The 57671-nt window shown below is 47.5% G+C and carries 48 protein-coding genes, 2 tRNA genes, 1 other RNA gene and 2 pseudogenes (1 of these 53 running past the window's edge); 27 read left to right on the top strand and 26 right to left on the bottom strand.

The annotated features are described in order from the left end of the window. On the top strand, window positions 1-924 hold the 3' portion of the coding sequence (locus M3P05_RS16480) for a DEAD/DEAH box helicase (RefSeq protein ID WP_249701132.1). The gene continues 894 nt to the left of window position 1, outside the view; 924 of the gene's 1818 nt are visible here — the last part of the coding sequence; its start codon lies beyond the left edge, outside the window; its stop codon occupies window positions 922-924. 87 nt (window positions 925-1011) lie between these two features. Here the strand turns inward: M3P05_RS16480 and M3P05_RS16475 are convergent, their stop codons facing one another. The 5 genes from M3P05_RS16475 to ppnN form a co-directional block, all read right to left on the bottom strand. Next, window positions 1012-2109, bottom strand: a complete 1098-nt coding sequence (locus M3P05_RS16475; RefSeq protein WP_249701131.1) for a ubiquitin family protein — start codon at window positions 2107-2109, stop codon at window positions 1012-1014. Next, window positions 2082-3629 (bottom strand): hypothetical protein, encoded by a 1548-nt coding sequence (locus M3P05_RS16470; protein WP_249701130.1) that lies wholly within the window; start codon window positions 3627-3629, stop codon window positions 2082-2084. The genes M3P05_RS16475 and M3P05_RS16470 overlap by 28 nt, the downstream gene beginning before the upstream one ends. Before the next feature lie 248 nt (window positions 3630-3877). Beyond that, complete coding sequence (locus tag M3P05_RS16465) at window positions 3878-4807, bottom strand: pseudouridine-5'-phosphate glycosidase (RefSeq protein ID WP_249701129.1); 930 nt, start codon at window positions 4805-4807, stop codon at window positions 3878-3880. Continuing rightward, complete coding sequence (locus tag M3P05_RS16460) at window positions 4804-5892, bottom strand: PfkB family carbohydrate kinase (protein WP_249701128.1); 1089 nt, start codon at window positions 5890-5892, stop codon at window positions 4804-4806. The genes M3P05_RS16465 and M3P05_RS16460 overlap by 4 nt, the downstream gene beginning before the upstream one ends. Window positions 5893-6109: 217 nt before the next feature. Beyond that, on the bottom strand, window positions 6110-7483 hold the full coding sequence (gene ppnN / locus M3P05_RS16455; protein WP_249701141.1) for a nucleotide 5'-monophosphate nucleosidase PpnN: 1374 nt from the start codon (window positions 7481-7483) through the stop codon (window positions 6110-6112). 370 nt (window positions 7484-7853) lie between these two features. On the opposite strand from ppnN, the gene M3P05_RS16450 reads away from it, so the two are divergent. After that, the gene (locus M3P05_RS16450) at window positions 7854-8351 is read left to right on the top strand and encodes an NUDIX hydrolase (RefSeq protein ID WP_249701127.1); all 498 of its coding nucleotides are present in this window, start codon (window positions 7854-7856) and stop codon (window positions 8349-8351) included. 2 nt (window positions 8352-8353) lie between these two features. Here the strand turns inward: M3P05_RS16450 and M3P05_RS16445 are convergent, their stop codons facing one another. From M3P05_RS16445 to rarD, 3 genes are all read right to left on the bottom strand, one after another. Continuing rightward, on the bottom strand, window positions 8354-13060 hold the full coding sequence (locus tag M3P05_RS16445; RefSeq protein WP_249701126.1) for a hypothetical protein: 4707 nt from the start codon (window positions 13058-13060) through the stop codon (window positions 8354-8356). A gap of 287 nt (window positions 13061-13347) precedes the next feature. Continuing rightward, window positions 13348-15744: an endopeptidase La gene (gene lon, locus M3P05_RS16440; protein ID WP_249701125.1), complete on the bottom strand. Its 2397-nt coding sequence runs from the start codon at window positions 15742-15744 to the stop codon at window positions 13348-13350. A 402-nt stretch (window positions 15745-16146) separates the two neighbouring features. Further along, window positions 16147-17046, bottom strand: a complete 900-nt coding sequence (rarD, locus tag M3P05_RS16435; RefSeq protein WP_249701124.1) for an EamA family transporter RarD — start codon at window positions 17044-17046, stop codon at window positions 16147-16149. A gap of 154 nt (window positions 17047-17200) precedes the next feature. On the opposite strand from rarD, the gene M3P05_RS16430 reads away from it, so the two are divergent. Further along, on the top strand, window positions 17201-17860 hold the full coding sequence (locus M3P05_RS16430; RefSeq protein WP_249701123.1) for a MarC family protein: 660 nt from the start codon (window positions 17201-17203) through the stop codon (window positions 17858-17860). 10 nt (window positions 17861-17870) lie between these two features. On the opposite strand, the gene M3P05_RS16425 is transcribed toward M3P05_RS16430, so the two are convergent. Further along, complete coding sequence (locus M3P05_RS16425; RefSeq protein ID WP_249701122.1) at window positions 17871-18323, bottom strand: hypothetical protein; 453 nt, start codon at window positions 18321-18323, stop codon at window positions 17871-17873. A 178-nt stretch (window positions 18324-18501) separates the two neighbouring features. Between M3P05_RS16425 and M3P05_RS16420 the strand changes: the two genes are divergently transcribed. The 3 genes from M3P05_RS16420 to M3P05_RS16410 all read left to right on the top strand — a co-directional run bounded on the left by M3P05_RS16420 (window position 18502) and on the right by M3P05_RS16410 (window position 19680). Further along, window positions 18502-18589, top strand: a tRNA-Ser gene (locus M3P05_RS16420). Between the two features lie 209 nt (window positions 18590-18798). After that, a tRNA-Ser gene (locus M3P05_RS16415) sits at window positions 18799-18886 on the top strand. Window positions 18887-19170: 284 nt separating this feature from the next. Then, complete coding sequence (locus M3P05_RS16410; RefSeq protein WP_249701121.1) at window positions 19171-19680, top strand: hypothetical protein; 510 nt, start codon at window positions 19171-19173, stop codon at window positions 19678-19680. Window positions 19681-19948: 268 nt separating this feature from the next. Here M3P05_RS16410 and M3P05_RS16405 read toward each other — a convergent pair whose 3' ends face one another. Both M3P05_RS16405 and M3P05_RS16400 read right to left on the bottom strand, forming a co-directional pair. Beyond that, on the bottom strand, window positions 19949-20401 hold the full coding sequence (locus tag M3P05_RS16405; protein WP_249701120.1) for a PaaI family thioesterase: 453 nt from the start codon (window positions 20399-20401) through the stop codon (window positions 19949-19951). Window positions 20402-20488: 87 nt separating this feature from the next. Then, entirely contained in the window at window positions 20489-22555 is a 2067-nt protein-coding gene (locus M3P05_RS16400) for an alpha/beta hydrolase (protein WP_249701119.1), read from the bottom strand. A 147-nt stretch (window positions 22556-22702) separates the two neighbouring features. On the opposite strand from M3P05_RS16400, the gene M3P05_RS16395 reads away from it, so the two are divergent. Next, window positions 22703-23023: a DapH/DapD/GlmU-related protein gene (locus M3P05_RS16395; RefSeq protein ID WP_249701118.1), complete on the top strand. Its 321-nt coding sequence runs from the start codon at window positions 22703-22705 to the stop codon at window positions 23021-23023. A gap of 4 nt (window positions 23024-23027) precedes the next feature. Here M3P05_RS16395 and M3P05_RS16390 read toward each other — a convergent pair whose 3' ends face one another. Next, complete coding sequence (locus tag M3P05_RS16390) at window positions 23028-23348, bottom strand: c-type cytochrome (RefSeq protein WP_249701116.1); 321 nt, start codon at window positions 23346-23348, stop codon at window positions 23028-23030. A gap of 196 nt (window positions 23349-23544) precedes the next feature. Between M3P05_RS16390 and M3P05_RS16385 the strand changes: the two genes are divergently transcribed. Further along, entirely contained in the window at window positions 23545-23868 is a 324-nt protein-coding gene (locus M3P05_RS16385) for an outer membrane protein OmpK (RefSeq protein ID WP_249701115.1), read from the top strand. Window positions 23869-24224: 356 nt separating this feature from the next. Here the strand turns inward: M3P05_RS16385 and phrB are convergent, their stop codons facing one another. Next, window positions 24225-25658, bottom strand: coding sequence for a deoxyribodipyrimidine photo-lyase (gene phrB, locus M3P05_RS16380; protein ID WP_249701113.1), 1434 nt, complete (start codon window positions 25656-25658; stop codon window positions 24225-24227). Between the two features lie 568 nt (window positions 25659-26226). Between phrB and M3P05_RS16375 the strand changes: the two genes are divergently transcribed. The 3 genes and pseudogenes from M3P05_RS16375 (at window position 26227) to M3P05_RS16365 (ending at window position 28867) form a co-directional block, all read left to right on the top strand. Then, window positions 26227-27528 (top strand): IBR domain-containing protein, encoded by a 1302-nt coding sequence (locus M3P05_RS16375; protein ID WP_249701112.1) that lies wholly within the window; start codon window positions 26227-26229, stop codon window positions 27526-27528. A gap of 99 nt (window positions 27529-27627) precedes the next feature. Next, window positions 27628-27825: pseudogene (gene tnpA / locus M3P05_RS16370) on the top strand (IS200/IS605 family transposase); the annotation flags it as partial. 112 nt (window positions 27826-27937) lie between these two features. Continuing rightward, entirely contained in the window at window positions 27938-28867 is a 930-nt protein-coding gene (locus M3P05_RS16365; RefSeq protein ID WP_249701111.1) for a TIGR01777 family oxidoreductase, read from the top strand. Between the two features lie 3 nt (window positions 28868-28870). On the opposite strand, the gene M3P05_RS16360 is transcribed toward M3P05_RS16365, so the two are convergent. Further along, window positions 28871-29590: an NUDIX hydrolase gene (locus M3P05_RS16360; protein WP_249701110.1), complete on the bottom strand. Its 720-nt coding sequence runs from the start codon at window positions 29588-29590 to the stop codon at window positions 28871-28873. 166 nt (window positions 29591-29756) lie between these two features. On the opposite strand from M3P05_RS16360, the gene M3P05_RS16355 reads away from it, so the two are divergent. Next, window positions 29757-30404, top strand: a complete 648-nt coding sequence (locus tag M3P05_RS16355) for an isochorismatase family protein (protein ID WP_249701109.1) — start codon at window positions 29757-29759, stop codon at window positions 30402-30404. A gap of 61 nt (window positions 30405-30465) precedes the next feature. After that, window positions 30466-31641 carry a nicotinate phosphoribosyltransferase gene (pncB, locus tag M3P05_RS16350; protein WP_249701108.1) on the top strand — a complete coding sequence of 392 codons (1176 nt, stop codon included), beginning with the start codon at window positions 30466-30468 and terminating at the stop codon, window positions 31639-31641. Window positions 31642-31697: 56 nt separating this feature from the next. Here the strand turns inward: pncB and M3P05_RS16345 are convergent, their stop codons facing one another. Beyond that, a complete protein-coding gene (locus M3P05_RS16345) occupies window positions 31698-31985 on the bottom strand; it encodes a hypothetical protein (protein WP_249701107.1) in 288 nt (95 codons plus the stop codon). Window positions 31986-32289: 304 nt separating this feature from the next. Here M3P05_RS16345 and M3P05_RS16340 point away from each other — a divergent pair, with 304 nt between their 5' ends. From M3P05_RS16340 to recR, 6 genes are all read left to right on the top strand, one after another. Then, window positions 32290-32739 carry a hypothetical protein gene (locus tag M3P05_RS16340; RefSeq protein WP_249701106.1) on the top strand — a complete coding sequence of 150 codons (450 nt, stop codon included), beginning with the start codon at window positions 32290-32292 and terminating at the stop codon, window positions 32737-32739. A 275-nt stretch (window positions 32740-33014) separates the two neighbouring features. Next, the gene (locus tag M3P05_RS16335; protein ID WP_249701105.1) at window positions 33015-33458 is read left to right on the top strand and encodes a hypothetical protein; all 444 of its coding nucleotides are present in this window, start codon (window positions 33015-33017) and stop codon (window positions 33456-33458) included. Between the two features lie 571 nt (window positions 33459-34029). Further along, window positions 34030-34127, top strand: an RNA gene (gene ffs, locus M3P05_RS16330) — signal recognition particle sRNA small type. Between the two features lie 175 nt (window positions 34128-34302). Beyond that, window positions 34303-36375 carry a DNA polymerase III subunit gamma/tau gene (gene dnaX / locus M3P05_RS16325; RefSeq protein ID WP_249701104.1) on the top strand — a complete coding sequence of 691 codons (2073 nt, stop codon included), beginning with the start codon at window positions 34303-34305 and terminating at the stop codon, window positions 36373-36375. 88 nt (window positions 36376-36463) lie between these two features. After that, window positions 36464-36787 carry a YbaB/EbfC family nucleoid-associated protein gene (locus M3P05_RS16320; protein ID WP_249701103.1) on the top strand — a complete coding sequence of 108 codons (324 nt, stop codon included), beginning with the start codon at window positions 36464-36466 and terminating at the stop codon, window positions 36785-36787. 47 nt (window positions 36788-36834) lie between these two features. Next, the gene (gene recR / locus M3P05_RS16315; RefSeq protein WP_249701102.1) at window positions 36835-37437 is read left to right on the top strand and encodes a recombination mediator RecR; all 603 of its coding nucleotides are present in this window, start codon (window positions 36835-36837) and stop codon (window positions 37435-37437) included. Window positions 37438-37490: 53 nt separating this feature from the next. Here recR and M3P05_RS16310 read toward each other — a convergent pair whose 3' ends face one another. The 3 genes from M3P05_RS16310 to M3P05_RS16300 all read right to left on the bottom strand — a co-directional run bounded on the left by M3P05_RS16310 (window position 37491) and on the right by M3P05_RS16300 (window position 39627). Next, window positions 37491-38342: a hypothetical protein gene (locus M3P05_RS16310; protein WP_249701101.1), complete on the bottom strand. Its 852-nt coding sequence runs from the start codon at window positions 38340-38342 to the stop codon at window positions 37491-37493. Between the two features lie 95 nt (window positions 38343-38437). After that, a complete protein-coding gene (locus M3P05_RS16305) occupies window positions 38438-38956 on the bottom strand; it encodes a hypothetical protein (protein WP_249701100.1) in 519 nt (172 codons plus the stop codon). A gap of 119 nt (window positions 38957-39075) precedes the next feature. Then, entirely contained in the window at window positions 39076-39627 is a 552-nt protein-coding gene (locus tag M3P05_RS16300; protein WP_249701099.1) for a YecA/YgfB family protein, read from the bottom strand. A gap of 140 nt (window positions 39628-39767) precedes the next feature. Between M3P05_RS16300 and recQ the strand changes: the two genes are divergently transcribed. Next, the gene (recQ, locus tag M3P05_RS16295) at window positions 39768-41576 is read left to right on the top strand and encodes a DNA helicase RecQ (protein ID WP_249701098.1); all 1809 of its coding nucleotides are present in this window, start codon (window positions 39768-39770) and stop codon (window positions 41574-41576) included. Window positions 41577-41706: 130 nt separating this feature from the next. After that, on the top strand, window positions 41707-42060 hold the full coding sequence (locus M3P05_RS16290; RefSeq protein WP_249701097.1) for an Hpt domain-containing protein: 354 nt from the start codon (window positions 41707-41709) through the stop codon (window positions 42058-42060). On the opposite strand, the gene M3P05_RS16285 is transcribed toward M3P05_RS16290, so the two are convergent. Beyond that, complete coding sequence (locus tag M3P05_RS16285) at window positions 42027-42536, bottom strand: SprT-like domain-containing protein (protein WP_249701096.1); 510 nt, start codon at window positions 42534-42536, stop codon at window positions 42027-42029. The genes M3P05_RS16290 and M3P05_RS16285 overlap by 34 nt on opposite strands. 137 nt (window positions 42537-42673) lie before the next feature. Continuing rightward, entirely contained in the window at window positions 42674-43276 is a 603-nt protein-coding gene (locus M3P05_RS16280; RefSeq protein WP_249701095.1) for a Yip1 family protein, read from the bottom strand. 164 nt (window positions 43277-43440) lie between these two features. On the opposite strand from M3P05_RS16280, the gene M3P05_RS16275 reads away from it, so the two are divergent. Beyond that, window positions 43441-44271, top strand: a complete 831-nt coding sequence (locus M3P05_RS16275; protein ID WP_249701093.1) for a glucosaminidase domain-containing protein — start codon at window positions 43441-43443, stop codon at window positions 44269-44271. A 61-nt stretch (window positions 44272-44332) separates the two neighbouring features. On the opposite strand, the gene M3P05_RS16270 is transcribed toward M3P05_RS16275, so the two are convergent. The 6 genes and pseudogenes from M3P05_RS16270 to M3P05_RS16245 all read right to left on the bottom strand — a co-directional run bounded on the left by M3P05_RS16270 (window position 44333) and on the right by M3P05_RS16245 (window position 50804). Continuing rightward, window positions 44333-45115 carry a hypothetical protein gene (locus M3P05_RS16270; RefSeq protein WP_249701092.1) on the bottom strand — a complete coding sequence of 261 codons (783 nt, stop codon included), beginning with the start codon at window positions 45113-45115 and terminating at the stop codon, window positions 44333-44335. Window positions 45116-45219: 104 nt separating this feature from the next. Beyond that, window positions 45220-46011 (bottom strand): annotated as a pseudogene (gene ttcA, locus M3P05_RS16265) (tRNA 2-thiocytidine(32) synthetase TtcA); the annotation flags it as partial. 141 nt (window positions 46012-46152) lie between these two features. Beyond that, window positions 46153-47076, bottom strand: coding sequence for a tRNA 2-thiocytidine(32) synthetase TtcA (gene ttcA, locus M3P05_RS16260; RefSeq protein WP_249701091.1), 924 nt, complete (start codon window positions 47074-47076; stop codon window positions 46153-46155). 483 nt (window positions 47077-47559) lie between these two features. Beyond that, the gene (locus M3P05_RS16255; RefSeq protein ID WP_249701090.1) at window positions 47560-48081 is read right to left on the bottom strand and encodes a hypothetical protein; all 522 of its coding nucleotides are present in this window, start codon (window positions 48079-48081) and stop codon (window positions 47560-47562) included. Between the two features lie 558 nt (window positions 48082-48639). Then, entirely contained in the window at window positions 48640-49815 is a 1176-nt protein-coding gene (locus M3P05_RS16250) for an HIRAN domain-containing protein (protein WP_249701089.1), read from the bottom strand. Window positions 49816-50456: 641 nt separating this feature from the next. Continuing rightward, entirely contained in the window at window positions 50457-50804 is a 348-nt protein-coding gene (locus M3P05_RS16245; RefSeq protein WP_249701088.1) for a helix-turn-helix domain-containing protein, read from the bottom strand. Window positions 50805-50933: 129 nt separating this feature from the next. Between M3P05_RS16245 and M3P05_RS16240 the strand changes: the two genes are divergently transcribed. From M3P05_RS16240 to M3P05_RS16220, 5 genes are all read left to right on the top strand, one after another. Continuing rightward, window positions 50934-51149 carry a helix-turn-helix domain-containing protein gene (locus M3P05_RS16240; RefSeq protein WP_332842024.1) on the top strand — a complete coding sequence of 72 codons (216 nt, stop codon included), beginning with the start codon at window positions 50934-50936 and terminating at the stop codon, window positions 51147-51149. Window positions 51150-51700: 551 nt separating this feature from the next. After that, window positions 51701-54148: an EcoAI/FtnUII family type I restriction enzme subunit R gene (gene hsdR, locus M3P05_RS16235; protein ID WP_249701087.1), complete on the top strand. Its 2448-nt coding sequence runs from the start codon at window positions 51701-51703 to the stop codon at window positions 54146-54148. A gap of 88 nt (window positions 54149-54236) precedes the next feature. Beyond that, entirely contained in the window at window positions 54237-55718 is a 1482-nt protein-coding gene (locus M3P05_RS16230) for a type I restriction-modification system subunit M (protein ID WP_249701086.1), read from the top strand. After that, on the top strand, window positions 55718-57451 hold the full coding sequence (locus M3P05_RS16225; RefSeq protein WP_249701085.1) for a restriction endonuclease subunit S: 1734 nt from the start codon (window positions 55718-55720) through the stop codon (window positions 57449-57451). Before M3P05_RS16230 ends, M3P05_RS16225 begins: the two co-directional genes overlap by 1 nt. A gap of 8 nt (window positions 57452-57459) precedes the next feature. Continuing rightward, the coding region (locus M3P05_RS16220; protein WP_249701084.1) for a hypothetical protein at window positions 57460-57671 on the top strand (212 nt) is incomplete at its 3' end.

The raw sequence follows: 57671 nt of genomic DNA, 5'->3' as shown, positions 1-57671 counted from the left end.
TCACTGGACATTCTGATTGCTACCGACGTAGCAGCCCGTGGTCTGGACGTGGAGCGTATGAGCCACGTTGTTAACTACGATATTCCTAACGACACTGAAGCTTACGTTCACCGTATTGGCCGTACTGGCCGTGCCGGTCGTCAGGGTACTGCGATCCTGTTCGCTTCCCCTCGTGAGCGTCGTATGCTGCGCGCTATCGAACATGCCACCCGTCAGAAGATCGAGCCTATGCGCCTGCCTTCTCTGCGTGATGTTCGTGATACCCGCATCAAGAACTTCAAGGAACAGATCTCTCTGATCATCGGTAAGGAAGAACTTGAGCCTTACCGCGAAGTGGTTGAAGAGATGATCCAGGAGCAGGCCATCTCCATGGAAGATGCGGCTGCTGCACTGTGCTACCTGGCCCAGCGTGAGCGTCCGTTCCCGGATGCCAACGACAACACGCCTGAGCCTCCCATGTGGCAGGAGCGTGAGCGTCGTCCTCGTGGTGATGATCGTGATGATCCCCGTAACCAGGGCAAGAAGCGCTACCGTATCAGCGTTGGTCGTGAGCACGGTGTCAGCCCTGGCGAAATTGTTGGTGCTATCGCCAATGAAGGGGGTATCTCCGGTAAGGACATCGGTCATATCCGTCTGTTCGATCAGTTCTCCACTGTTTACTTGCCGGAAGATCTGGCTCCAGAGGTGATCAGTACTCTGAGCGAATCCCGCATCCGCAACCAGACTCTGGAAATGCGTGAGTGGAAGGACAATCGCCCACGTGGTGACCGTGGTGGCTATCGCAATGACCGCCCACGCCGCCGTTTTGATAACAGCCGTGGTGATCGCGGAGAACGTGGTGATCGTGGAGAGCGTCGTCGTTCCTATAGTGATCGTGGCGACCGTCGTGGCAACCGTGACCGTGATAACAATGGCAATCGCTAATTATTGATTTGCTGTTATCGAGACTAAAAAAGCCGGAATGATTTCCGGCTTTTTTTAGTTTGTATACCTTCAATTCCATCTGGATTGCTACTTCTGCCTGTAGTTATATCCTGGCTGCGGGAGTGACATGGGAGGAGCAACGTCCGTTGATTCCAGGCGGGAACGGTGTATCGCGGTATGAGTTCTGAGACTATGTATGCCCGTTGTCTGTGACGCATGCAGTGCAGCAAGAGGACGTAGTGCTTCTTTAGCATCCCTTGGCAGATGAGGGTTCACCATAACTTGTGCCAACTGTTCAACTGTGAGCAGATTGAATTTAATGCCCTGAATTAGTACATCGAGGCAGCTGTAAGCCTCTGCAGGATCCTTGTGTACAGTCGCTTGATCCAGTCTGTCTAACAGTTCATCGGTTGTCATCTGCTGATGCCCTTCTGAACGATAGCTTTGAAACTTTTTGATGTGATCATCAAGGAAAGCTTTTTGATGGCCAACGAATGGCAGTTTGTAGATACTTAGGCAACGAAGCAGGGTATCAATGTAATCCTTCAATCTGGATTTATCTTCATCCGGCATTTGTGCCATATCTGCATATATACGAGCTTCTTCCAGATGGCTCTGCAGTTCAATAAACTCATGCGCATAAACGCTCGCTTCACCTCCTCTCATTTGATCGAAGATACGCACTAACAAGTCTTCAATCTTTTCAGGGGTATTAATGCTCTCGGGCATCATTGGCTCTACTTCACCTGTGTCCGGATCTTTAACCTTAGAAATAAGAAATTCGCAAAATTTACGGTGGAGATTGTCTGCATCGTCAGTATGCACGAGATGAATTGGGCCTTCTTTTGCGAAGTTAGTATCCCCTGTGCCGTGGCGTTTACTGAGGATATCTCCAAAGCTGATTCTTTTTCCCATGTAAATTACGCGAGCTGAATACAGATGACATGCCTTCTTCTGGAGCAAGCCCATGATAATCTCGGCAACAGGGCCGCGATTTGTAAAGTTGATGGTGTGGGTATCCCCTGTAAGTGTTTTGGCGAAAATCTGTCCAGCGGGCTTTTCTACTGAATGGTTGAACTGCTCCATGCGTTCTTTTTGTTTATTATTGATTCTTTGTTGAAGTGGTAGATCGGCTTTCTTTTGATTTTCACTCAGGATCATTGTACTGACTTGAAGAGAGGCCATGACTGGCTGCTCGAAATCTTCAAGAACAGGGGCTCGATTCTTGGCGCGGTATAGGTTGTCCTCTGAACCGGCTGGTAATTCTCCGGGCTGGTTGTTTGTCGTGGAGCTGGCTGATGACTTCTGGGGACAGATGTACTTGGTTTATCTTTGCCGATAGGAGACTTTCCTGGATATCGGTGTAAATCCATGCATGTTAGAAGTGTTTGAAAATACGTTTCAGCTTTCTCTCTATGATTAACAAGTCTTGTGCTTTCACCAATATGTTCTTTTACAGTTACAAGCATCTGTCTCAGTCGGAGAAACTCTGCATCATTGATAGGAGTATCAACAGGAAGCCCACGGGATTGGCGGAAAAGGGTAACAAGCGCAGCTTCAATCTTATCAGGTTCGTTATACTTTTTGTCCATAAGCGAGTGACGCTGATTGTGACTGTCTTTCCAAGTGAAACACTCAATATAAATTTTTAAAGGGTCTAATAAATCTTCGTTTGTAAGAAGATGGATGCCGTTTACACTTTGTGGATTGTGGCCACCTGAGCTCATGTTCAGTAACAGATCATCGCCTTCACTAATCATTTTTCCGGCGAACATTATGCCGTGAGAATGTAATGGATGGCCTTTTTCAATAAGCTGTGTCACAAGCGTTGCTACTGGAGCTTTCTGATCAAAATCTCTGATAGTAGGATTACCACATCCCCGGAATGATATTTGTGAGTATCGAGATTCGGTACTTGCGGAGGCTTCCGGGCTTACATGTGTCTTTGGGCTGCTTGTTTCTCTTCTGGTGTGTTGTTCTAATTGTCGTGTGACGTAATCACGTTTTACTGGTTCGGGTTTTGAGGCAGGAGGTTGACTTGCAGTATGGTGTGACATGTTCTGCAGAATTCTCGCTTCGTAAGTTTTATCATTGGGCTCAAGTTCAGTTCTGAAGCGGTAAAGTTCTCGAGCATTTTGAAGAAGAAAAAGCGTATCAGAATCATGGATTTCACTTAACCACTCAATAGCTGCCTTTACTTCTTCAAGACTAAAATTTCGTCCGCCGCTTTTTAGAAAATGTGCTCGTTCTGTTGTCTTTGCACGGACAGCACCTTCCAAACTTCCGGGAAAGTTGGAATCGAATATTTCCAGGCGCTCAGGGGAGAACGGTATTAACCTGGTTTGGTGCATATGTTGCGTAAGCTTACGGACATTTGGGTTTCTTTCTTTATTTAAATGGTTGATTGCATAGAGAATGGTTTTCAATTCATGGTTTCTTTTCGCCCCCTTGGGAAATTGTGCAACATGATTCATGTAATCAAAAAGTTGTTGTGAAGATGAGTCAAAGTACTCTGGAGCTTCAGATATTTGTCTTGTATGTATTGGAGGATGTTCTGTGGTTCTGCTTCTCACTGGTATAGGTGTGTAATTACGACCTGGCATTGGTTTCAGTGAGGTGGGATTTGGATTAAATTGTGGTTGATCCGGGTTGTGATATTCGGTTTGGCACTGTCGACCATAATCCCCTGTCATACGATAAGCCATAATCTACTCCCTGCTGGCTTCTCCAGAAATGCATTAAAATCATGTTAGATAAACATGGGGAGGTTATGGCGCTAGTGCACTGACGAAAAAGGAAAAAAGAGTGGGTAGTAGAAAGGTTTTGTTGACGCAGAATATTGATGTGTCAAAAGAATGACGACGCTTCTTGGTTCTTGTCTTAATCGAAGTGAGAAAAGCAGCTATCAGAAAAAAGGAGGTTGGCAATTACCAACCTCTTTTTTCAGTTTCGCTTAAGCTTTTTTGCTGAACTCAGCAGCTACTTTGGAAGCCAGGCGAGCGTTATTCAGCACCAGTTCAATATTGGATTTCAGGCTTTCACCACCGGTCAGTTCCTTAACCCGGGATAGCAGGAATGGAGTGGATTCCTTACCTTTTACGCCCTGCTCATCAAGTTCCTTCAGTGCCTGCTCAATTGCGTTATCAATATCTTCCTTGGGCATGGAAAATTCGTGTGGAATCGGGTTAGCAATCACCATTCCGCCCTTCAGACCGGAGGTCCACTTGGCATACATGGCATCAGCGATTTCCTGAGGGTGATCCAGCTGGTGGTCGGTGTCAAAACCGCTCTCACGGGTGTAGAAAGCAGGCATGGTTTTCACACCGTAACCAAGTACAGGCACGCCCTGAGTTTCCAGGTATTCCAGAGTCAGACCAATATCTAGAATGGATTTGCACCCTGCGCAAACAACGGCAACATCTGTCTTGGCCAGTTCCTGCAGGTCTGCAGAAATGTCGAAGGTTGTCTCAGCACCACGGTGAACACCACCGATACCACCAGTAGCGAAGACCTTGATACCGGCCATAGCGGCAATGATCATGGTGGTGGCAACGGTTGTGGCACCGTCCATGCGCTTGGCCATAATAACGGGCAGATCGCGACGGCTGGTTTTGATAATACCAAGACCGGTTTTACCAAGGTGCTCAATCTCGGCTTCAGTGAGACCAACTTTCAGACGACCATCGATAATGGCGATAGTGGCTGGGGTTGCGCCGCTGTCTCTGACGGTCTGTTCAACTTTCAGAGCGGTTGCCACGTTATCCGGATAAGGCATGCCGTGGGAGATAATGGTGGATTCCAGGGCCACAACCGGAAGGCCGCCATCAATCGCTGCTTTAACATCGGGATGAATATCGAGAAAAGGATTCACTGTATTTTTCATTGAACTGTCCTGAGTTTGTTTTGAACCATGCCAGCGCTGATGGCCGGATTAATAGTGGAATGATGTTCCAGTGCCAGGGAGGCACAAGCTTGGGCAAAGTTGGCGGTTTGCAGCAGATCAAACTGATTCAGGTGGCTGTGAACCAGGCCAGCCATAAGGGCATCGCCTGCTCCTGAGCAGCTGACAACCTCAACAGGTGTCGGGATGACGTTCAGTTGCCGTTCGCCATTGCTTGCGAAAAGGCCTTCTTCACCAAGGCTGATAAAGATCTGTTTGACGCCCTGCTGGTGAAACCAGTCAGCACAGCTTTCCAGGTCTTCCTGGGTTTCAATGGCTTTGCCCCAGAGCAGGCTGGCTTCCATTCTATTGGGCTTCAAACAGTGGATATGGGATAGCCAGGGCTTAAGTTTTTCAGCCTTACTGGCGGAGACGCAGTCGGCAAATATTGCAGGAAGCTGAGGTCTGGAGAACAGGTACTCCAGGGTTTCGCAGGAGACATTGGCATCAACGACAATGGCCTGACTTTGACGCAGCCCTGAACTTTGTTCAGCCAGGACATCAGGTGTAAGGCTGTTCATCTGGTCCATATCGTTGATGGCCTGGACCAGCTCATGCTCAGCATCAAGAACAGAGAGATATACCGGGCTGCGCTGGTTGTTCAGGCGATGAACAGATGAAATATCAACACCAGCCTCTGCGGTACAAGTCAGAAGTCGTTCACCTGCATCGTCATCACCAACCACAGATATCAGGCGAACCTGATGACCCAGGCGGGCCAGGTTTTCGGAAATATTCCGGCCAACTCCGCCTGGAGTCATGGTGACTTCACCAGGAAGGGAATCTCCCTTCAGGCCTGCTTTGTGAGGTATTCCCTGGATATCCAGATTGCAGCCGCCAATAACGACCACTTCCAGAACATCATTTAAGAGATACCCTTTTCCCCTGATATAGCCCTTGCGGGTCAGGTTCATAATATGGTTTGCCACGGCTTCACGGCTGATGCCCAGCTGTTCTCCCAGGGATTTCTGGGATATCAGGGGGTTACCACGAATCAGTGCCAGAATCTGCTGCTCACGCCCAGTCATAGCTTGTCCGATGTGTCCGTTCAGCAACTAGATAAATGTCACAAGTATGTGTCAGCAAAGCCGATGCAAACATGTGTTTGGTTGTAGTTGCATTTGTTTGGTATTGAAGCAGTCGGCGTGCAAATGAACAATAGGTGTTGTGCAAATTTGTGCAAAGAGAATGTAAAAAACCGGGTAAAAACCCGGTTTTTTCAATGTGGAAGTGATTTTTATATTTTTAGTGCTCGATTTCGTAGCAGGGCTCGTAATGACTTCCCGGTAGTTTCATGCGCTGTTGTTCTACAAAAGATGCCAGCAGCTTATCGACTCGCTTCATCAGTTTCGGTTCGCCTTTCAGCTTGAACTTTCCATGCTTGCGGATTGCTTCAACACCATCTTCCTTGATGTTGCCTGCCACAATGCCAGACATAGCCCGGCGCAGATTGGCAGCCAGTTCAGCCTTGGGAAGATCTGGTTCCAGTGCCAGTGCTGCCATATTCTCATGGGTTGGCTCAAACGGTTCCTGGAAGCTGTGTTCAATATGAAGTTTCCAGTTGAAGTAGAAAGCGTCGCTATGATCTTTACGGTACTGCTTCACCTTGTGCAGACCTTGCTGCATACGGTTGGCAACAGTAACAGGGTCATCAACAATAATTTCGTACAGTTTCTGGGCTTCAGCTCCAAGAGTATCGCCAATAAAGGCATTAATCTGCTCGAAGTATTCCTTGGCGCAGGCCGGGCCGGTGAGAATGAAAGGGAAAGGTAGCTCTCTATTGGCAGGATGCAGAAGAATACCAATAAGGTACATGATCTCTTCACAGGTGCCAGGGCCTCCTGGGAACACTACAATGCCATGCCCAAGCCGGACAAACGATTCCAGACGTTTTTCAATGTCTGGCATGATCAGCAGTTCGTTAACGATCGGATTCGGACTTTCAGCGGCAATAATGCCGGGTTCGGTCAGACCGATAAAACGACCATTATGTATACGCTGTTTGGCGTGCCCGATATGCCCACCTTTCATGGGGCCTTTCATAGCACCCGGGCCACAACCTGTGCAGATATCCATACCACGCAGCCCAAGCTGGTAGCCGACATCTTTAGTGTATTTGTACTCTTCACGACCAATAGAATGACCACCCCAGCAAACGACAATGTTGGGTGGTGTTTTGGGAATGAAGGCATTGGCGTGGCGCAGGATTTCAAAGATCAGGTTGGTGATGTCCTGCGGGTCAGTCAGCTGAAGCAGGTCATGTGCTTCAATCTCTGAGAAAACATGAAGAATATCGCGTACGACTGAGAAGAGGTTTTCACGCACACCACGAATAAGTTCGCCATTTACAAAAGCGCAGGCGGGAGCATTGATCAGCTCTAATTGCAGGCCGCGGTGTTCCTGCATGATCTTGATATCAAAATCATGGTAAAGGTTCATCAGCTCCTGGGCATCGTCCAGCTCGGTATCACAGCTGAGAACGGCCAGAGCACACTGCCGGAAAAGGGAGTAAAGACCTGTATGGGTCGTGTCGTGTAGTTTGCTGACTTCATGGGCTGACAGCACATTCATGCTGCCGGCAGGGTTAACGATTGCACTGACTGTGTTGCAGCCTGACATAGATTCTCCCCTGTTCCGGATATTCCTGTTTTCCAATGCGGCGACAGGCGGGAAGCTGCCCTCTGTCGCGTAAGTGCCATGACTGTGAAATTCTGTCAGTGGCTGCATATCCATGCTGAAGAGTCCTAAAGACTCTCTATTTTTTTTAATGGTATCCATCCGTTACTTCAACTGGTTCTTTATAAAAAATTTGCTTTATCCAGAACAATTTCGGATTTGTTCGCCTATTGTTGGGATGATGTTGGGCACTCCTTCGGCTTATAACATCCCATATGTTTGATCGGTATTATTTGAGGCTGATTGTTACAATAACATGAAATGCCATAAAAATATCAATGGTTACAATAAGATATGGTGGGAGTTTTAAGGTATGGCAGAAGAACGGGTTGTCGTTGTTGATGAAAATAATGAAGTTATCGGAGCCCAGACGCGCAGTTTTGTGCGGGCTCAGCACTTATGTCATCGCGAAGTTTTCGTTTTTGTTTTCAACAGCAGGGGTGAGCTTCATATACAGGAACGAACCATGACCAAGGATGTCTATCCCGGCTGTTATGATCTGGCTGTTGGTGGTGTCGTTGATGAAGGAGAGGAATATGATGAAGCAGCTGCAAGGGAGTTGAAAGAGGAGTTTGGTATTGCCGGAATCAAGCTGACGCCAAGGTTCCATTTTTACTATCAGGACAGCGCCTGTCGTTTATGGGGTAAAGCCTATACCTGTTTGTGGGAAGGGAAGATTGTTCCGCAGCCGGAAGAGGTTGCCGATGTGATCATGGACAGGCCTGAGCATGTTCTGGCAAATACTGATTTTCGACCTTACACCCCTGATAGCTTGCTGGCACTGAAGAAACTCATGGAGCTGAACCAATAGCGTTATCCCCGCCTTGTTCTGGCAATTGGGGATGATCTTGAACCTAAAGGAGTACCGTTATATTTGGCTTCCTTGATCTTTGCCATATGATCATGCGCCTGGTTGTAGGCATCTCTAAGTGAAATCTTTTCCTTCTCGAGGCGCAGCTGGGTTTGGAGCAGATCAAGTATTTCAGTTACACGCCTGAATTCTCCGGCCGTGGTAGGAAGAGGGAAATCTTTCGCGATCGCCTTACAAAGCTCCCGAATATCGCGCTCGGAAATTTCTCGGTTTTTGCCAAGAGCTTTGTTATTCCAGCGCATATGCACCAGCTTTTGTTCAAGACCATCAATATAGGCCCGGTCATCCCACCATTCAGGAAGCTTTCTATTAATAAGAAGCCATTTGTGAGCATCCTGCAGTAGACGCGATGTACTGACTCCGGGAGGCATAGGCAGGTCTTCATGGGAAACAAACTGAATATTTTGACCGGTATAGCTTGCCAGTGTTGAAAGGGATATTTCACCGGCGGTTTTATTGGTTAAATTCATGGCTGCCATAATTGGTTTCATAATCCATGGTGCCAGGTAATTCGCCAAGAAGCTGATAATTCCGGAATACACCTTTCCGTGAAAACCCCGTTCACTGAATATCTGAATACTGGTGCATTTGAAGATGTCAGAGACTTTTATACTGCCCTCCAGAACAGGCAGATTCTTCATTTGAACACCAAATTTCATTGTGCCGGATAAAAATTCGGCAATATGAAGCAGTGCCCTGGTTTTTCTACTGGTAGCAACAGTCAACAGTAGTCCGATCAGCGGAGAAAGAACGCCTCTGGCGGAACCTGAGACAGTTCCTGTCAGGGTATTATCAAGGTTTGGTGTGACGCTCAGCTCACAGGCTTTACCAAGAGGGCTCTGGGCAAGGCGTTCCCTGGTAAAAATTTGAACAAGCTCTCTGGCAGGGTCCGCAAAATCAAATTTGGTTTTTTTGCTATCAATTCGGGTGTTTATTTTAATACCATCTTCATCCTGCAAGACCGTTATGCCTGCGCCATGAATATCCATAACCCCATTCAGATCTTTTTCGGTTTTTACATGGACTTTTTCGGCAGAGGCATCAACACGAAGCTGATCTTCTGTGGATGAAATACCAAGCAGACCATCACTCAAATCTGCTTTAAGTTTGATATCGACTCCCAGCTGATCCACAGTGTCATCCAGTTCAAAATGCAGCTTCTGAATCTGGGCGGCAGCAACTGTGCCAACAATATTTTTTCCAACATCAACTTCAAGATGCTGGCCATTAACCTGAATATGAGCTGGAGCAAGGGGGCGCTCTTCAGCGGTACCTGCCTGGGCTAGACCGTTGACTCCTGCATTCATGTCAATATCAACGTTTTCGATTTCTGTATGAAGTTTTGTTTCCTTTAGCCCCTGGTGAAACGCGAAGTGGGCCCCTGTTATGACGGCAGGTCTGCTTAAGCTGATGTTTACATTTCCTTTTGTACTGAGCTTGTCAGTAACAATTTCATCTACATGCAGGCCGGTATTGATAGTGTCCTCATCCTGAACAATATGGGCTTCAATATCGTTAAGTTGAGCATGGGCCTGCACTGTTCCTTCGGTTACTTTAATATCAGCACTGTGAGTGTTCAGATCCAGAGTATTTCGCTCACCTGTAGATAAATCTGCATGCAGTTTATGGGCTGCAACTTCAACGGTTTGGTGCAGTATTGATTTCTCCAGCTCTTCATTTGGTTCTTCAGGGATTGTTTCCAGGTAGTGAAGTGGAGCTTCGAGCTTTTCTGCATATTCTGCCGGAAGCATCGCCCTGAGTTTTTGAACTTTGTCTTTGGTTGAGCCGGGCATGATCTGGCTTCTCGATATGGCAAGCTCTGTTTTGATACTGCCATTTTCCATTTCAAGCTTTGTTTTAGTTTGGGTACTTTCTGTCTCAGAATTTTTTCTGAGTTGCACCCATGCTTCGGGATGATCTGCATTGAAATCTGCAGTGACTTCTACTCCTTCCGGCTTCAGGTTGTTATCAACAGTCAGCCCCTTTCCAGAAGCTTCAACGACTGTGGCATGGACCGTGGCGGTATCAGGATCATCCTGTGAATGTTGCACATACTCTGTCTGGACTTTATGGGCACTGACTTCACCGCGAACAGCGCCATGGTCTAATTCCAAGCGTGCAGTATCTGTCTGGAGGATAGCGGCTTCGACACCATTATTTGCATCGTATTCAACGGTTAGCTTGGGTACTCTTACCTCAAAGGAACCTGCTGTGTAGGCCCGTGGCGTTGGTTTTGGGTCGACTTCTTCATCCTCTTCCTGTTTTTGAGGCAGAGGTATGGCTGCACTGATATCACCAGATGTACTTTGAACAGTCATATCAACATTGGTTGAAACAACAGCTGTTTGCGGGATTTTCCATGTTTCGCTGGGAACCGGGATTTTCTTATGAGCTTCTTCTTTTTCTGTTTCGGTCAATGGTGCGGATAATACTTCACAGGTTGCAGAAACCTTGTTTACCCGGGCGGTGTCCAAATCTACCTCAGCATATCCGGCCAGGGCCTGATCAGGTACGAGAACCTGGGTACTGTCGATTGTATTTGCCGTAACATCTATCTGCTGTTTCATTTCACCGGTGAACTTCTGGGTGACTTCGACTTTAGACAGATTGGCCAGCCGGGCTGATACCTTTCCTTCGAGGTCTCGTGTTTTAGCCCTGGCGACTTCAACCTTGGTAACCATTGAACGTTTTTGGTCTTCTGGTAATGGTCCCTGTTCGGGTTCAACTTTCAGCTTGATGCCATGGAAGTCGCCATGTCCTTTCACCAGCTGGTTTTCAGGAGTAATCTGGCTTCCCCCTGTAGCAACATTGAAGTGTTGGGCTGATGCTTTTTTAACTTCAAGATCCAGTTTGGTTTCGTGGGTGTCATAACCGACAGAGATATTGCTAGCTGTACCGTTAAACTCAATTCCACCATCAACTGCTGCATCAATTTCCTGTGCCTGGGCCGTAATTTTGATTCCCTTATGAGAACCGTCCTCTTTCGAGGTTGGACTGAACTTGATGGCGGCTTTTTCACATCTCACTGGTCCCTTAACTTCATATGGCAGCTGAAAGGTGGACAGGGGAACATGCGCATCAGCCCCAGCTTCATCAAAGCCAACAACCACTTCTGGAATATGGGATTTTGGGGTACTTTGGACAACCGCTGCGAAATTTTTGATATGACCCTGGGTCAGGTCAACATCCCCCTGGGTTTTCACTTTTATATTGGGACAGGCGGCACGGATCGACGCTCCGCTATACAGAACTGAGAGTTGATCAAGTTCGACTTCCGCTACAGTTTCTGAATGTTTTGCGTAAGGCAAATACTTCTCAGCCTGTTCGTGAATATCTTCTGGCAGAAAGTGAAGAATATGCTGACCCTTTCCCTTCAACCTTACGTTTTTTAGAGTCGCCTGATGAGCTTCGGAGCTATCTGGCAGACGTTTGTCCAAGGCAAGTTCAAGTTCATCAAAGCCAACATCGACAGAGCAGTCAGCATTGTCTGCAGATACTCCAGTGAAATGAATGTTGCAGTGGGCCGGCTTGATTTTGATGTCATGGGGCAAGATATTTGTAAACAAATAATCCTGCACAACTTTCCAGAATCCCGGCGTGGGAGTACTACTTCTAAACAGTTTGCCAAGTGCGTAGTTTTTAATATTGGAAAAGAAGTTGGCATCAAATAACTGCCAGATGGCTCTTGGGGTGGTACCGGTCAGGGTTCCGCTTTCCATTAACTTGCCAATCACAGCGCCTTCACGGAAATTCATATCCATGATGACATCTTTAAATGCGACATCTCCGGCAAATTTTGAGTAACCTGTTGACATTTGTGCATCGCCGCTGATATCGACAAGGACTCGTAACTTTCTGAACTTATCGTAACCTTCACCGGGACCATGTGGTCTGATTTTACGAATTTTGATGGTGACATTAGTCAGATAGAGGTCGCGACCTTCTCCAAGAGCATTAGGAATAGTCAGAGCTGAAAGGTGAACTGTTTCTGGAGCGACACCTTCACCGGTTATGTCGCGATTCTTCCAGCGGTGGTAAACGGTCGACATGGTTTGAAGCAGGTTGGGAATCTCCCAGGACTTCAGACCTTGGACGTATTTATCAATAACCTGGGTTTTGATTAATTCCCAGATATCATGATTAATTGTTTCAACTTCAGCATCTGCTTGTGACTTTGATATGGAACGCTCAGTTGTTGATTTCTTTCGTCCTGAGAATGGATTGAGCCAGCTGAACCACCCTTTGCTCTCAGGTATGGTTTCAGTGATCTCTCTGTCATTCAGCGACAATGAACCTTGTGGCTCATAGAGGTTTTCAGGAGCATCCAGATACTCGCTGTCAAGATATTCTTCAGGTTCAAAAAACTCTTCATCATCGCTGTCAGATAAGACAGATGACTGACGACTGACGACACGACCTGACTGGTCTTTATTCAGGAGGGTTTGTGCTGGGCGTAGTGAATGAAATACTTCATCATCCTCATCAGGTAACTCTGAAATCTGGCGTTCAGGTGAGGGTATTTTTCTGTCGAGCAGTTCTTCTGAGTGAACCCCTTTCGAGTTCTGCCTCTGATGAGTTTCAACCGGAGGTCGGGCATAAGAGCCGCCGTTAACTCCTGAGCGGTAATCTGGAGGCAGTGATGATGGCATTTGGCTTCCAGCCTTTTTGACTATCCCTAACTGGTTAAAGTTTAGGTAGCTTTGGTGCGGGAGAGGCTGAAACAGGCGTGATAAAGCGTAAAAATGGCCGCGCTTAAATAAAAAGATTCTTAGAGAAAGTGGACAGTCAAGAAGGTGGCAGACTATAGTTGGGACGCTCACCAAACGTGTCCAAGCGTGGGTTGCCTACGCTGCTTGAGCGAGCTGTAGAAAGAAAGCTGCACCACCCCGCAATGGGATGGGCAGCTTTTTTTATGCCTGCCTGAAGGGTAAACTGGTTAGAACAGCTGCCTTTCTACATCAGCAAATGTCTTGGCGAAGTGAGCTGTCATGCCCTCGCGGATATGCTCTGGCAGTTCGTCATAATCCCGGCGGTTAGCCTCTGGGAGAATAACGGTTTTGATATTGCTTCGACGGGCAGAGATGACCTTTTCCCGAATGCCTCCAACCGGTAATACATGACCTGTCAGCGTGAGCTCACCTGTCATAGCGAGAGATTTAGGTTTGCGGTTTTTGGCAAGACTTAGTAAGGCACTGGCCATGGTTACACCGGCACTTGGGCCATCTTTGGGTGTGGCACCCTCAGGAACATGCAGGTGGATATAGGATTTATCGAAGAAGTTATCAGGAGCACCAAACTTCTTGAGGTTACTCATGATATAGCTGTAAGAAATCTCGGCAGATTCCTTCATTACCTCGCCAAGCCGACCGGTAAGCTTGAACCCTGGACGCAGGTGGTGAACACAGGTTGCTTCAACTGGCAGAGTCGCACCACCCATTGAGGTCCAGGCGAGACCAGTGATCACGCCAACACCCTGAAGAACTTTCTCCTTGGTGAAGTAAGGTTTGCCCAAGTAGTCATCAAGGTCTTTAACACCAACTTTCACCTTAAGGTCTCGATCATCAAGAATCTTCATAACCACTTTTCTGATGATGCGCGCTAGCAGTTTCTCCAGATGTCTAACCCCGGACTCCCGGGCATATCCTTCAACCAGAGTGCGAAGAGTGGCATCACTGATCTTGACCTGAGACTTTTTCAAACCGGCTTTGGCAAGCTGCTTGGGCCACAGGTGGTTCTTGGCAATCGTAATCTTTTCCTGAGTGATATAACCGGACAGGCGAATGGTGTCCATACGGTCCAGTAGAGGCCCAGGAATAGTATCCAGCTGGTTGGCGGTGCACATAAACAGTACCTTGGACAGGTCAATGCGCATATCCAGGTAGTGATCAAGGAACTCGCTGTTCTGGGCCGGATCAAGAACTTCCAGCAGGGCGGAGGCAGGGTCACCACGGAAAGAGGAACCGATCTTATCAATCTCATCCAGCATGATAACCGGGTTGGCCACATCGACTTCTTTCAGGGCCTGCACCAGCTTGCCGGGAAGGGCGCCAATATAGGTTCTGCGGTGGCCTTTGATCTCGGCTTCATCGCGCATGCCACCAAGACTGAATCGGTAGAATTTGCGGCCAAGGGCAGAAGCGACGGACTGACCGATAGAGGTTTTACCCACACCGGGAGGGCCTACCAGCAGAAGAATGGAACCTGCGACTTCACCTTTGTAAGCACCGACTGCCAGGAACTCAATAATCCGGTCTTTAACATCGTCCAGACCGTCATGGTCTTTGTTCAGCACTGTCCGGGCGTTTACCAGATCCAGTTTATCTTCGGAGTACTGGCCCCAGGGAACAGATGTTGCCCAGTCAAGATAATTACGTGTTGTGCTGAATTCTGGGGAGCCAATTTCCAGCAGTGAGAACTTGTGCAGCTCTTCATCAATTTTCTTGCGCGCAGCTTCGGGTATCTCTTTATCCTTCAGACGCTTTTGGAAGTTTTCCAGTTCGGCTGTTTTGTCGTCTTTGGCTATTCCCAGTTCTTTCTGAATAACTTTGAGCTGTTCTTTCAGGAAAAACTCGCGCTGGTGCTTGTTGATCTTGAGGTTTACTTCCTCGCTGATCTGGCTTTGCAGCTTGGCAACTTCCTGCTCCTTGCGGATCAGAATCAGAACCTTTTCCATCCGGCGCTGGATAGAGACAGTTTCCAGAACTTCCTGAAGTTCGGGGCCAGGAGCTGTTGTAATTGCTGCAGCAAAGTCTGCCAAAGGAGAAGGTTCCCTTGGGCTGAATCTGTTGAGATAGTTTTTGAGCTCTTCGCTGTAAAGAGGGTTAAGCGGCAGAAGTTCTTTGATGGCGTTTATCAACGCCATGGCGTAGGCCTTCAGGGTGTCTTCATCTTCACTTTTATCGTCCGGGTATTCCACCTGAACCAGGAAAGGTGGGCGATGACGCAGCCACTTTACAATTCTGAAACGCTGAACACCCAGAGCAATAAATTGAATCTGGTCTTCTACTTCAACAATGTTATGCACCTTAACGGCACAGCCAATTTCCGGAAAGTCTTCAGGCGCAGCATTCTCACCTATGGAGTCTTTAATAAACGACAGGCCAAGAACCTTGCTGTCGGACTGACTGACTCGCTTGAGAGTTTCCTCCCAGGCTTCGGCGCCAAAAACCAAAGGCTGAACCTGGGCGGGAAAAAACGGGCGGTTGGTAGCAGGTATCAGATACAGCTTGTCAGGGAGTGTCTGGTTGGGAATAACCAGACCAGTACCGCCTTCCGAGGCTGTTTCATTGTCAATATCCGCAGTGTCTTGGGTGTCTTGGTGATTTTCGCTCATATCTACATACACAACTGACTGGGCATCTGTTAAATGGTAGCTACCGGGTGCAGTCTACGAGACAACAGTATGCGGTTATTCTTTACCCCGGAATCAGTTTTCTGAGCTCAAGGCTGCTTGGGCTGATCTAAGAGCTAGGACTGACCTAATAGATAGTGGCAGTAAACCGCTTTTTAAACGGCTTAACAGAATTATGGTTGAAATCATCGGGCAGAGCATGGCTGTCAGAGACAATTAAATGGTGTTTCTCCGCCACAAATCGAAAGATGCATCGAACAGTGGATAGGTTTTCCTGTCATGGAATGGGAAACCATTGGTACCCTGATAAACCTGACAGGAAAGCAGCACTTTCAACCAGCTTGTAGATTTCAGCAGTCCATATTTTGACAGGCTGCCGTATGGCTATTTTGCCTTGGCTTTCAAAACAGCTTCCGAAGAAAACACCAGCAATGCAGCCCAGATAAAACCAAAACTGATCTGCAGGTTATGTCCAAAGGGTTCTCCATACATGAGTACACCCAGCATCAGAGCCAGAGTAGGGGCCAGGTATTGAATAAAGCCAATGGTTGTCAGGCGCAGTTTGGGTGCCGCACTGGTAAAGAGAAGCAGGGGGGCCGAGGTAATAACACCTGCCAGAACCAGCCAGCCACAAGTGGAAAAGTCGGTTAACACAAATGCGGAATTTCCCTGAACGGCAAGCCATAACAGCCAGCCCAGCCCCAAGGGTATCATGATCATGGTTTCAAGCAGCAGACCAGGTACAGCCGGTGCAGCAATTCTTTTTCGGATCAAGCCGTAAAAGCCAAAAGAAACGGCCAGGATCAGAGACACTGCCGGTAACCTTCCCAGAGAGATAACCTGCCAGGCAACACCGGCTGAGGCCAGCAGGAGAGCCAACTTCTGCATGGGAGAGAGTTTTTCCTTCAGGAAAATCATACCCAGAAGAACATTCACAATCGGGTTCAGGTAATAACCCAGGCTGGCATCAACAATATGGTTGTTGGTGATGGACCAGATATAGACCAGCCAGTTCAGGCCAATAATGACTGCTGTCACGGTTAGGGTTAGAAGAGTTTTTCGATCTTTTAGCAGCTGATGAACAACAGGCATCTCTTTCTGGACATAAGCAACCAGGGCAAGCAGTAGGAAAGACCATATCACTCTGTGTGCCAGTACCTCCGTAGGAGAAACATGGGCAACCTGCTTAAAGTAAACCGGGCTCAGTCCCCAGATGGTAAAAGCAGCAATGGTTGAGAAAACGGCGAACGTTGTCGTACGCGTTTGAGGGCTGTTCGTTGTCATTAATTGTCTATTTGCAAAGAAGAAGTAAAAGCCTTTACTTGAGGCTGGAAAATAACACTGTCTGGCGTTATATAGTCGCCTTCAAATTTTCAAAGATTTCCACACTCTTATACCGCAGTCAGCTTTTGCTGACCACTTCTGCGGAGGTTGTTGTATGCCATCGTCCCTGGTCGAGTTCGGGCTTCTGTGCCTGACCTCGCTGTTTACCATGATCAATCCGATCAGTATCGCACCGGTTTTCCTGTCGTTGACCGCAGAATTACCGTCAGAGCAGCGCAGAGATGTTGCCCGCAAAGCGACAGCAACGGCTTTTGTTATCCTGGTGTTTTTTGCCCTGACAGGGTCGGTGATTTTCAAGGTTTTTGGAATATCTGTTCACGGGTTAAAAATTGTTGGCGGTGTGCTGTTTTTTATCATGGGTTATGAAATGGTTCAGGCGCGGTTAAGCCGTACCCGTTTTGATAAGGCTGAAGAGCTGGATGCAATGGATGCTTATTCACAGGATGTTGCGCTAACCCCGCTGGCTATTCCGCTGATCTGTGGACCGGGAGCCATTGCAACGGTAATCATCCTGATGCAGGAGCAGGATCTGACCCATCAGGTGACCCTGTTTTTTTCTATTGCCATTGTCTGTGTTGTGACCTGGGTGGCTTTGTTATTCGCCAGCCCGATTATGAATCGTCTGGGAGAGAGCGGTAACAAGGTGTTGATGCGGGTTATGGGCCTGATTGTGATGGTGATAGCCGTTGAATACTTCTTTGCCGGTCTTGGGCCAATACTGCAGAAAATTTTGGGGATTACTCCCAGTCTCTGATTAAGACCATTCAGGATACAGCAGCCAGATCAGAAAGCTGCTCGGCAGGTTGATTGGAGAGGATATGAGACTTGGTATCCTTTTCTTCCAGAGCTTTCAGAGAAGCTTCACAAATTGGTCGTATCGTTGTTGCTTCAGGATGAATATTATCCATCACGCAGCTGCTGGCCTCACTATCCAGCCAGGTTAAGGCTTCGTTCAGGGAAAGGAATTTCTCGGAATGGTACTGGCTGGCACCTTCGTTGTCTCTGTACTCCATATATATGAAGTAACAGGTTTTTGGAGCCGTCTGAATATCTTCTTTACGAAGAAAGCCCTCTGCCAGCCAGCAATAAATCGGGCATTGATAAATCTGATGCTGAATATGGCGGCTGAAATGGTGCAGGTGTTTCAGCCCGGTGGCTTGCCTTTGACTGGCCCGGCGTGGACGGGAAAAAACAAAAGTGCCTGTTCGGGTCAGCATAATGTCAGGACTGGTTCACATCTGTGAGTACGAGGGCTGTATTTAAGCAGTTGGTCTGAAACCGGGCAAGCACGGGATATACCGAAATCAGAAATATTACCAGTTGCACCTGTTTAACTGCTGTTATACATTACGCCCCGCTTCGCAGGGCATGCCCTGAAATATGGAGCGACAATCTGGTGAGGTGTCCGAGTGGCCGAAGGAGCACGCCTGGAAAGTGTGTATACGGAAACGTATCGAGGGTTCGAATCCCTCCCTCACCGCCAGATTGCATTAAGCAATGAAGCTCGACTCATTAGGATCGGGCTTTTTCATTCTCCCTCCTTAATGGAGCTGAGTGAAATTGGGAATAATTAGGTGACGAAGGTTGCACGGTTATTCTTGGGTTTAACGTGGTAACACTACCTGTTGAACCGTTTAGGTGACTGTAATAGATTACGCACCTGCTTGTGGACCAGTCTACAAGTGACAATTCGGTGAGGTGTCCGAGTGGCCGAAGGAGCACGCCTGGAAAGTGTGTATACGGAAACGTATCGAGGGTTCGAATCCCTCCCTCACCGCCAAACAGCTTTGAGCCAATAAAACACTAAATCCCGTTGCAGTTTTCTGTGGCGGGATTTTTTGTATTTGCCTTTCAAAAAAACACCTGGTCTTTCCAAGTTTGAGAGACATCCTTCTGAATTCCTCTTCTGCTACTCGGCACGTTGCTTATCCATGTTTTTAAGCAGCTTTTGATAACAAAATTTTTTCCCTTTGAGTGTATCAATACGTTAATTAACGTCTGTACATGAGATCTTACTCATGCTTAAATGAGAATAAATCTCATTTGCATGTATGAGGGGTGTCTGTGGAAAGGTGGCAAACAAGAATCAGGCAGGGGAATTTCTACTTCCAACACAGTTGCTGGAAGCAGGCGGAACACTACTACCGTGAAGCCGCTTCAATCCTTGAAGAAGAGTGGTTTCGTGATCTTGACAACGCACAGTTCATGATGGCCTGGATTGCCTGTATGCATAATCTTGGCACTCTGTTTGAAAAGCTTGAAGAGCCCCAAAAAGCCAGCCCGTTCTTTGTTTTGCCTTACAGGCGAGTTGTTACCTTGCTGCAAGAGGGAGGGTTGTCACAGGAGTTTCATTTCCCTCTTATGCGTGCTGTTCGAAGCACTGTTCTTCCCTTGCTTGAGTTCTCCAATCGCCATTCGGTTTGTGATTGTTGCAGGAAGCATCTCGATATAGCCAGAGAGTGGCTGGCTGTTTCAATGGGGAGTAGCAGGCAATCCTGCTCAGTGAGCCGGTTATCAGGAAGTGTTGCTTCTGGTCAGGTCGTGCCTTTTCCTCAGGCAAGAGTTCTGCACTAATCCCGTGAGTTGTTCCTTATAAGGTGAGGAGTAAGAACATTTTTAAAATGGTGAACCAGGTTATGAATAATGTTGTATTTTTAGAGAGCAGGGATGTGGTCAAGCTGGAGATTGATGTGGAGAAACTCAGGACCTTATTTGAAAGGGGAGCCCTTTGCGCATCAGACATCCACTGTCTGGATAATGAATCCAAGAAGCAAATCTGGAATTTGTGTCTCGGTTCATGTTCCAAGTGCATTAAGGGTGGCACATCTTCACAGGGTTATTGTTAACTGGAGCCCTGCTCCTGGTTAAAGCCCTGTGCGTCTTTTAAGCGCATTTTGCTTCTTACAAAAATGCCGTTACCCCGGCCAATTTCCCTGTTTTCTGAATCGTAGACAATGGCCTCAGCAATAAACTGGGTGTTTTTTTTATTCACAACTTTGCCTATGGCTTTCATTATTCCGCTGGAAACCGGGCGGGTAATATAAGTTGTGAAGGATGTCGTCAGAACAAAAAACTCCGGCTCAAGGGTATTTGCTGCAAAAAAAGCCGCATCATCAAGCATCTTAAAATAGACAGAACCATGAACTCCGCCAGCAGAGTGATGTAGTTTGCTGTCCAGCTCGATTTCAATTTCTGCATAACCGTCTTCCAGTCTCATGGTCGGGTTATAGAACTTGTTCAGAGGTGCAGCAGCGTACATGCTGATAAGTGAGTCGTAATGTCTGTCGGTATTCATTGTTGTTATCCCGCCATCAATAATTATAAGGCAAAGTTCGTCTATTGCTGAGGACGAAGATTAACCGGATTACAGTGAAAGAGATAGCTATTCTCTTTTCAGTACTCTGGCAAAAATGTCACTGATGCCGCTGTCGCCCAGAATATTAATATGATCTCTGCCGCGAAGAATCCTCATATCAACATTGTCACGGGATGAACCATTCAGAATGTTATAAAGATCCTGGGTATTCTGGGGGTTGATCACTTTATCTTGTGAACCGTGCCGCAGGTAGATTCTGGTATTGGGGGATATATGCTGGATGTTTTGATCGGTTTCCATATTGAACTTCACCAGCCACTTGGGGATCTTGATACCCATAAACATATCCCTTCCTACACGGGCAAGGCTGGTATAGGGTGAAAGAAGAATTGTTGAGTCAGGATTATTCTGACCGGAGACCCAGGCAGCCATACCTGACCCCAGCGACCAGCCTGAAACGGTAACCCTGCGGTACTGATTGCTCAGCAGTCGGTAGAACAGGTTGGCATCATCGAGCAGAGTCTGGCCATTCACAGGTTCGAGATCATTCCGGTAGCCCCGGTATTCAGGGATCAAAATATCAACGCCCTGATCATTGCAGAATTCGGCAAGAGACTGGTTGTCAGGTTTGAGTGCATCAAAGAGAGCCCGGCCCGCCAGATGGCTGGTTTCCCCGTTGCCATGGTAATGAATATGAAGAGTTCGCTCGCCGGTGTCGTGCGCACTGTTAGAACGAATCAGAAGTCCCTGCAGACGCTTGCCATCGTTGGTCTCGATGGTCACTCTTTCTGGTGTTCCAAGTCCGTCTATCTGCAGGTCATAGGTTTGTTCGGAATGCGGCAAAATCTGGTCAGGAATAATGCCCTTGCCCAGAAGTGTACCTGGCAAAACAATGGATTCTTCAATAGAACGGGCCAGTTTTTCAGCCGCTTTGATGGATTGGCTGCGTATAAATGACATCAGTCCCAACTGCGTTATTCTCCAGGGGAGCCGCATGGTTTCCGGAATTAAGGAGTGCTTCCGGAATTTCTTGGCCTGGGAAGAGGAACCCAGCCATTTGCTATTGAGAGACAGAACAACTTCAGGAAGAGGCTGGTAACCTCCAGGGAGCAGGCTGCCTGGTTTTAGCCTGAACCAGAAGGCATCATTTTCCTGTGGCAGGGTAAACAAACCGGCAACAGGTTCCAGTCGCGCTGAATCAACGTCAACGCTGTGGCTCTCGTGAGGATAACTCACGGTATTTCCAATACCTTCGATCATTGAAGGCGACAGGGGAGGAAGTACCGGCTGGCTATTCTGTATCTGCATGGCTGCAAAGTTTAGATCTGACCACCAGCCACCACCTTGCAGATTATTAATTTCAAGCACCTTCGGTTTTTGCCAGCCAGATCCAATTTGTGGGAAAACTCTTAACTGCACTCCACCATCGGGGGAGTGTTCATAAACAAGCATCAGCTTTGAGATTGATATGCTGCTGCATATCTCCCTCAGTTGGTACAGGCCTTTCATCAGGGGGGAATCTGTTGAAACCTCATCTGTGTCAAGGAAATCAATAAAAAGTGCTGGCTTATTGTTTGATGCAGAGGTTTTGACCGGGCATGTCAGAATACTGAGGTCTGCTGCGCTTTGGCTCCCTTCAATAACAACCGGCTGGACTTTGCACTGACGATAAGCCGAGATCTCTGCTTTCAGTTCAGGCCATATGGCTTCCAAACCAACATAAATGGTATTTGCAGTCCTTAACCATGGGGTGGCAGCACCGGCCCAATCTTCGCCATAGGCAGCTACCATGGTAGCATCCCCAATGCTGGGTAGCAGGCGCAGGGCTGTATAGCGGTCAAACTCCGGGCGCATAAAAAAGTAGTAAGTCATATTCAGCAAGGGCCAGCCTAAAGTACTGATCCAGTTGGATTTCAACCGGTCGGCAAGAAACCGGTGCACAAAACCAATGGCAAAGCTGGTGGCAGCAACAGAACCGAGAGGGATCAGAAGTTCATCTTGTGCCATGCGAATGGCCGGATTGTAGGAACTCTCTGGTTGAGTTGAGAAGTAGCCGGTTTCAATAAAATGGTCTGGAACTGTATCAAGAGGATGTTGCTCAGCCTTCAATGGGGAAGCGGAGTAAAATACCATCAAAGCTAAAACTGGAAACAGGATTCGTCTAATTGTTTCTGTAATCATTTAAACCAGTGGATGCCTGATCTGCGAAGAGAACAACAATAGCAGTGGTTCACTGGGTTTCTGTAACGATTTTATTGTACCTATGGTATTACATTGAAAATGGGTGAAGAAGGTTTTCTGAACTTTAACTGCTCTGTACTGGATAATGCTCCTGTCACTATTGGCAAGCGTGTGATGATTGGGCCCAATACCCAGATTTATATTGCTGCCCATGATCTTGATCCGGTTTTACGGGCAGAAGGGATGGAAAAAGCTCTGGCCGTGACCATTGAAGATGATGTCTGGATCGGCGGTGGCGCCATTATCCTGCCAGGGGTAACCGTTGGAATAGAAACCATTGTCGGTGCGGGGTCTGTAGTAACTAAGGATGTTCCCGCAGGAGCTAGAGTTCTTGGAAACTCTGCCCGAAAAATAAATTAACAACCTACTTAAACTGGCTGAAATACTCAGCCAGTTGACTGATTTCTTTATCCGTCAATCGCGCACTCATAATCGCCATAGTGGGATTGTCATTCTCCCCGCTACGGTAGGCTTTTAACTTATTGATCAGTTCCTCGGGTGCCTGACCAGCCAGTTTCGGACCCTTCATATACTTATTGCCCTGACCTTTTGTGCCGTGGCAGTTGGCACACCCTTTAAGCTGAATCAGAGTGATAAGTTCTGCCTGGTCAGATTCTGCAGCCAGATTACCAGTGAGAAACAAAATGGTAGCAACTACCCATCTGGCAAGATTTATACGGTTCATCGTTATTTATTTCTCTTTTCGTCGTCCACGGTGAAACATGGTTCAGCATTGCTGGGTCAGTATACGGTGATAGTGCGTGTATTGACTAAAAAACAACGAAGTTTGACAAAGGGGGCATTTATAGTGATAACTACATGAATTCATAATTACAGTTTATTTACATTTAATTAACTTTGCGGTCAGGTTTATGATATCAATGACCAGCGCTTCGACAGCGCCGAACAGAATCGTGTTGTTGGTCTACCTTGGTCTGACTGGCAATGGCTGGTGGTTCAAGCCTTGGGCTGGTATCCATGACCTGTCTTGGTCAAACAAATCTGATGACATTCGGGGCAGCAATGGCTACATGGTTGGTTGGAGTGCTGGCGCAACATTCGAAGTTGCCGGTGTACCTCTGATGGTAACCAACTGGAATGAAATTGAGCTTAACCGCAACAAAGAGTACACCAAGCTGTCTCATAGCAAAACTGGCCTGAACGGTGGCATTGGTGTTTGGTATGACATCAACGATACCTTCTAGACCGGTGTTCAGTACAGCTACTTCAAGAACAAGCAGGGCTGGAAAGGCTACGGCGGTGCTATGATCTACCGTATTGGTATGCACCTGTAAGCACAGGCTTAGCATAAACAGCCATGAGCTGAAGAAAGTTTTTCGTCCCCTCGCGGGATGAAAAACTTTCACGAGAAAGAGCGCCATTTAATGTGGCGTTTATTTATGGCTGCAAAACCATAATTATTTTTTCAAGTAAGTATTCGGTGAACCCATGTCATATCCCCAGTTTTCAAGGGCTGTAGCAACATAGTTACTTCGTACCAAAAAAAGAACTCCTCTGGTACCAAGGGATTGCGAGCTCAGCAAATGGGTTCACCGAATGTTTACTTTTTCAAAGACTTAAATGTTCCAAGAGTTTCAGTCCGGGCCAGATTGTGATCGATAATCGGCTCCGGGTAATCAGGATTGCTCCCGAGTAGATCGTGCTTGCCGCTCGAGGGAGTGTGTATTGATTTTCCATCCAGGTTTTTAAGTTCTGGTAACCATTCCCTGAGAAACACTCCGTCAGGATCGAACTTGGCTGACTGGCTGGCAGGGTTAAATATTCGAAAATAAGGCGCGGCATCTGTTCCGGTGCTTGCAGACCACTGCCAGCCACCGTTGTTGGAAGCCAGGTCACCATCAATGAGATGCTCCATAAAGAACTTCTCACCCAGTCTCCAGTCCAACATCAGATCTTTGGTGAAGAACATGGCGCAGATCATCCGCAAACGGTTGTGCATCCAGCCGGTTGCAACAAGCTGTCGCATAGCGGCATCAACAATAGGGTAACCGGTCTTTCCTTCCTGCCAGGCTTTGAGAAGTTGTTTGTCTGTTTTCCAGGGAATCTGTTCGGTATGTTTCTGGAAAGCTCTGCTCATGGAGACCCTTGGGAAGCCGACCAGGATATGTCGGTAAAACTCACGCCATATCAGCTCGCTCATCCAGCAGGCCAGTCCGGCACATCCTGTATCAAGCTCTCCATCATTTGCCTTTGCTGCAGCTTCGAAACACTGTCGTATGGAAAGAACACCGGCAGTCAGGTAAACGGAGAGACTGCTGGTTCCTGTTTTAGCAGGAAAGTCACGATTTTTCTTATAGCCATCAGCTCTCTCTTCAATAAATGCTTTCAATATCTTATGGGCATTTTTTTCACCTGCAGGCCAGGTTTCAAGGATATTTTCTGCAGTGGGTTTATAGGCTGGTAACTTGTCACTTTTCACATTGAGAGATGGCGGTTCTTGCTTTTTTGGAGCTGGGCATGGGTGATAATCACTGGGTGATATATTTTGGTAAACAGCCTTGCGAAAAGGGGTAAAAACTTTAAAGAAGCTCCCCTCTTTATTTAATACTGAGCCTGGAGTCATAAGGCAGTCACCTGTAAATGAGAAACAACCAATGCCAGCCTTATCAAAAACAGCTTTTATGTTTTGATCGCGTTTGTGTTCATTGGCACCGTATTCATCATTAAACCAAATGGCCTCACAGTCTATTTTTTTTGCTAATTGCAGAAGACTGTCCGCTGTATCTGAAAATCGCTTCAGTCTTTTAGTGATAAGCGGTATGTTGAAAACTTCCAGATTCTTTTTCAGAACATTCAGGTTCTCCTGCCAGAACCGCAGTTTGTTGGGGCTGTCATTATGTTTCAGCCATTGTTCTTCAAAACTGCACCAAACGCAAATTACCGGGCCTTTTAGAGAAGCCTGGTAGAGTGCGGGATTATCCCTGCTTCTCAGGTCAGAACGTAACCATACCAATTGCAGTTTATTGTTAGCCATTGAAGGTGAATCCAAACAGAGTTTGATATTTTATTCCAACAGTAGATTTGATAATAACTCAGTTTTTATTAGGCATCATTGGTTTCTTTATTAAAGTCAAGCTCCGATCTATTCTCGCTCTCCCCGACAAATAAGGAAGCCTATGCGGCTCGGTTCGGTTTCAAAGTGTTTGTTGGCCAATCTGCTGATGTGGGTTATATCTCAGAGCGCATTGGGAATGTTTTCGTTGAGGAAAGAGGCTACATACTCCTCAACATTTACTTCAGCGCAATGGCTGACCGGAAAGCAGATGGGAGAAGAGAACATCCTGTTTTTGCCGACGTTTGCCAAACCAATGTATGGCGCTGTATCAGCTGTGCCTTTCCATCTGGTATCAGCTAGTGTGCTGGTTTTTCCGGGAAAAGAACACGAGCAGGAAACTGTTATAACATCAGTACAAAGGCTGGCTGAAAGTGGCGGTGGGAGTACTCCTGAGACTGACTGTATCAGTTATGGAAATGATGAGGTGTTTCCCTCTGTATCTGATTATAAGGAGTGTGGAGAATCATGTTTTATTTCCAGTGCTACTTTGGAGCAGGAGAAAATCAGGCTGGAGTCAATGCCCAGGCTGAGGGTCGATTTGTCTATTCTCTGTCAGGTAGTATTGCCATCGCATGATTTAAGAGGATACGAGCCGTCATTACCTTATTCAGCCAGTAAATCACAGGAAGAAAATTCTCGCCTTTGCGGACTTGAATCCCGCTTAAGCAATCTGAGTGTTAATGGTGATGAAGTTGAAGAGATCGGCTCTAAAGGTTATGCGTCAGATGAAGGAATTGACTGTAAAATACAGCCCAAAACAATTGAGGCCTTATTTTGCACCTGTGGTGCTCGTATTGCAGCAAATTTCTTTGATGAAATCACTTTGATTTTCAAAGGAGAGACAGAAGCTGAATGCCTGCAATGCAATCTGAAGTTTAAAGCTTTGCAAACAGAGAGAGGCATCCTTGTTAACAGGCGCAGCCAATTAATCGGTTTTAAAACGGTTGGATATCTTGGTATTCAGTATGATTTGAGTGGGCGAGACTGTCTTATCTGCATGAGTCCGATGAATCAGGATGATGGTGAGCTTAATGATGGCTTATCCTGTGGTGAGCATCACGCCTGCCGGTCTTGCCTGTTCGATCAGCTTGAAAACAGCGTACTGAATCACAAGCGGCCTGAGTGTCCAGGTTTTGCGTGCAGTGTCACTTGGTCTGATGATGATATTTTGCTTGTTTGTGGCGATAAGCGAATTCTGGAAAAAATCAGTTTCTATGAGTTGGAGGAAGCCTGTTCAAAGGATCCGTCAATGTTCTTTTGTCCGGCCCAAAATTGCAGCTATATAGGGTTTAAACCTGATGTCAACGTTGGAGAGAAAGCCGAATTTGCCTGTCCGCGACGGAATTGTGAACAAAAAATGTTGTTTTATCGTGGGCGTAAAAAAGATCACGCACAGCTGATTTTGGGCGACCAGGCTCAGCAATATGAGAATTACTGCCAGATAAAAAGAATGGTTGAGAGTGGTGACTGGAAGTTATGCCCGAGATGTAAAACCCCGATAGAAAAGCTTGATGGCTGCCATCATATTACCTGTGGAAAATGCAAACACGAGTTTTGTTGGGTATGCATGGAACTGTGGAGAAAAGAGTATGATGGTCGTATGTATACACATGGCCGCTGCATTGAGCATAATGCTCGCTCCAATTCTCGGCCTATACGGCAGGTTGCGCTCCCTGCTTTTGGATTTGAGGAAGTTCTACACACAGAGTCACCAGTGAAACCAAAGCCTCAAAAAGGTAAAAAACATAAGAGCAAAAAGAGTAAGCGGGGCCATCGCAGGCATTGGTAAGGATGAGAACAACCGAGGCAGCGGGTGGCTAATCGGTTCTGGCGGATTTTCAATCTCTTCGGGTCATATTCCCCGCAACTTGCAGCGTAAAATGGTAGGGTGAGCGAATACACCCACAAGAGTTATAACGTTACAGTTTTGCTTTATCACTTAGTGTTTCCTGCAAAGTATCGCCGAGCGGTATTTGACAATGCTGTAGATAAAGAGCTGAAAGCAGTGTGTCTACAGATAGAGGCCAGATATCAGATCAAGTTTCTGGAGATTGGGACGGACAAGGATCATGTGCATTTTTTGATTGGAAATGGCTTTTCAGACAACTTCTTAGTTGCACTCTCAAGTGAGATATCCAAACTTAGTACAGGTAAATCGCGAAGCTAAGTGCTGATCCAGCCAGGTGGTGTAAAGCCTTATGGAAGAGAATGATGTAATAAGCCAGAAAACGCTGCTGATAACAGGCGGTACTGGTTTTATCGGTCAATTTCTGGTTCCGGAGTTGTTGAAGGATAACTGGACTGTGGTTGTCTTCAGCCGTCAGTCATCTGACCGTGTTGCCCGTACCCTGGGTGACCAGGTGCAATCCATTCAAAGCTTTGACCAGTGGCCGTTTCCAGAAGGGCCCGATGCCTGTATCAACCTGGCAGGTGAAGGTATCGTCGAGAAACGCTGGAGTAGCTCCCGCAAGCAGATACTTCGTGAGAGTCGGATCAATCTGACCAGTGAACTGGTTGAATGGCTGAATGCTCAGGATAAAACCCCGAAAGTATTTATTTCTGGCTCTGCTGTTGGCTACTACGGCCCACAGAAACCTGATGATGAAATCACCGAAATGTATCCTGCCGGTGATGATTTTGCGGCAGAACTCTGCTCGGAATGGGAGCAGGCTGCTCAGACTATCAGTGATGACTGCCGTTTGTGTTTGCTCAGAACCGGTGTGGTATTACATCCCAAGTATGGTGCTCTTGCCAAGATGTTGCCTGCTTTCAAAATGGGAGTAGGTGGTCCCATTGGAAGTGGTCAGCAGGTCATGCCATGGATTCATATTGAGGATATGGTCAGAGGTATTCTCTTTCTGCTGGATACGCCTGATGCCCAGGGGCCATTTAACCTGGTTGCACCCAAGGCGGTTGATAACCGCACTTTTTCCAAGGCTCTTGGGAATGCTGTTAAACGTCCGGCCTTTTTTACTGTCCCGGGGTTTATGATGAAGCTGATGCTGGGGGATGCTTCAGCTTTGCTGCTGGAAGGGCAGCGCCCAATTTCCTTTAAGTTGGAGTATTCCGGTTTTACCTTTCTTTATCCAGAGTTGGAAAAGGCTCTGGAAAGCCTTCTTCCGCGCTAGTTTTTACTGTGTTGTCTGATATAACCGGTTAAACAGCTGGGCACAGTCACACTCCTTCATGCGATATATGCTGGCAGGCCGATTACTGCCGTAACGCTTTTCACCGGTATCTTCCAGAATATTTCCGCCCACAAAGCGATTGCGTATGGAGCGCATTGGGGGAGACTTACCCAGTATACAGTTAAAAACATCGCGGATTTCAGACAGCGTAAAGACTTCAGGAAGCAGATACAGAGGGAGAGTACTGTACTGCACCTTGCTGCAAAGCCTTTCTATGGCTGTCAGCAGCAAGCTTTGGTGGTCATAAGCCAGGTCTGGCAGCTGGGGATCGTGGCAGGCCGTTGTTTGAATACCAATATCCAGCCATTCGGCTTCACCCAGATCTTTTTCCGGTTCACCTCTCAGAAGGGCAAAGTACACCACGGTCAGGGACCAGCCACGGCTGTCCCGATGGTTATTGCCAATGGTTTCAACTTGCTCCAGCCAGGAGGGTTCGGCACTGGTCAGTTGAGTAATTTGTCTGAGAGCCGTTTGTTCCAGCTCGCTATCTATTTGTGGATCTATTCGTCCGGCAGGTAAAGCCCGGGGAAACGTTGCCTTCGGGTGAGTGGCGGGAGCAGTGAGAACCTGCAGCTGCCCCTGGTGCAACCTCAAAGCGACAACATCAACGGATATCAAGGCCATTGATAGCAACTGGGCGGGTGGAAAATCAGATTGACTCATAAATTGATCAGTAAAACTCTCCAGTCTGTTCACTATGGTCAACCTTTTTCAACGTATGAGGCGGAAACAGGAAGCCGGGAAGTCATTATATCCTGACAGCTCTTGACTCCTTTTGGAACTAGATTCACTATGTTAAGGAATCTAGTTCACTATGTAGGCTGAAGCCATGCTGAAACTTGGACCCCGGGATAGGGTTGCGGCTTTTGATGTTGACGCCCAGAACTGCTTTACCGAGCTGTGTCCGGCGGAGCTGCCAGTACCTGATGGCGTTCATATAGTCAGTGAACTGAACAGACAGGCTGATATTGTCAGCCTGCGTCTGGGTTCCAAGGATGCTCATCCGGCCAATGCCATCTGGGAAGCCGATGATGACCGTCCAGCCCTGACTCCTGTTGAAGGGCATAAGAATGTTGATTTGCACTGGCCACGGCATGGTGTCCCCGGAACCTTCGGCTTTGAGTTGCTGGAAGGTCTGCCAGAGGTCAGTGAATACGATTATTTCGTCTGGAAAGGGGTGGAGCCTGATATCCACCCTTATGGTGCCTGTTTTCATGATCTCGCCTGCCGCCGGAGTACAGGAGCCATTGAGTTCCTGCGGGACCGGGGCATTGATGTTGTCGTTGTAGGCGGACTGGCACTGGATTACTGCGTGAAGGTAACAGCTCTGCAGCTTGCTGAGGCTGGTTTTCGCGTCATTGTGAATCAGGGTGCGACACGAGGTCTTGCACCCGAATCTTCCGCTGAAGCCCTGAGAGCTATGGCGGCGGCTGGTGTTGAGCTGGTTGAGTCAGCCAATGACCTGCAGGTTGGTTAAGTGTTCGGGAGGCCACTTAGCCAGTTATAAAGATTTACCCTAATTAGTACATCATCGTTGTATGTCTAAACCAATTATCACATCGCTGCTGGATACAGATTTATATAAGCTGACTATGCAGCAGGCGGTGTTTCATAACTATCCAACAGCTGTTGTTGATGCCCGTTTCCACTGCCGTTCCCCGGTTGACCTTAGCCCCTTGGCTGATGAAGTCCGGGATGAGATTAACAGCCTTGCCGGTTTAAGACTGGCGGCGGATGAGAAAGGCTGGCTGGGTGAAGTAGGCGTCTTTAAGCCGGATTATCTTGACTGGCTGGAATCCCAGAAGCTTGATCCAAACAAGGTTGATGTCCAGATTTCCCAGGAAGCTCTGCAGATTAATGTTCGGGGCTCCTGGCTTGAAGTGACCCTGTTTGAGATCTATGTGCTGGCCATTGTCAGCGAGCTCTATGGGCGCCATATGCAGACCGGTGCGGCGCTGGAAACAGGACGCCTGCAACTGTGCAACAAGATTGAAGCACTGAATGGGCATCTGCGGGATACGGGTGGCAGTTTCCACTTTGTCGACTTCGGCACCCGTCGTCGTTTTTCTGCGGACTGGCATCGTGAACTGCTGACAACTCTGAAGCAGGAGCTGCCGGGCAGTCTGGTTGGAACCAGTAATATCATGCTGGCCTGTGAACTTGATCTGAAACCGGTTGGTACCATGGGCCATGAATGGCTGCAGGCACATCAGGCGCTGGTGGATGATCTGGCTCTTAGTCAGCGTCGTGCACTTGAAGTCTGGTATGAAGAGTATCAGGGCAAACTCGGTGTTGCCCTGACCGATACCATTACCATGTCGGCTTTCCTGAATGACTTTAATCGTGAGCTGGCCCTGCGTTACCAGGGGCTGCGTCATGACTCCGGTGATCCTATTACCTGGGGTGAACGTGCCGTCGCTCATTATGAGCTGCTGGATATTGATCCACGTACCCGCCAGCTGGTTTTCAGTGATGGTCTGAATTTTGATAAATCCCTGGAAATCAGTGAGCACTTTGCCAGCCGGATTCCGACCAGCTTTGGTATTGGTACCTGGCTGACTAATGATGTTGGTGGCAAACCGCTGAATATTGTTCTCAAGCTGGTGTCCTGCAATGGCCAGCCTGTTGCCAAGATATCTGACGCTCCAGGTAAAACCATGTGCCTGGACACTAATTATGTGAACCGTTTGAAGCAGGTTTACGCTGTCAGCTAAACCCCAACCACCTTGAAAACCGGAGTTTTAAGCAAGCTCCGGTTGTACACTTACTCTCAGAATTTCTTCTTCGCGTTTTCCGCCTCTTTCACAACATTGGCTGTATGCCTCAGCGCTCCATTCCATACGATATCAATCTCTCTTGCGGGATGTTCCATCTTTATGCGTTCAAGGATATTAACGGTATGTTCTTTTCTACCGCAGGGATAAGGCCATATCCTGACTTGTCCCAGATTGCAGTAATAAATGCCGTAGAAAGTCACTTTGGTTGACAGGCCGGGAGAGTCTGAGCCTACCCATAACGGCTCTCCCTTGCGGAACCGGCCATAACCCAGGCGTTTCAAAACGTAGATGCTCCGGTGTTTGATTCCACATGGAATGAACTTTCAGCATGATGGCTATCTGGCAGGAACTGGGTAGGTTATCGTACTGATTGTGCTTTGTTCAGCAGTTCGTATATACCGTAGGGAAAGCAGACTCTAAAAACATCGGATTTCAAGATGGTCGGGGTTTAAGTGCGATTAACTGCCTAACCACTTGGTTATGATTCCTTCACCTGTATATCAGCAGCATGAATGAACCTCCTACCTATTTCTGTTTCTAACTCCATGAAGGATCTCAGTTCAATATGCATAATTGGAGGTGTATATGCCAGCCAGACAAATTTATCTCACCAGAGCAGTTACCCTGACACTTATATTTCTCTCGCAGCTGTTGTTCATCCGTCCTGCGGCATGTTCCGATATTAAATTTTCCAAACGTTATCAAATTTTTGGCATGGTATCAGGGGAAAAAATATCTGCTGGATTTATTCATCGTCATGATGTGGAAGTGGATGAAAACTATATTGCTGCAAGCCATTACCACTCAAAGCTCGACATCCAAATCCGTTGTAACAATGATAATACCATGGCCATATGCCATGAGCTTCGAAATAAGTCATCGGGAATAAAGAAGGCAGCGGTCAACCAGTTCAATTATTGTTTTGATGCATTTAGCCCTGGTATCGGATATCGCTATAGCACAGCAATAAAACCTAACCGTTTTACTGAAGGTTTTTTTCTTCAGGCATGGGGTACCATAAAAGAATCAGGATGACAAAATTTAGTTATCGGGATAACGATAGGGGTCACTGGTATTTTTATACTCCTGTATATTCTGACGAGCAGTACTATTCAATTTTCATGTCTCAACATCATGAAATGCGTCTGAACGCGTTTTTTAATGGAAATAGCCGTGAACCGGGCCACCCCTGCTCACAGAGTCTTGTCTCTGAGCCTTTTAAATATAATGAGCGATTCTCGTACGTTAGCACTACCCATAGAAACGGGAAAAACTGGGGTATACCATCAACAAGCATGCAATATCATTGCATGCTTCCCAAAGAGGGACTGCTTCCCCAGGATTTTGATGCGGGGGTTGAAAATCTGGAACCATTGTTTCTTGCCCATATGGGCAAGTTATCTATGGATATGGAGCTCGATCGTGATTTATTTATGATGATGTTACCCTTTCATTTTCAAGCCTTTCTGAAGCAGGAACAAATAGGCGATATCGGTGCTTTCAATACACTGTTCGCGCACGCAATGTTCGCGTATCACCAAAAACCTGCTCCAATCACAACCCATTGTTTGAGTGAAAGAAGCAGTCACAAAGACCCACGGACTGCTGATGATTTCACAGAGATTCGTTACTGTGCCTCCCCGGATTTTCAGAAATGGGAGAGCATTACAATACTACAAAATCACCTGCCTGTTATCATTATGGAGGCAAGTGACACCATCGAGCCGCTAAGAACAAGGGTGTGCGAAGAATAAGACATATCTTCAGGCCTGTACGGTTAGTCCCGCTCAACGCGGGCCCGTTTCGTTGATTTGTAAACGACAATAACTACGACTACGAATTCGTAGTCCCGATAGGGTGCAAGCCTTCAGGCTTGGTGTGCCTCTTTGACCTGTTCTAATCAAGACAATGGTGTCGAAAGTCGTGCTTACGGGTGGTGTGGTGTTGAATGGATTAAAAACTGCCTTGCGTTTGTATCTTTCAGTGACTTTATCCTGATGCAGGGCTTACGCATCAAAAGCTCCCTGATCCCGTAAAGTAAAACATCTTGGCCAGCCATTACTGTTCTCCACGCCTCTGAATGGCCTGATAACGGCGCATAGTATTAATGCCTTAAATTCGGCTTTAGATGGGTAGGATACGCTGAAGAACGGGCTGATCCAAAATCGTGGATCTGACTTTTCCAAATGTTTCTTTTGAAAAGATTTTGTTTTCATTTCAATGAAATGGCTTTCCCCCCTTGCAAAGTCACTCCGGTTTATGGAGAATGCGACACCGTTCGAGGGCAAGTGTTAAGCGTGTCCTGAGCGTCATTATGGCGGACCTTGTCGGTTCCCCCGCAATGAGCAGCTGTGAATTCCGCCAGGCCCGGAAGGGAGCAACGGTAGCAGTGCGCACATGTGCCGGGGTGTTAGCTGGCAGGGGCCGCCTCCATTATCTCTCCCTTCTGAATGTCTTTCTTTTTTCATCCTGAAACTTCAGCTCTGAATACTATCGTGCATCCATTCCTTATCTCGGTTAGCATATAGCGTCTTATTTTCCTTCGAACAGCTTACCTGCAGTAACCAAACTGGCGACAATGAAAGTGGCGAAAAACCAATGAGTTATCAGGTGCTTGCGCGCAAATGGCGGCCCCGGACCTTTAAGGAACTGGTAGGGCAGGTGCATGTTTTGCAGGCCCTGGTGAATGCCCTCGACAATGACCGGCTTCATCATGCCTACCTGTTTACCGGCACCCGCGGTGTGGGTAAAACCACCATTGCCCGAATTCTGGCCAAGTGTCTGAACTGTGAAACCGGTGTGACCTCGGAGCCCTGTGGTGAATGCGATTCCTGTCGGGAGATTGATGAGGGCCGCTTTGTTGATCTAATCGAAGTCGATGCAGCCAGCCGTACTCGCCTGGAAGATACCAAGGAACTGCTGGATAACGTGCAATATGCGCCGACGCGTGGGCGCTTCAAGGTCTACCTGATCGACGAAGTGCACATGCTCAGCACCCACAGTTTCAACGCCCTGTTGAAAACGCTGGAAGAGCCACCTCCCCATATCAAGTTCCTGTTGGCGACCACTGATCCGCATAAGCTGCCGATCACTATCCTGTCCCGCTGCCTGCAGTTCAGCCTGAAAAATATGCCCCCTGAAAGAGTGGTGGGGCATCTGCAGAATGTACTGGATGGAGAACATATTTCTTACGAGTTGCCCGCGTTGTGGCAGCTCGGTCGTGCTGCTGATGGCAGTATGCGTGATGCTCTCAGCCTGACGGATCAGGCTATTGCTTACTGCGGTGAAGGCCTGACCAATCAGGGTGTCACCGCCATGCTGGGCACGATTGACCAGGCCCAGGTTTACAGGGTGCTGGATGCTCTGGCCGATGGTAGGCCGCGAGCGGTTCTGGACTCAGTGTCTGAACTGTCTGAGCACAGCCCTGATTATGTGGCTGTTCTGGCTGATATGCTGTCGGCGCTGCATCGCGTGGCGCTAGCCCAGGCTCTGCCTGATGTGGTGGACAACAGTCAGGGGGATCGTGAACAGATTCTCAATCTGGCGGGGCGCATGACTGCTGAAGATGTTCAGCTTTATTATCAGACCGGCTTAATTGGTCGCCGTGATCTGCCTCTGTCCCCAGATCCGCGTTCCGGTTTTGAAATGGTTCTGCTGCGAATGCTGGCATTTCGTCCGGATGGCATTCCAACTGTTCCCGAACAGCCACTGCCCGGCAGCGATTCTGGCAATGAGAAGCAAGCTCCCAGAGAAGTATCCAGCGCGCCTGAATCAAAAGCAGAAGTACGTGAAGATCGTGAGGAGCCTGAGCCTTCAGGGTCATTAGATGCTCCAGCTCAACAGGAGCCAGTATCTCAAACTGAGCCTCAACCTCAGTCGGTAGAGGTTCCTGCCCAAGAACAGGAGCAAGTTGCTCAGGAACCTACAGAAGTTTTGGAAGCAGAAAGACAACCTGCCGAAACAATTGAGGTCCCACCTTCGCCAGCACCGTCACAACAGCAGCCGATGCCGGAGCCTGTTGAAGCTGCAGTGGCTGCAAATGATGCTCCGCCTCCCGGATTTTATGATGCCCCCCCGCTGGCAGACTATGCCAATGTTGATATGGGTGGTTATGAGAATGAAGTGCGGACACCTATTGATGTCGATAGCCTTCTCAATGAGCCCCCGGCACCATCCCAGCCAGAGACCGTAGAACCTCAGGCCGCTACTCCTCCTGAGCCTTCAGCACAGCATGTTGAAGAGATTGAACCGGAAGACGAGAAAGAGAAGATTGCTCTTGCCGGACTGCAGCCACAGAACTGGATTGATCTGAGTCAGGGGCTGCGCATGGGTGGTGTGACCGGTGCCATCGTATCCAACTGTGAGATGGTTTCGGCAGCTGGCAACAAGATGGCCCTGCGTCTGGATAGTGAGCACGACACCCTTTATAACGACAACCACCGGATGCGAATAGAGCAGGCTCTTTCGGATTACTTCGGTGAGAAGATTGCGCTGGATATCCAGACCGGTGTGGTCCAGACCGAGACCCCCTCAGCTTGGCGTGAACGTCGTCGGCGTGAACGTCTGGAAGCTGCCCGCCGCAGTTTCCATACCGATGAGCGGGTGCAGGCTATTGTTGAGGCCTTTTCCGGCACAATTCTTGACCATACCATTGAACCGGTAGGCTCCTAGGCCGGATAATATGATGATTCGCCTTGCAGGGTTTCGTTAATTCTGCAAGGCCAGAAGTTTTCAATTCAGCGATCAGTTAGAGGTGAACATGCTGAAAGGTGGAATGGGTAACCTGATGAAGCAGGCCCAGAAGATGCAGGAACAGATGCAGAAAATGCAGGAAGAGCTTGCTAATGCAGAAGTGACTGGTGAAGCTGGTGCTGGCCTGGTTAAGGTGACCATGACCGGTCGTCATGACGTACGCCGTGTTGAAATTGATCCTTCCCTGATGGAAGAGGATAAGGAAATTCTGGAAGACCTGATTGCTGCAGCGGTTAATGATGCTGTTCGCAAGGTTGAAAAGAACCAGCAGGACAAGATGGGCGAAATTACCGGTGGTATGGGTATCCCCGGTATGAAGATGCCTTTCTGATCTGACGGATACAGGCAACAGATTATTTCAGGGAAGGTTCTCCAGCTATGTCATTCAGCCCCTTGATTGTCCGCCTGATGGATGCACTGCAGTGTCTGCCGGGTGTTGGTCCCAAGTCCGCCCAGCGTATGGTTCTGCACTTGCTGGAGCGTGATCGCCAGGGAGCCAGTCAGCTGTCCGAAGCCCTGAAAGCTGCTGTGGAAGGGGTTGGGCACTGCCAGCGCTGCCGAACCCTGACCGAAAAGGATATCTGCGATATCTGCACTCACCCCGAACGGGACGGTGAGCAGCTATGTGTGGTGGAAACACCCGCCGATGTTCTGGCCATAGAGCAGGCTGGTGGCTATAGCGGCCATTACTTTGTTCTTATGGGGCACCTGTCTCCTATTGATGGAGTGGGTCCTGAAGATATTGGTGTTGACCAGCTTCTGGCGCAGGTTGAAACCGATGGCGTCAGGGAAGTGATTCTGGCAACCAATCCAACCGTGGAAGGTGAAGCTACGGCTCACTATATCGCTTCTGCTTTACGTAAGCTGGGAGTGAAGGTATCCCGCATCGCCCACGGTGTGCCTCTTGGCGGTGAGCTGGAATATATTGATGGCGGTACCCTGATGCATGCCTTTGCTGGTCGGCGGGAACTGGTTGACTGAGTAGCAGGTTAAACAAAAAGCCCGGTTGTTATGCCGGGCTTTTTTGTTTCGCACTATTCAACATCACTCAGGTTGAGGCCGGCAGCCAGAACACCCTTATTGAACATGATGTTTTCAACCCAGCATTCGACTGCTCTATCAATGGCAGTTTCTGAATAGGAATCAGGAAAATCCTCGCTGACAAGCTGTATCATGGTTGCAAGGTTCTTATGAAAGCTGACTGACTCAGGAGTTTTACCTCTAAGGGTTTCGAGGTACTCATAGTATTCATTTTGCAGCGTTTTCACTTTTCCATCACGCAATGCGGTGATTTCCGGCATTATGTCATTGGCTTTTTTAGCAAGCTGAATTTTCTTTTTGGGGCCTTGCTCCATAGCTTTCCGAGTGTAATCCCAAGCTTTTGTGCGCAGTTTTCCCAGTTTTTTCCAGTTCTGAACCAACTTGGGTGGAACTGGTTTTTGATCACATGTTCCTGACCAGGTGAGATACTCCTGGGCACTATCACAGACTTTCTTCCAGGTTTCTTGAATCTCTGGGCCATTTCGATGCTGGGACAAGGCGCCGTCAAGTGACAGCTTTTGCTTCTCGAACACCGCAAGAGCATCTGGAATATCTTTGGGCAGATAAGCACCCACATGGTAAAGACCATTGTATGTATCGCTGAATGATGAGGCTAAAGCTTTTTCGTCAGGCTTTTTAACCTCTTCGGTATAAGGCAAACACTCATGCTTGACGGGGTCGACATCCCGTTCTTGTAATTTCCTTGTGCCCTGTTCTGCTGGTAACCGTAACCCTTTCGTTTCAGTGGTGTCTTTAACCTGCTCTTGTTTTTCAGAATGCTCAGTCGGTGAGCGTGTAGAAGAGCCTGGGGGCAGTAACGGTGAGTTGGTGGCGCGTGTTGGCACTTAAAGATCTCACTTAAAGATCTCACTTAAAGAAATTCTTTCCTATTTACCTTAGCTGAGAAGTATCCTGGTGCTACGACACAGGGTTGTAATCGCTATGGTTTAATTGAAAAGCGGCTTGTGTCCGGTGCTTCGGGTGCTGGCGAGTCATTCGGTTCCAGCAGGTAATCACCATGAGGTTTGATTTCAAACTGGCTGGTATCTGGAGCAGGAGGAGGTTCCGGCGCTTTGAGTGGGTTGATATCTGTTCCGACCGGGGCAATATCCCATGTAGTTGAACTGGCCTTTGGGGCCACTGGTGTATCTGTCTCAGGAATTGATTTCGGCTTTGTGGGTTTGGGCTCGACAGCAGGCTGTTCGGGTTGTTCCTGCGCTTTAGCCGGACTCTTTTTCCTGATTTCACAAACCAAACCAATGCCCTTCAGTTTTTTCACGAAGTTCTGCGCAGCTTCCTGGCTCAGGTTTGATTTCAGGACAACAGCCTTACCTGAAAACAGTTTGGCAAGTTGTTCTGGTGAGGCATGGAAGGCCTTCATGGCCAGATTTTTTACTTTCTGTTCGTTTGCTCCGGGAGCGATTTTACCGCTGAAAATTACGTTGAATGTTGCAGACATGGTGGAGCCTTAATCATTGTTATTGATTAAGTAGTACCACAAGCTGTGAGGATGGGAAACTTGAAGGGGGAGTCGGAGCCCCGACGGTTGTCAGGGCTGGACTGAAGCATTCAGTGCGATCAGTCAGTGCGGATCATCAGATACAGTTCAACTAGTACTTCCGGCAGTTGGGTTGCCATATCTTCCAGCAGGTCAGGGTTGCCGGAAATTTCACTGAACTCTTCCTCTTCCACAAACAGACCGGAGAGAGCGGCTACTGGCAGCAGAAGTTCTGCGATTTCCTGCTCTTTGGCATTGTTAAGCCACAGCTCTTCCTGCTCGATATGCGCTTCCATAAAGCCTGCACACCAGTCGGCCAGTTCGGACTCCAGAATGTCTTCATCTTCTTCGACGGAGACAGGAATCATCACCTCATCATTGAGCTGGTTATCAATCTCTGCCATGGCTGCCAGGATATCGCTAACCAGTTGTTCCTGCGTTAAACCGGTTACGGCAATATCAGGGAACATGGTCTGACAGATATCTTCTGCGCTGTCCGGCTGAGGACTGATGGCCTGTGCTGTCAGGTAGCCATGACCCATAATGGCGTCAAGAGCTTCCTCATCCTTGTCAGCCACCTTGTCCAGTGCCTGAAATAGACGACCATCTAAAAGTAAATCGGAATCCGTCATGTGATTTTTCCGGAAAAGAATAAAGATAAAAATTATCAGATAGCGCAAGTCTGACGCGTGTTGACGCAATTTGGAAGCGTAGACGTGTATACTGCGGTATTTCCCAATGCTTTTTCATTTAATCGGGTGAACACAGCTCTATGTCGGACCGGGCGCGGACGATTCTGGATAATGTTTTTGGTTACACGGATTTTCGTGGCCAGCAGGAAGCGATCATAGAGCAACTGGAGCAGGGCGATGATGCTCTGGTGCTGATGCCGACCGGTGGTGGCAAGAGTCTCTGCTACCAGATACCGGCGCTGCTGCGACCCGGTACCGCGATTGTTATCTCTCCACTGATTGCCCTGATGCAGGATCAGGTTGATGGACTGAACCTGCTGGGTGTCAGGGCGGCTGCTCTGCATTCAGGTATTCCCTATGGTGAGCAGGATCAGATTCAGGAAGACCTTGTTCGCGGCGAGTATGACCTGATCTATGTCTCGCCGGAACGTTTGCTGACCCACCGGATGCTTGAGCTGCTGGATCATATTCAGGTGGCGCTGTTTGCTATCGATGAAGCCCACTGTGTGTCCCAGTGGGGACATGACTTCCGGCCTGAGTATCTGCAGCTATCCATTCTTCATGAACGCTATCCCAATGTTCCCCGTATAGCCCTGACTGCAACAGCGGACCAGCGTACGCGGGAAGAGATTGCTGAACGTCTGAATCTTTCCGGTGCACGCTTCTTTATCAGCAGTTTTGACCGGCCCAATATTTTTTACCGTCTTGCCCAAAAGCGGAACGCCAAAAAGCAGTTGCTGGATTTTATCCTGAAAGATCATGCCGGGCAGTCCGGGATTGTTTATTGCCTTTCCAGGCGCAAGGTTGATGAGCTGGCAGCCTGGCTGCAGAACCAGGGGGTAGCAGCTCTGCCTTATCATGCCGGGCTTGATACTGAGACTCGCTCGAGACACCAGCATCAGTTCCAGACTACGGATAACCTGGTGATGGTTGCGACCATTGCCTTCGGTATGGGGGTGGATAAACCTGATGTGCGCTTTGTCGCCCATATGGATATGCCCCGCAGTATCGAAGCCTATTATCAGGAAACCGGTCGGGCCGGACGTGACGGTCTGGCTGCCACCGCATGGTTGGTTTATGGCCTTCAGGATGTGATTATTCTGGGACAGATGCTGGTTCAGTCGGGTATGAACCAGGCCATGCAGCAGCTGGAGCGTCAGCGACTGACAGCCATGCTGGGTTTCTGTGAGGTCACCGGTTGCCGCCGTGAAGCTCTGCTTGGATATTTTGGTGAATTGCGTGAGGGCAAGTGCGGCAACTGTGATCTTTGTGTGGAACCAGTCTCAACCTGGGATGCCACAGAAGCAGCCCGTAAGGCTCTTTCCAATGTTTACCGCACCGGGCAGCGCTTTGGGGTAAATCATCTGGTAGATGTGCTGCTGGGTAAAACTAATAAAAGAGTCAAAGAACTTGGGCATCAGTCAGTTTCCACATTTGGGGTTGGCAAAGAACTGAGTCAGCCAATCTGGCGATCAGTCTATCGACAGTTGGTGGCTCGTGGTTATGTGACCGTAACGTCCGAATCCCATGGTGGTTTGTTGTTGACAGAAAAGTGCCGGCAGCTGCTGCGCGGCGAAGAAACTCTTGAGCTTCGTCGTGACCGCTATGAAGTTCATGAAAAAATCACTGTTGGCCCAACTCCGCAGCTGAATGGTGAAAATGCTGAACTGTGGGAAGATCTGCGCGCTCTGCGGATGAAACTGGCCAGGGAAAGAGATGTCCCGCCATTCCAGGTATTCAGTGATGCCACGTTGCGGGGAATGATGGCCCGAATGCCTGAGACACCGGACCAACTACTGGAAGTTTCTGGAGTGGGTCAGTTTAAGCTGGAGCAGTATGGTGAAGCTTTCCTGGGAGTACTGACCAGATCAGTACAGGAAAATCCTTAAAATTGGCGGCTTAATGGAGTTTCTGCAAGCTACTGTCAGCTTGCATATTTAAGCAAAGACCTTAGGCTTTTTATATGTCTATTGCTATGAGGCGGCGGTTTTCCTGGCTGCCTTTACAGGGAATGTTGCCATGGGGCCAGTTGATTTTTCCATTCTTGAACAGTTCAAAGAGCTGATGGGGGATGAGGGGGAGGATGAGGTTAAAGATCTTGTCACTCTCTACCTTGAGGATGCCCCCAACCAGATCCGTGCCATGAAATACGCGCTTTCGGGCTCTAATGCCGAAGATTTCCAGCGGGCAGCCCATAGCTTCAAGTCAAGCAGTGCCAATATTGGCGCTTTTGGACTGCAAACTATTTGCCTGGAGCTGGAAACTATGGGTAAGGAGAACTCCCTGGGAGAACCCACCAGGGAGCTGATTTCCAAAGCTGAGTCAGAGTTTGCCAGTGTTCAGACAGCCCTGAATGGCTTCTTGTCTTCGTAAAGAAAGCGCAGTCTGGCACCACAATCACTGCAGTAATAGATAACACCCCGTTTTCTGCGATTGTGTCTGATCGCTGAAAGCGGGGTTTCTTTCTTGGGGCAGCGACAGTTGTAGATAAAGCGATAGCGGCCGGTCTGACGCAGATCATAGCTGTGCAGGCGCTCTGCTGGAACCTTGAAAACTCTGTTCATAACCCCTTGCCATTCTTCTCCGTGTGCAGCAATTCGGTGTCCATAGACTTTTGGGGCAACAATGTGGGCAGTTTCATGGGCGGCAATATGCTTCAGGAAATGACTGCGGTTGTATCTTAGAAAATGAAGATTGAAGCGCAGCAGGTTGCTCTCGGGTATGGCCTGGCCGGCATCTGCCCCCGTCAGGTCGACAAGAATCTTTGGTGGAGAAAAAGGCATATCGTAGAAGCTGGAAGCTTTCCGGATCAGCTCTTGGACCCGGATATGGAGATCAAGATATTCCATCGCTTTTTTGACCTGTTATCGCGAAGCGGATGGAATATTAGTCCCGGTTTTCAGGTGTGCCAGCCCAAAATAACAAAGGGCCGGAAAAGGCCCTTTGTTATGAAAAATTCGTTGAAAATGACGGTTGTATATCAAGTTCAGGTATAGACCGGCCCCGCCCCCAGATTCCACAATGTTACCGTGGCAGCCATGGTTGCTACCAAAATGACCAGGGCGACACAAAGTACCGAACTGGCAAAGATAACCCCCCGTTCAAAAGGGATATCCATGAAGACGGGCAACCCAGTGTAGAGCAGGTAGGATGCCCAGCTTATGGCGGTGATACCAACCAGCATGGCCGTCCACAGAGAGGGGAAAAGACCGATCAGGCCAGCGATAAAAAGAGGTGACGCAGTATAGGCAGTAAAGGCCAGGCACTGGGCAAAGCTCGGTGAGGAACCAAAGGTGCGGGCCATCCAGTGAACAAATCCAGCAATAAAAAAGATAGATGCCAGCATAGCCAGGTAGGCCAGGGTTGACATGGTTATTGCGCTTTCGCTGGTGAGGTAGACGGTATCGGAGCTTCCGGGTAGCTGCCAGCCAGTGGCTGTCGTGCCAAAGAAACCACAGATAGCGGGAATTGCTGCCATAAATATCAGATAGGTCAGTATTATCTTGATAACACTGTGTTGTTCATCTTTGATACTTCGCCATTCCTTGTCGGGGTGCATAAAAAGCCCCGGTACGTGAGTCAGACTCATCGTGCTTCTCCCTGCCAGTCAGTACAGACTGTTATTGCGAGTTGGCGTATTATTTTTATAGATTGTGTCGTTTAAGAGTTTGTCGTTTTGGGCGACTGCATTCAGTTAAACAGCATGTTGAACACTTGGCAACCAATAGTTCCGAATATTATTAGGTGGATCGTTTGAAAAATATTGTCTCGTTGGCAGCTTTTGTGGCTGTTTTTGTTCTTCTCTATGTCTTCTGGCCGGAACAGAAGGAAGAGGTCGCTGAACAGGTTGTGGTTCCTGAAGTGACTGAGGAAGAAGAGCAGAAGCAGCCCGGTCCGGAGGCCTGGGAGATAGCTGGTGTACCTGATTTTATGGCGATCAAGGACGTTAAGCAGAAGAAAAAGAAATTCTTCGATTACATGCTGCCTCTTGTTGAAGAGGAAAATCAGCGAATCATCAAGCAGCGTAACCGGATTCTCCAGCTGGCCGGTAATATTAGCTTGTCTGAGCATGATAAAACCTGGCTGAAGTTTATCGGCAGGCAGTATCGTGAAGAGGGTGAACCGTCGGACAAGTGGTTTGATGATATTCTGGAAAAAGTGGATATGCTGCCACCATCCATGGCACTTGCCCAGGCTGCCAATGAGTCAGGCTGGGGTACATCGCGCTTTGCACGGGAAGGAAATAACTATTTTGGCCAGTGGTGTTTTACGGAAGGTTGTGGACTGGTGCCAAATTCCCGAAAAGAAGGCTTTACCCATGAAGTTAAAAAGTTTGATGATGTACAGGAATCCGTACGTGCCTACCTTCTTAATCTGAACTCTCATCCGCAGTATGAGGCCCTGAGAGAGCTGAGAGTTAATGCCCGTGATAATAATCAGGTTGTTACTGGGCCTTATCTGGCGCAGGGGTTATGGAAGTATTCCGAGCGTGGATTTGATTATGTCGATGAGATTTCCCGCATGATGCACAAGAATAACCTTGTGAAGCTGGACAAGGACGCTGCAGTTACTCTGACACCGTAGAGGCCATCTTTCTCTAACAAATCGTATGCATGGAAAAAGGAGCTGATTTTAGCTCCTTTATTTACTGTGCAGGGGTGGGAGCACCGATCTGTTGCAACAGGCGGGGCCACTCTTCGTCCAGGAATGATTCGGCTTTGAGGCTATTCTGCCGACTTCGCTCGAAGATATTGGCCGGGTGATACTCATAAACGGGTTTGCTCCTGTCTTCGAGAATATCCAGTCCTGACAACCCCATGGTGGAGTTACAGTCAGCCAGGTAGGCACCCCCGAGGTTATTGGCATTATCTATCTCTGCACATCCGGCAAGAACAACATCCAGGAAGGAGCGGGGAACCTTCTTATCCCAGTGACGGGAGGGATCATGCAGGTAAGTTCCGCCATGTCTGACCTTGGTTCGCCATGGGTAGAATACATAGGCATCGATATGGTTCTGGTACCGGTTAAACCAGGCAATATCCTCATCCTTGTAGAACCGGAACATATGCAGTGGAACTCTTATACGCTCAAAGCCCCAGCTGGCCAGGCCATCAATCTTGGGCAGGTCGCGCTCTTTCACCTCGTAAAGCACACCATTGATGAAGCCGCTATAGCCATCCACATCTGAGGGGGTGGACATACGCAGCTTCTGGTCATCTACCCAGATATTCCAGGCTCTTTTATGTCCAACCAGTTTAACTGGAGTGATTCGGCTGTTGAGAGGGATATATTCCGAGTCTTCCCGAACTAACGAAAGCTGGGCACCTTGAAGGCCAAATAGAAAGACTTTTCTTTCAGCAAAGGAGGTAAGGGAATAGGAGAGCAGGAGTATAAAGGCCAGCAGTTCCGATATGCGCCGGGCAACCATCACCAAATCCTTTTGAGAGATTAAAACCTGAATATAGAACAGCTTTATATATATTGTTTTCTATGCGGAATGTTTCTAAAGAAACATTCCGCAAGATATCGGTATTAATTCACGTTAGGGTCGAAATTAACAACCTGAATGACCTCGTTGCTGACAGGTGTCGGCTCGAGTTCAGGGATATTGCCGGAGAAGATAGACTGGTTATCTTCATGTTCATACGGAGCCCGCTCACCGGTGCGGTCAATCTCCAGATCCTTGAAGTTAAACAGCTCAGTATCGGCCATCTGGGACAGGGCGATGTTCTGCATAGAGGAGAAAATGGACTCAATCCGGCTTGGGTGTTTCTTTTCCCAGTCGTTGAGCATGGCCTTGATATTCTGGCGCTGCAGGTTTTCCTGAGAACCGCAGAGGTTGCAGGGAATAATTGGGAACTGCATGTATTCCGCGAACTTGCTGATATCACGTTCACGGCAGTAAGCAAGCGGGCGAATAACAATGTTGCGGCCATCGTCAGACAGCAGCTTAGGCGGCATGGCAGAGATACGGGAACCGTAGAACATGTTCAGGAACAGGGTTTCTACGATATCGTCCTTGTGGTGGCCAAGAGCGATTTTGGTCGCACCAATATCTTCAGCAAAAGCATAAAGTGTGCCACGGCGCAGACGGGAGCAAAGTCCACAGGTAGTTTTTCCTTCCGGAATCTTGGATTTCACTACCGAATAGGTATCACGGTTAATGATGTGGAAGGGAATGCCCAGGGAGTCCAGGTATTCAGGCAGTATATGGTCAGGGAAGCCGGGCTGCTTCTGATCCAGGTTAACGGCAACCAGCTCGAAGTTGATGGGAGCGCTGCGCTGCAGGCTGCGCAGAACGTGCAGCATAACATAGCTGTCCTTGCTTATTGGAACAATTGGCTGACTGGTGTTTTTGGATAAGGGGCGAAAAGCTTGGTACGCAAGGGTTTATGCCGAATCCAGTCCAGCTCAACCTTTACACTTATAGAAAAATGTAAAGGTTGAGTGAGAAAATGCGAATCTTTACATTTTTGGATCGAAGTTCACGACCTGAACAATTCCATCGCTAGCAGATTCTGGCTCAGGAATATTCCCTGAGAAAATGGATTGGTTATCCTCGTGTTCATAAGGTTTACGTTCTCCAGTGCGATCAATCTGGAGATCCTTAAAGTTAAACAGCTCAGTATCGGCCATCTGAGATGGAGCTATGTTTTGCATAGCAGTAAAGATGGATTCAATACGGCTGGGATGTTTTCTCTCCCATTCCTTAAGCATGGCCTTAATATTTTGACGTTGGAGGTTCTCCTGTGAACCGCAAAGGTTGCAGGGAATGATTGGGAACTCCATGGCAGCCGCAAAGCGCTTGATATCATTTTCGCGGCAGTAAGCTAGAGGTCGAATGACAATGTTTCGGCCATCATCTGATAACAATTTCGGTGGCATAGAGGAAATGCGGGATCCGTAAAACATGTTTAGAAACATGGTTTCTACAATGTCATCTTTATGATGGCCGAGTGCAATTTTGGTAGCACCTATTTCTTCTGCAAAGGCATACAGGGTTCCGCGGCGCAACCTAGAGCAAAGGCCACAGGTTGTTTTGCCTTCGGGAATCTTTGACTTTACAACAGAGTAAGTGTCACGGTTGACGATATGATAGGGAATGCCAATGGTGTCCAGATATTCGGGAAGAACATGCTCTGGGAATCCTGGTTGCTTCTGATCAAGGTTTACTGCTATCAACTCAAAATTGATAGGGGCACTTTTCTGTAGACTACGCAGAATATGGAGCATGGTGTAGCTATCAGCCCCGCCGGATAAACACACCATGATCTTGTCGCCATCTTTGATCATGTTGAATTCTTCGATAGCCCGCCCGGTATGGCGTCGGAGCTTCTTTTGCAGCTTGTTAAATTCGGTTTTCTCAGATCCAGAAATCGGCTTAGTCATCAGTTCGGCTAGGGCTTGTAAAAGCACGGAAGTATACCGGTAGTAAAGTTCTTGACCAATGGGGTTATTCGCAATTTCAGGGGGCATTCCCCTTGAATATGTATCGGAGGTGTATGGGATAAGTGGCTCATTTTTTGATCAAATCATGATTGGTCTGTAAACGTTTGAGTAGCATCCTTAAGAATTTCGTTTTCTTTGAAAAATTGGATAACTTCCTCCTCCAGCCATCCAAGTTGTGTGTCTATTGATTCATGATGCAGTCACTGGAATAAGCGAAAATGAAACGAAAAATGATATCCGTTAGCAAGAGCTGGCTTAGAACCAGGTTGAGCGTCTTCACGGGAAAGGTGTACTGAACCGGTAGAGGAAAGCCGTGAAACAGTGGTAAAAACAGGAGAAAGGTGTCTCTCTCGTAGCTAAAGCCGATGGAGCAACAGACCAAAGCTACGTGAAATGTCTAATCAGGCATTGCTCGAAAGACGGTTAGATGTGCTTGATAGAGACAGGCTCGAATATCCCGCTGTCAAACAACCAGTCGAAGGCGATATTGTCAGCATGATAGTAACCGGAACGAACACCAGGACAGTTCATAAAAGCTTGTGAAACCTTCACACCTCCAATCTTGCCCGCCATGGTGATATTCTGCTTTTTAGTACAGACCACATTTTGAGAATCATCCATAACATCAAACTTCAACGCCACGGTGTACTCATCAAATGGGAAGTTCAGATTTTGTTGTACAGCATTAATCGAATAAGCGCCTTTTTCACTGTACGTGGTCTTAGTAATATGAATTTTACCAATTTCGATTCTGATTTCTGGGTCTAACCCTATATACTTATAAGGTCCAAGCTCATTCTTTAGATTGTCAATTTCAGCAGTCGCATTTTTCATTTTGCTTTCTAACTCTTTAAGAGTTGTTTCTAGCGAGTTGACTTTTTCTTCAGGCGCAAAGCAGCCGGTCATAAAAAAAGAAACAAAAACACAAAGTAGAATATTTTTCATCTGAGTCCATTCCTTGATCTAAACAGAGGCTAATTTTAGGTGCTCAAAGAATTTAGGAATATAGGTGCAATTACCTGAATTGAATTACAAGAACAAAGTACAAACAAATCCATTTATCAAATGCATTCTATGTACAAATTCACATCAAAAAAATAATTAATAAGTTAGTGTTGATAGAGAATCAGCCCATTATACACTCAACAAGAAAAGAAAGAATGGTTCCACCCGTGAACGCAATCATTCCATATATTGCTCTGAGAGAGATTGGTTTAAAAAAACTCAGAAGAGTGTGTAACCTATATGATTACTTTGGTGAGTTCCTTTAGGAAGTCGTTCAGGCCACTTTATGATTAAATGGATGTCGTGGATTCTTTAGTATTAGCTTTAGTCTTCTTGGTATTCATGTTTTCCTACTTCAGTTCGAATGGTTTTTAGAATAAAAAACAGGTCTCCTTTTATGATGCAGGTTTTGAAATGGAAGGTAATGGAGTATCCCTATTTTTCCAAGGTTTAATCGGCTGTAAATTTAACATGTGATATGAATTAGGTGTTCCACTTTTACAGCCTCACATCAATGTACTTTTTGTATGTAATGGCTGCGGCTCTAGAAATTCTCCAGCTGGCAATGATTGAGGCACAAATTACCCACTCTCTTGTTACTGAGTTATTGATTACACTCGATATAAAGATTGGTAGGAAAATAATAATTACATCTAGTAAAATGTTGATTCTTTTTTCATTTATTTGAGGTTTATCAGTATTCTTATACTCCTCTTTATTACGCCACACACGGATTCCACGACCTAATCCTGTTGAAAGTATTCTAGATTTGTACGCAAAATAAGGGTCTGGGATGGTATAATGAAAACGTTTATCATTCTCCATGTTTTGATCAGGGTCTTCCTTTTTATCTTCACTTGATATTGCTGAGTTTTCTTTAATTTTTGAGGGTTTATTGAATTTTCCTAGACCATCTGGTGTTTGGTTATATCCATGTAGAAATGTATCAAACTCAATTATATAGTACAGTTCATAGTAATCTAACTCTGATTCGCGAGTTTCAATGATAACGTCAAACCTGAATTTATTTTGTCCAGCTCTTGCCCAGGCTGACTGTAAATCTGAGTTTTCGTGTGTTCCCTCAATCAACTTCTGATAGTGATCTCTCCACCTCCTTCCAATATCTTTAGATTGTCCAATATAGCTTTTGTGATCACTGCTCCAGAGACAATATATGCCGCATTTTTTGTCAGCATTCTTAAAGTGTTCCTGTAAGTTATTTATCGAAGAAAATGGAATATTTAAAATTGAATGCCTGATAGCTTGCTTGGTACATTTGCTGCTATTGTAATTATTAGAGTTAAGATTATTTGTATCTGGCTTTTTGGCTTCTTTATTTGTCTTCTTGGATTTAGGGAATGTTGACAATGAAATTGCAAAGTACACATTGTCACCACGAACCATTTTTCTAGATATAGAAGCTTGGTACTCGTTTCCTGAATCAAGAATATGTGCTAACCTTTCGCCAGCAATAATTCTGGGAATATGTCCTAGCATTTTTCCTGAGGCATGAACCTGTATTGCATTCGAGTCATGCTCGTTTTCAGGATTCCTAATTAGCGTTATTTCAGACCCTCTCGTAATATCTTCAAAGAAAATATTTTGATCTAACCCGTCGCTATCGACATAGCATGTACCAACAACTTTAACTGTCTCTGTTTCAAAATGGTTCATAATATTCAGTAGTACGATTATTAAACACTATGAAAAATATTTATCAGAAAGAGTATGAAAAATATTTTTCGTTTTCGAAAAATACAATGAAGCAAGTGAGTGCCTTCAATCTCCATTATGTATTGGGTACATGATCTAGAATTTTGATGATATTCCTCACGTAATTTATTCTATTGATATTTATCAATACTCAATGGAGTAAGGGTGAAAGTATAAAAGTAGAAAGGTTTCAATCTTGTAATAGGTGTTGCCATGTTGCTGTCCATTACTACATTTTTTCAGTTTTATCATGTGACCAGTGAAAAGTATGGATTAATCATTTCAGCCCAAAAAACAGGATTCTTTGATTGTGTAGGAAGCAGAAAAAGGAGTGCAAATAATGCCATAAACGAAAGTAAGAGAGGAAGAAAGGGCTATGGACTTAACAGAACAAGAACTGAGAAAGCCGATACCTCATGACTGGCTGGTAAAGTCCGGTGTCCGTTCAGAAACATAATGCTAGTTTTGCACTAATCTGAATTATGAAGGCAATGTGCCTGTATTACAGGCGCCAATAACTAGGCGGCTTTATAACTGTAGAACTAGTTTGTACAGAAGTCCCACTAAGGTATACACGCACAGATCACCAACACATATTTACTTCACGACTTCAATTGACGCTCTCCCTGCATAGCCACATAAGTTGAAATCCACTGGGTACTCAGCTGAACAAGCTCTCGCAGGTGGCGATTTTCTCGTTGCAGATTCTTTATCTCTTTCTCCGAAGATTTTGGTGTCCCTCCACTTGTGGGTGATGGCTCCTCTATTCCAGCCTTATGAGTATCCAACAGTGTTGAAAACATAAGGGCATCATCACTATTTTTGCACCAGCGTTGAACTTTATGGTGTTCAACGTCCAGCTCCTTGGCAACCTGCACAGTACTCATTCCAGAACGAACCATATAAACAGCATGTTCCCGAAAAGCTTTAGTGGTCGTTTTTCTTGCCATCACAAATGACTCCAACCATTACAGGTGGTATGCATGAATGCAGAATTTACAAAATGACCATTATAGACGGTAGAGCTAATACCGTACTGGAAATCAGTATTCTTTCATTTAGCGGAAAGGATACTGGCTTTGTCAACGGTTCAGAGGAAATTTGGGCAACGATTGCGAGAAGTGCGAGAGCAACAAACTCTGACTCAGGAAGAGCTTGCACACAGGGCAAAACTCAACCGTACATATATTGGCGACATTGAGAGGGGAGAGAAAAATCTTACCCTCGAAAGTATGGCAAGGCTGGCAAGCGCTCTGGGTATAAAGATAAGAGATCTTTTCGACTGGGAGTTATAATTACTCGATAATTATTAACCCTGTACTCTTTAATCACAGCGCCAGTTCTTTTGTGCAAATGAACCAATATTCTGAGACATACTGTGTGGCAACCTGGTGCAAAGCACTGGTAGTTAACCTGGAATCCATTTCTCAGGATCCATATCTGTCCAGACTATCTATTGATACTCTTCAGGAGGAAAATGTTCATTTAACCTCTGATGAGGCCCACCACATTGCAATGCTGTTGGATATATCAACCGAGCAATTAAGACGAAGGCCAACTTTAAGAGATATGAGAGGTGGCAGGTTAGCGCACCTTGCCAAACTGGCTGGATCTGAAGCATCCAGAAAAGCATAAATCATCGCCCGGAAAAGCATTACAGCTCAGCCCTTCCAAGTGATAACAGTATTTCTGGCAAGGTATAATCCTGCCATATTGCGGTCAGGAACACTCTGAACTTTAGTGTCAGGCATACCCTCCTATCCAGTTCAGTAAATCCTACGCTGTTTTACTCACTGCTTTTTATGCGAAAATCCCCACTTACCTCCACGCGGACGGAAGCGCAGCAGTGGCAAGCATAGATAAATCCAAGCTCACCGAAACCGACATCATTACCAAATTCATCCTGCCAGCCGTGAAGGATGCAGGCTGGGATGATCTGACCCAGATCCGTCAGGAAGTGAAACTTCGTGACGGCAAGGTGGTGGTGCGTGGGAAGGTTGCTGCCCGCAAGAAGGTGAAATCTGCAGATATCGTGCTGTATCACAAGCCCAGCATGCCTCTGGCCGTGATTGAAGCCAAGGCCAACAAGCATGAGATGGGCAAAGGTATGCAGCAGGGTTTGGATTACGCCAAACTGCTGGAAGTGCCTTTCGTGTTTGCTTCCAATGGTGATGGTTTTATCTTTCATGACAAAACAAACCCAACGCAGCTGGAAACAGAAATCAGCCTGAATGATTTCCCGACACCGCAAAAACTCTGGCAGAAGTTCTGTATCTGGAAAGGCTACACAGAACAGCAGCTTCCCATTATTACTCAGGATTATCATGACGATGGCAGTGGCAAGTCTCCCCGCTACTATCAGCTGCAGGCCATTAACAAATCCGTAGAAGCCATCTCTGCCGGGCAGGATCGTGTGTTGCTGGTCATGGCCACAGGAACCGGCAAAACCTATACCGCCTTCCAGATTATCTGGCGGTTATGGAAAGCCAAGAACAAGAAACGCATTCTGTTTCTGGCCGACCGTAATGTGCTGGTTGACCAATCAAAGAGTAATGATTTTCAGCCCTTTGGCTCGGCCATGACCAAAGTGCAAAAGCGCACGGTTGACCCCTCCTATGAAATCCATCTGGCTCTTTACCAGGCTCTCACTGGCCCAGAAGAACATCAGAAAGCCTTCAAACAGGTTGACCCGGATTTCTTTGATCTGATTGTTATCGACGAGTGCCACCGTGGCAGCGCATCGGAAGACAGCGCATGGCGTGAGATTCTGGAATATTTCAGCAGTGCCACCCAGATTGGTCTGACCGCTACGCCCAAGGAGACTGATGATGTTTCCAACGCCGATTACTTTGGCGACCCGGTTTACACCTACTCCCTGAAGGAAGGTATCGAAGATGGTTTCCTCGCGCCTTACAAGGTTGTGCGGGTTGATATTGATGTGGATCTGCAGGGCTGGCGGCCCACCAAAGGGCAGGTGGATAAACATGGCGAGCTGATCGAAGACCGCATTTACAACCAGAAAGATTTTGATCGCACTATGGTGATTGATGAGCGCACCGAACTGGTGGCGCAGACCATCACCAACTATCTCAAGCGTACTGACCCAATGGCCAAAACCATTGTGTTCTGCAACGATATCAACCACGCCGAACGTATGCGCCGGGCGCTGGTCAACCTGAACAAGGATCAGGTAGATAAAAGCGATAAGTACGTGATGAAGATCACCGGGGATGATGAAGTTGGCAAGGCCCAGCTGGATAACTTTATCAACCCGAAAAAGCCTTACCCGGTTATTGCAACCACTTCAGAGCTGATGACCACTGGGGTTGATGCCAAAACCTGCAAACTTGTGGTGCTGGATCAGAACATCCAGTCCATGACCAAGTTCAAGCAGATTATTGGCCGGGGTACCCGGATTGATGACAAATACAACAAGCTCTGGTTCACCATCCTGGACTTCAAAAAAGCCACCGAGCTGTTTGCCGATGAACGCTTTGACGGTATTCCGGAAAAGGTGATCACCACCAAGCCCAAAGATATCAACGATGAAGAGTCCGATCTGGAAGATATTCTGAACAATGACGATCAGCCAGAGGATGGTGAAACCTCAGGAGATGATCCCGGCGGCGCTAGTGAACAGAACGGTGAGGAGATCGGTGAAGAAGAACCCTGGGGCGATACCACAGACGGCGAGCTGCCCGGTGAAGAAAACCAGGTTCGCAAATACCATGTGAACGGCGTTACCGTTAAAGCCGTTGCCGAGCGGGTTCAGTATTACGATACCGATGGCAAGCTGGTGACGGAATCCTTTAAGGATTACACCCGCAAAACCATTGCCAAACAGTTTGCCTCTCTGGATGAGTTCACCAAAAAATGGAATGCCGCCGAGCGCAAGCAAGCCATTATTGATGAGCTGGAACGAGAAGGCATAATCTGGGAGCTCTTGCTGCAGGAAGTAGAACAGAAAATCGGCAAAGAGCTGGACCCTTTCGACCTGATCTGCCACGTGGTGTACGATCAGCCGCCCCTCACCCGCAAAGAGCGGGCCGAGAATGTGAAGAAGCGCAACTACTTCACCAAGTACTCCGAAACCGCCCAATCAGTCCTCAACACCCTGCTGGATAAATACGCCGATGAAGGTGTACTGGAGATTGAGAAGAAGAGCGTTCTGAAAGTAGAACCTTTCCCTCAAATGGGCCGCCCCAAAGAAATTGTACAAAAGGGCTTCGGCAAGCCTGCTGATTACGAAAAAGCCATCAGCGAACTGGAAGCCGAGATTTACCGCATCGCCTAATTTATTTGCACTGCACAAGGCTGACCGTGACGCTTATCTACAGCGTGGGGTTCAGCCTTGTGTACATCAACCTGTTTAAGAGAACACCATGTCAATCAGTTCCGTTATCAAATCCATCCAGGACATTATGCGAAAGGATGCAGGCGTCGATGGCGATGCCCAGCGTCTGGGCCAGATGTCCTGGCTGCTGTTCCTGAAAATCTTTGATGCCCAGGAAGAAGAGCTGGAATTTGAGCTGGATCACTACCGCACGCCCATTCCCGATGAGTATCTGTGGCGCAACTGGGCAGCCGATAAGCAGGGTATTACCGGCGATGAACTGCTCGCTTTCGTCAATGATGAGCTGTTCCCCGACCTGAAAAACCTGACCGCCCCAATTGATACCAACCCCCGTGGTTTTGTGGTGAAAGAAGCCTTCAGTGATGCCTTCAACTATATGAAGAACGGCACCCTGCTGCGCCAGGTGATCAACAAGCTGAACGAGATCGACTTTACCAGCTCCAAAGAGCGACACCTGTTTAATGATCTCTACGAAAAAATCCTGAAAGACCTGCAAAGCGCAGGCAATGCCGGTGAGTTCTACACCCCCCGTGCCGTCACCCGCTTTATGGTAGACAGAGTGAACCCTCAGCTGGGCGAAAGCATTATGGACCCGGCCTGCGGAACCGGTGGCTTTCTCTCCTGCTCCTTTGACCATGTAAAAAACAACTACGTCAAAACCACGGAAGATCACCAGACCCTGCAGAAGCAGATTCACGGTGTTGAGAAAAAACAGCTGCCCCATCTGCTCTGCACCACCAATATGCTGCTGCACGGTATTGAAGTGCCGGTGCAGATCAAACACGGCAACACCCTGAGCAAGCCTCTCTCCAGCTGGGATGAAGAGATTGATGTGATCGTCACCAACCCGCCTTTTGGTGGCACAGAGGAAGACGGCATTGAGAAAAACTTCCCGGCAGAAATGCAGACCCGGGAAACAGCCGACCTTTTCCTGCAGCTAATTATCGAAATTCTGGCTGGCTCTTCAGCAAAGAAAGGGGGCAGAGCTGCGGTGGTGCTGCCCGATGGCACCCTGTTTGGTGAAGGCGTAAAAACCAAGATCAAGAAGCTGCTGTGTGAAGAGTGCAACCTGCACACCATAGTGCGCCTGCCCAACGGCGTATTTAACCCCTACACCGGCATTAAAACCAACCTGCTGTTCTTTACCAAGGGCCAGCCCACCAAAGATATCTGGTTCTACGAGCACCCTTATCCGGAAGGCGTAAAGAACTACAGCAAAACCAAACCCATGAAGTTTGAGGAGTTCAAGGCAGAACAGGCATGGTGGGGCGATGAAGCTGATGGTTTTGCAGCACGGGTAGAAAATGAACACGCCTGGAAAGTCAGCATTGATGAAATCATCAACCGCAACTTCAACCTGGATATCAAAAACCCTCACGTTGGCGAAATCATCATCCATGACCCGGAAGAACTGCTGGCAGATTATGCCCAGCAGCAGGAACAGATTCATGGGTTGCTGAACCAGCTGAAAGATATTCTGGGTGAAGCCCTGAGTGAAGGTAAGCAGTAATGAGTGATGTAGAAAATCTGATTACCGACAATATTGCCAACTGGGCGCTGGCGGTTCAGAAACGAAATGCTACCGGGCGTGGTTCCAGTAAGAAGGTTGAGCTTTATGGCATTAAGAAATTACGTGAGCTTATTCGCGAGCTTGCAGTACGAGGTAAGCTTGTTACTCAGAATCCTGAAGATGAGCCAGCCTCTGCCCTTTTGAATCGAATTGCATCTGAGAAAGCGCAATTATTTGAATCCAAAGAAATTAAAAAGCCTCGGAAGTTTCTTGATATCACTGAGAATGAAAAGCCTTTTGATATACCTGCTGGCTGGGCATGGGCAAGACTTGAGGATATTGGCAGAGAATGGGGCCAGAAAAAGCCAGACCAGCAATTCACATATATTGATGTAGGGGCTATAAACAAAGAGCTTGGATACATTAGCGAACCAAATATCCTCGAAGCTGGTGAAGCCCCTTCGCGTGCGCGAAAGCTAGTAAAAGAAGGGACAGTTATATATTCAACGGTAAGACCATACTTGTTGAATATTGCAGTGATCAATCAGGCATTTGATCCAGAACCGATAGCTAGTACCGCTTTTGCTATCTTACACCCAATGGGAGGCATGTCAGGCTCATTTATCTATCGCTATTTGCGATCTCCCAGCTTTGTAAAATACGTTGAAAGTTGTCAGACAGGCATTGCGTATCCTGCTATCAATGATAAGCAGTTTTTTTCTGGTGTTATTCCTGTACCACCAGAAGCTGAACAAATCCGTATAGATGCTAAAGCCCAAGAACTCATGTCACTGTGCGATCAGCTGGAGCAGCAAACCGAATCCAGCCTCACCGCCCATGCGACACTGGTCGAAAACCTGCTCGCCACCTTGACCAGCAGCATCGATGCCGCCGAGCTGGAACAGAACTGGCTGCGCATTGCCGAGCATTTCACCACTCTGTTCACCACTGAAGAGAGCATCGACCAGCTCAAACAAACCGTGCTGCAACTGGCGGTTATGGGCAAGCTGGTTCCCCAGAACCCGAACGATGAACCGGCTTCGGTACTGCTGGAGAAAATCGCCGCCGAAAAGGCGCAGTTGATCAAAGAGAAGAAGATCAAGAAGCACCCTAAGGTTCAGCCAATTGGTGGGTTAGGCGACCTACCTTCCACTTGGGAAAAAATTGTTGTTCAGGATTTTGCAGATATACGCCTCGGTAGCACCCCAAGCAGAACTGAGCCAACTTATTGGAATGGCGAAATTCCTTGGGTGAGTTCTGGAGAAGTTGCACATGAGATTATTTGGGATACAAAAGAAAAAATAACTCCTGAGGGTTTGAGTAAGTCCAGCACATCAATCATCCCTGCAAGAAGTCTTCTGATGGCAATCATTGGGCAAGGTAAAACCAGAGGACAAACAGCACTGTTAGGGATTGATGCTTGCACAAACCAAAATATTGCGGCTTTTGTATTCAATGAAAATTTTGTTGTCCCAGAATTTGTTTGGATTTGGGCCAAGAGTAAATATCATGCGCACAGAGGCGGTGGACATGGTGGAGCGCAACCAGCCCTGAACGGTAAAAAAGTCAGGAGTTTCAGTTTTCCTCTTCCACCAACAGATGAACAGCAGCGCATTGTTGAAAAAGTGGATGAGCTACTGGCGATTTGCAATCAGCTCCAAACCCACCTCCAACAAGCCCAGCAAACCCGCCTGCATCTGGCCGATGCTATGGTAGAAGGTGCTCTCAGTTAAGGATAAACATGGACTGTTTTAAGAAGTATCAGTCATTAACTCTGTCTGATGAGTACATTACTGACCCATTATTATTGGCACTGGCCTGGAAGAAAAGTCACCGATATATCCGCTCAACCAGCTGGTATGCAGACAACTTCGAGCTGGATTTATCTGCTTTGGATCTGGCAGATAAGTGCGAAGAGTGGAGGAAAGACATCAAATCTGACTCTCAACTTTT

The organism is Parendozoicomonas callyspongiae (assembly GCF_023502345.1).
Classification (GTDB): Bacteria; Pseudomonadota; Gammaproteobacteria; order Pseudomonadales; family Endozoicomonadaceae; genus Sansalvadorimonas; species Sansalvadorimonas callyspongiae.
Note: the sequence above shows the minus strand (reverse complement) of the source record. Positions and strands in the feature narration are given on the sequence as shown.

What these genes read in the sequence shown, in the direction of transcription:
- M3P05_RS16475 (WP_249701131.1), bottom strand. Translation starts at nt 2,109, where the DNA reads ATGGCCTCTCTTCAAGTCAGTACAATGATCCTGAGTGAAAATCAAAAG.
- M3P05_RS16470 (WP_249701130.1), bottom strand. Translation starts at nt 3,629, where the DNA reads ATGGCTTATCGTATGACAGGGGATTATGGTCGACAGTGCCAAACCGAA.
- M3P05_RS16465 (WP_249701129.1), bottom strand. Translation starts at nt 4,807, where the DNA reads ATGAAAAATACAGTGAATCCTTTTCTCGATATTCATCCCGATGTTAAA.
- M3P05_RS16460 (WP_249701128.1), bottom strand. Translation starts at nt 5,892, where the DNA reads ATGACTGGGCGTGAGCAGCAGATTCTGGCACTGATTCGTGGTAACCCC.
- ppnN (WP_249701141.1), bottom strand. Translation starts at nt 7,483, where the DNA reads ATGTCAGGCTGCAACACAGTCAGTGCAATCGTTAACCCTGCCGGCAGC.
- M3P05_RS16450 (WP_249701127.1), top strand. Translation starts at nt 7,854, where the DNA reads ATGGCAGAAGAACGGGTTGTCGTTGTTGATGAAAATAATGAAGTTATC.
- M3P05_RS16445 (WP_249701126.1), bottom strand. Translation starts at nt 13,060, where the DNA reads ATGCCATCATCACTGCCTCCAGATTACCGCTCAGGAGTTAACGGCGGC.
- lon (WP_249701125.1), bottom strand. Translation starts at nt 15,744, where the DNA reads ATGAGCGAAAATCACCAAGACACCCAAGACACTGCGGATATTGACAAT.
- rarD (WP_249701124.1), bottom strand. Translation starts at nt 17,046, where the DNA reads ATGACAACGAACAGCCCTCAAACGCGTACGACAACGTTCGCCGTTTTC.
- M3P05_RS16430 (WP_249701123.1), top strand. Translation starts at nt 17,201, where the DNA reads ATGCCATCGTCCCTGGTCGAGTTCGGGCTTCTGTGCCTGACCTCGCTG.
- M3P05_RS16425 (WP_249701122.1), bottom strand. Translation starts at nt 18,323, where the DNA reads ATGCTGACCCGAACAGGCACTTTTGTTTTTTCCCGTCCACGCCGGGCC.
- M3P05_RS16405 (WP_249701120.1), bottom strand. Translation starts at nt 20,401, where the DNA reads ATGAATACCGACAGACATTACGACTCACTTATCAGCATGTACGCTGCT.
- M3P05_RS16400 (WP_249701119.1), bottom strand. Translation starts at nt 22,555, where the DNA reads ATGGTATTTTACTCCGCTTCCCCATTGAAGGCTGAGCAACATCCTCTT.
- M3P05_RS16395 (WP_249701118.1), top strand. Translation starts at nt 22,703, where the DNA reads ATGGGTGAAGAAGGTTTTCTGAACTTTAACTGCTCTGTACTGGATAAT.
- M3P05_RS16390 (WP_249701116.1), bottom strand. Translation starts at nt 23,348, where the DNA reads ATGAACCGTATAAATCTTGCCAGATGGGTAGTTGCTACCATTTTGTTT.
- M3P05_RS16385 (WP_249701115.1), top strand. Translation starts at nt 23,545, where the DNA reads ATGACCAGCGCTTCGACAGCGCCGAACAGAATCGTGTTGTTGGTCTAC.
- phrB (WP_249701113.1), bottom strand. Translation starts at nt 25,658, where the DNA reads ATGGCTAACAATAAACTGCAATTGGTATGGTTACGTTCTGACCTGAGA.
- M3P05_RS16365 (WP_249701111.1), top strand. Translation starts at nt 27,938, where the DNA reads ATGGAAGAGAATGATGTAATAAGCCAGAAAACGCTGCTGATAACAGGC.
- M3P05_RS16360 (WP_249701110.1), bottom strand. Translation starts at nt 29,590, where the DNA reads ATGAGTCAATCTGATTTTCCACCCGCCCAGTTGCTATCAATGGCCTTG.
- M3P05_RS16355 (WP_249701109.1), top strand. Translation starts at nt 29,757, where the DNA reads ATGCTGAAACTTGGACCCCGGGATAGGGTTGCGGCTTTTGATGTTGAC.
- pncB (WP_249701108.1), top strand. Translation starts at nt 30,466, where the DNA reads ATGTCTAAACCAATTATCACATCGCTGCTGGATACAGATTTATATAAG.
- M3P05_RS16340 (WP_249701106.1), top strand. Translation starts at nt 32,290, where the DNA reads ATGCCAGCCAGACAAATTTATCTCACCAGAGCAGTTACCCTGACACTT.
- M3P05_RS16335 (WP_249701105.1), top strand. Translation starts at nt 33,015, where the DNA reads ATGCTTCCCAAAGAGGGACTGCTTCCCCAGGATTTTGATGCGGGGGTT.
- dnaX (WP_249701104.1), top strand. Translation starts at nt 34,303, where the DNA reads ATGAGTTATCAGGTGCTTGCGCGCAAATGGCGGCCCCGGACCTTTAAG.
- M3P05_RS16320 (WP_249701103.1), top strand. Translation starts at nt 36,464, where the DNA reads ATGCTGAAAGGTGGAATGGGTAACCTGATGAAGCAGGCCCAGAAGATG.
- recR (WP_249701102.1), top strand. Translation starts at nt 36,835, where the DNA reads ATGTCATTCAGCCCCTTGATTGTCCGCCTGATGGATGCACTGCAGTGT.
- M3P05_RS16305 (WP_249701100.1), bottom strand. Translation starts at nt 38,956, where the DNA reads ATGTCTGCAACATTCAACGTAATTTTCAGCGGTAAAATCGCTCCCGGA.
- M3P05_RS16300 (WP_249701099.1), bottom strand. Translation starts at nt 39,627, where the DNA reads ATGACGGATTCCGATTTACTTTTAGATGGTCGTCTATTTCAGGCACTG.
- recQ (WP_249701098.1), top strand. Translation starts at nt 39,768, where the DNA reads ATGTCGGACCGGGCGCGGACGATTCTGGATAATGTTTTTGGTTACACG.
- M3P05_RS16290 (WP_249701097.1), top strand. Translation starts at nt 41,707, where the DNA reads ATGGGGCCAGTTGATTTTTCCATTCTTGAACAGTTCAAAGAGCTGATG.
- M3P05_RS16285 (WP_249701096.1), bottom strand. Translation starts at nt 42,536, where the DNA reads ATGGAATATCTTGATCTCCATATCCGGGTCCAAGAGCTGATCCGGAAA.
- M3P05_RS16280 (WP_249701095.1), bottom strand. Translation starts at nt 43,276, where the DNA reads ATGAGTCTGACTCACGTACCGGGGCTTTTTATGCACCCCGACAAGGAA.
- M3P05_RS16270 (WP_249701092.1), bottom strand. Translation starts at nt 45,115, where the DNA reads ATGGTTGCCCGGCGCATATCGGAACTGCTGGCCTTTATACTCCTGCTC.
- ttcA (WP_249701091.1), bottom strand. Translation starts at nt 47,076, where the DNA reads ATGACTAAGCCGATTTCTGGATCTGAGAAAACCGAATTTAACAAGCTG.
- M3P05_RS16255 (WP_249701090.1), bottom strand. Translation starts at nt 48,081, where the DNA reads ATGAAAAATATTCTACTTTGTGTTTTTGTTTCTTTTTTTATGACCGGC.
- M3P05_RS16250 (WP_249701089.1), bottom strand. Translation starts at nt 49,815, where the DNA reads ATGAACCATTTTGAAACAGAGACAGTTAAAGTTGTTGGTACATGCTAT.
- M3P05_RS16245 (WP_249701088.1), bottom strand. Translation starts at nt 50,804, where the DNA reads ATGGCAAGAAAAACGACCACTAAAGCTTTTCGGGAACATGCTGTTTAT.
- M3P05_RS16230 (WP_249701086.1), top strand. Translation starts at nt 54,237, where the DNA reads ATGTCAATCAGTTCCGTTATCAAATCCATCCAGGACATTATGCGAAAG.
- M3P05_RS16225 (WP_249701085.1), top strand. Translation starts at nt 55,718, where the DNA reads ATGAGTGATGTAGAAAATCTGATTACCGACAATATTGCCAACTGGGCG.